The organism is Oerskovia jenensis, assembly GCF_016907235.1.
GTDB lineage: Bacteria > Actinomycetota > Actinomycetes > Actinomycetales > Cellulomonadaceae > Oerskovia > Oerskovia jenensis.
Genome location: NZ_JAFBBO010000001.1, coordinates 1148944 through 1206614, shown reverse-complemented (window position 1 = coordinate 1206614; position 57671 = coordinate 1148944). Strand labels below are relative to the sequence as shown.

General features: G+C 72.7%; 43 protein-coding genes and 1 pseudogene (2 of these 44 only partly in view). 25 read left to right on the top strand and 19 right to left on the bottom strand.

Translation table 11 applies throughout. The features are described from left to right. From JOD49_RS05450 to JOD49_RS05435, 4 genes are all read left to right on the top strand, one after another. Positions 1–674: the 3' portion of an ROK family protein gene (locus tag JOD49_RS05450; protein ID WP_205306293.1), read on the top strand. It extends 391 nt beyond the left edge of the window; only the last 674 of its 1065 coding nucleotides appear in the window; its start codon lies off the left edge, out of view; it ends in the stop codon at positions 672–674. Beyond that, the gene (locus JOD49_RS05445) at positions 671–1648 is read left to right on the top strand and encodes a 1-phosphofructokinase family hexose kinase (RefSeq protein ID WP_205306292.1); all 978 of its coding nucleotides are present in this window, start codon (positions 671–673) and stop codon (positions 1646–1648) included. The genes JOD49_RS05450 and JOD49_RS05445 overlap by 4 nt, the downstream gene beginning before the upstream one ends. Then, positions 1649–2485, top strand: coding sequence for a class II fructose-bisphosphate aldolase (locus JOD49_RS05440; RefSeq protein WP_205306291.1), 837 nt, complete (start codon positions 1649–1651; stop codon positions 2483–2485). Between the two features lie 143 nt (positions 2486–2628). Then, positions 2629–3498, top strand: coding sequence for a YflT domain-containing protein (locus JOD49_RS05435; RefSeq protein ID WP_205306290.1), 870 nt, complete (start codon positions 2629–2631; stop codon positions 3496–3498). A gap of 123 nt (positions 3499–3621) precedes the next feature. Here the strand turns inward: JOD49_RS05435 and JOD49_RS05430 are convergent, their stop codons facing one another. The 3 genes from JOD49_RS05430 to JOD49_RS05420 all read right to left on the bottom strand — a co-directional run bounded on the left by JOD49_RS05430 (position 3622) and on the right by JOD49_RS05420 (position 6548). Further along, positions 3622–4617, bottom strand: coding sequence for a TetR/AcrR family transcriptional regulator (locus JOD49_RS05430; protein ID WP_205306289.1), 996 nt, complete (start codon positions 4615–4617; stop codon positions 3622–3624). A gap of 81 nt (positions 4618–4698) precedes the next feature. Further along, positions 4699–5544: an ABC transporter permease gene (locus tag JOD49_RS05425; protein WP_239525147.1), complete on the bottom strand. Its 846-nt coding sequence runs from the start codon at positions 5542–5544 to the stop codon at positions 4699–4701. Continuing rightward, entirely contained in the window at positions 5541–6548 is a 1008-nt protein-coding gene (locus JOD49_RS05420) for an ATP-binding cassette domain-containing protein (RefSeq protein ID WP_205306288.1), read from the bottom strand. The genes JOD49_RS05425 and JOD49_RS05420 overlap by 4 nt, the downstream gene beginning before the upstream one ends. Before the next feature lie 127 nt (positions 6549–6675). On the opposite strand from JOD49_RS05420, the gene JOD49_RS05415 reads away from it, so the two are divergent. Beyond that, positions 6676–7425, top strand: coding sequence for a class I SAM-dependent methyltransferase (locus tag JOD49_RS05415; RefSeq protein ID WP_205306287.1), 750 nt, complete (start codon positions 6676–6678; stop codon positions 7423–7425). Between the two features lie 107 nt (positions 7426–7532). On the opposite strand, the gene JOD49_RS05410 is transcribed toward JOD49_RS05415, so the two are convergent. The 5 genes from JOD49_RS05410 to JOD49_RS05390 all read right to left on the bottom strand — a co-directional run bounded on the left by JOD49_RS05410 (position 7533) and on the right by JOD49_RS05390 (position 18617). Further along, the gene (locus tag JOD49_RS05410) at positions 7533–9074 is read right to left on the bottom strand and encodes an aminopeptidase P family protein (RefSeq protein ID WP_205306286.1); all 1542 of its coding nucleotides are present in this window, start codon (positions 9072–9074) and stop codon (positions 7533–7535) included. 184 nt (positions 9075–9258) lie between these two features. After that, positions 9259–11718, bottom strand: coding sequence for an OmpL47-type beta-barrel domain-containing protein (locus JOD49_RS05405; RefSeq protein ID WP_205306285.1), 2460 nt, complete (start codon positions 11716–11718; stop codon positions 9259–9261). 97 nt (positions 11719–11815) lie between these two features. Beyond that, entirely contained in the window at positions 11816–15718 is a 3903-nt protein-coding gene (locus tag JOD49_RS05400; protein WP_205306284.1) for a ThuA domain-containing protein, read from the bottom strand. Positions 15719–15965: 247 nt separating this feature from the next. Beyond that, on the bottom strand, positions 15966–17066 hold the full coding sequence (locus JOD49_RS05395) for a multicopper oxidase domain-containing protein (RefSeq protein WP_205306283.1): 1101 nt from the start codon (positions 17064–17066) through the stop codon (positions 15966–15968). 651 nt (positions 17067–17717) lie between these two features. Next, positions 17718–18617, bottom strand: coding sequence for an alpha/beta fold hydrolase (locus JOD49_RS05390; RefSeq protein WP_205306282.1), 900 nt, complete (start codon positions 18615–18617; stop codon positions 17718–17720). A gap of 244 nt (positions 18618–18861) precedes the next feature. Here JOD49_RS05390 and JOD49_RS05385 point away from each other — a divergent pair, with 244 nt between their 5' ends. Further along, positions 18862–19848 (top strand): aldo/keto reductase, encoded by a 987-nt coding sequence (locus JOD49_RS05385; protein ID WP_205306281.1) that lies wholly within the window; start codon positions 18862–18864, stop codon positions 19846–19848. 71 nt (positions 19849–19919) lie between these two features. On the opposite strand, the gene JOD49_RS05380 is transcribed toward JOD49_RS05385, so the two are convergent. Further along, a complete protein-coding gene (locus JOD49_RS05380) occupies positions 19920–20537 on the bottom strand; it encodes a LysE family translocator (protein ID WP_205306280.1) in 618 nt (205 codons plus the stop codon). Positions 20538–20654: 117 nt separating this feature from the next. Between JOD49_RS05380 and JOD49_RS05375 the strand changes: the two genes are divergently transcribed. The 8 genes from JOD49_RS05375 (at position 20655) to JOD49_RS05340 (ending at position 33025) form a co-directional block, all read left to right on the top strand. Continuing rightward, positions 20655–21107 carry an Lrp/AsnC family transcriptional regulator gene (locus tag JOD49_RS05375; protein WP_205306279.1) on the top strand — a complete coding sequence of 151 codons (453 nt, stop codon included), beginning with the start codon at positions 20655–20657 and terminating at the stop codon, positions 21105–21107. Between the two features lie 129 nt (positions 21108–21236). Continuing rightward, positions 21237–22076 (top strand): PHP domain-containing protein, encoded by an 840-nt coding sequence (locus JOD49_RS05370; RefSeq protein ID WP_205306278.1) that lies wholly within the window; start codon positions 21237–21239, stop codon positions 22074–22076. A 19-nt stretch (positions 22077–22095) separates the two neighbouring features. Beyond that, the gene (locus JOD49_RS05365) at positions 22096–22722 is read left to right on the top strand and encodes a MarC family protein (protein ID WP_191789373.1); all 627 of its coding nucleotides are present in this window, start codon (positions 22096–22098) and stop codon (positions 22720–22722) included. Between the two features lie 490 nt (positions 22723–23212). Beyond that, positions 23213–23410: a DUF2283 domain-containing protein gene (locus tag JOD49_RS05360; RefSeq protein ID WP_205306277.1), complete on the top strand. Its 198-nt coding sequence runs from the start codon at positions 23213–23215 to the stop codon at positions 23408–23410. Positions 23411–23654: 244 nt separating this feature from the next. Further along, positions 23655–30239 carry a DNRLRE domain-containing protein gene (locus JOD49_RS05355; protein WP_205306276.1) on the top strand — a complete coding sequence of 2195 codons (6585 nt, stop codon included), beginning with the start codon at positions 23655–23657 and terminating at the stop codon, positions 30237–30239. 71 nt (positions 30240–30310) lie between these two features. Next, positions 30311–30505, top strand: a complete 195-nt coding sequence (locus JOD49_RS05350) for a hypothetical protein (protein WP_205306275.1) — start codon at positions 30311–30313, stop codon at positions 30503–30505. A 227-nt stretch (positions 30506–30732) separates the two neighbouring features. Then, on the top strand, positions 30733–31023 hold the full coding sequence (locus tag JOD49_RS05345) for a hypothetical protein (RefSeq protein WP_205306274.1): 291 nt from the start codon (positions 30733–30735) through the stop codon (positions 31021–31023). Positions 31024–31243: 220 nt separating this feature from the next. Beyond that, on the top strand, positions 31244–33025 hold the full coding sequence (locus JOD49_RS05340; RefSeq protein WP_205306273.1) for a beta-N-acetylhexosaminidase: 1782 nt from the start codon (positions 31244–31246) through the stop codon (positions 33023–33025). 18 nt (positions 33026–33043) lie between these two features. Here JOD49_RS05340 and JOD49_RS05335 read toward each other — a convergent pair whose 3' ends face one another. Both JOD49_RS05335 and JOD49_RS05330 read right to left on the bottom strand, forming a co-directional pair. Next, a complete protein-coding gene (locus JOD49_RS05335) occupies positions 33044–33526 on the bottom strand; it encodes a VOC family protein (RefSeq protein ID WP_205306272.1) in 483 nt (160 codons plus the stop codon). A gap of 156 nt (positions 33527–33682) precedes the next feature. After that, positions 33683–35398 (bottom strand): DEAD/DEAH box helicase, encoded by a 1716-nt coding sequence (locus JOD49_RS05330; protein ID WP_372441226.1) that lies wholly within the window; start codon positions 35396–35398, stop codon positions 33683–33685. Between the two features lie 419 nt (positions 35399–35817). Here JOD49_RS05330 and JOD49_RS05325 point away from each other — a divergent pair, with 419 nt between their 5' ends. Then, the gene (locus tag JOD49_RS05325; protein ID WP_205306271.1) at positions 35818–36555 is read left to right on the top strand and encodes a ferritin-like fold-containing protein; all 738 of its coding nucleotides are present in this window, start codon (positions 35818–35820) and stop codon (positions 36553–36555) included. A 119-nt stretch (positions 36556–36674) separates the two neighbouring features. On the opposite strand, the gene JOD49_RS05320 is transcribed toward JOD49_RS05325, so the two are convergent. Together JOD49_RS05320 and JOD49_RS05315 are read right to left on the bottom strand one after the other, a co-directional pair. After that, positions 36675–36899: a DUF3107 domain-containing protein gene (locus tag JOD49_RS05320; protein ID WP_205306270.1), complete on the bottom strand. Its 225-nt coding sequence runs from the start codon at positions 36897–36899 to the stop codon at positions 36675–36677. A gap of 137 nt (positions 36900–37036) precedes the next feature. Beyond that, positions 37037–37720, bottom strand: coding sequence for a TetR/AcrR family transcriptional regulator (locus JOD49_RS05315; RefSeq protein ID WP_205306269.1), 684 nt, complete (start codon positions 37718–37720; stop codon positions 37037–37039). Positions 37721–37942: 222 nt separating this feature from the next. Here JOD49_RS05315 and JOD49_RS05310 point away from each other — a divergent pair, with 222 nt between their 5' ends. From JOD49_RS05310 to JOD49_RS05295, 4 genes are read left to right on the top strand one after another with little or no spacing between them, the layout of a single operon-like run. Further along, on the top strand, positions 37943–38824 hold the full coding sequence (locus JOD49_RS05310; RefSeq protein ID WP_205306268.1) for a DUF3152 domain-containing protein: 882 nt from the start codon (positions 37943–37945) through the stop codon (positions 38822–38824). 58 nt (positions 38825–38882) lie between these two features. Further along, positions 38883–42380 (top strand): ATP-dependent helicase, encoded by a 3498-nt coding sequence (locus JOD49_RS05305; protein WP_205306267.1) that lies wholly within the window; start codon positions 38883–38885, stop codon positions 42378–42380. Then, the gene (locus JOD49_RS05300; protein ID WP_205306266.1) at positions 42377–45964 is read left to right on the top strand and encodes an ATP-dependent helicase; all 3588 of its coding nucleotides are present in this window, start codon (positions 42377–42379) and stop codon (positions 45962–45964) included. The genes JOD49_RS05305 and JOD49_RS05300 overlap by 4 nt, the downstream gene beginning before the upstream one ends. Positions 45965–46013: 49 nt before the next feature. Further along, entirely contained in the window at positions 46014–46508 is a 495-nt protein-coding gene (locus JOD49_RS05295; protein WP_205306265.1) for a DUF7660 family protein, read from the top strand. Positions 46509–47377: 869 nt separating this feature from the next. Here the strand turns inward: JOD49_RS05295 and JOD49_RS05290 are convergent. The 3 genes from JOD49_RS05290 to JOD49_RS05280 are packed head-to-tail and all read right to left on the bottom strand — an operon-like array spanning position 47378 to position 49754. After that, complete coding sequence (locus tag JOD49_RS05290; protein WP_205306264.1) at positions 47378–48259, bottom strand: AraC family transcriptional regulator; 882 nt, start codon at positions 48257–48259, stop codon at positions 47378–47380. A 58-nt stretch (positions 48260–48317) separates the two neighbouring features. After that, positions 48318–48776, bottom strand: coding sequence for a GyrI-like domain-containing protein (locus JOD49_RS05285; RefSeq protein ID WP_205306263.1), 459 nt, complete (start codon positions 48774–48776; stop codon positions 48318–48320). 57 nt (positions 48777–48833) lie between these two features. Next, on the bottom strand, positions 48834–49754 hold the full coding sequence (locus tag JOD49_RS05280; protein WP_205306262.1) for a phosphotransferase: 921 nt from the start codon (positions 49752–49754) through the stop codon (positions 48834–48836). A 109-nt stretch (positions 49755–49863) separates the two neighbouring features. On the opposite strand from JOD49_RS05280, the gene nudC reads away from it, so the two are divergent. Together nudC and JOD49_RS05270 are read left to right on the top strand one after the other, a co-directional pair. Beyond that, on the top strand, positions 49864–50898 hold the full coding sequence (gene nudC, locus JOD49_RS05275) for an NAD(+) diphosphatase (RefSeq protein WP_307822405.1): 1035 nt from the start codon (positions 49864–49866) through the stop codon (positions 50896–50898). Positions 50899–50991: 93 nt separating this feature from the next. Next, positions 50992–52035, top strand: coding sequence for a DUF2776 family protein (locus JOD49_RS05270; protein ID WP_205306261.1), 1044 nt, complete (start codon positions 50992–50994; stop codon positions 52033–52035). Positions 52036–52178: 143 nt separating this feature from the next. Here JOD49_RS05270 and JOD49_RS05265 read toward each other — a convergent pair whose 3' ends face one another. Beyond that, positions 52179–52445: a mycoredoxin gene (locus tag JOD49_RS05265; protein WP_138825247.1), complete on the bottom strand. Its 267-nt coding sequence runs from the start codon at positions 52443–52445 to the stop codon at positions 52179–52181. 275 nt (positions 52446–52720) lie between these two features. Between JOD49_RS05265 and JOD49_RS05260 the strand changes: the two genes are divergently transcribed. The 3 genes from JOD49_RS05260 to JOD49_RS05255 all read left to right on the top strand — a co-directional run bounded on the left by JOD49_RS05260 (position 52721) and on the right by JOD49_RS05255 (position 55641). Continuing rightward, positions 52721–54742 carry an ATP-dependent DNA helicase UvrD2 gene (locus tag JOD49_RS05260; RefSeq protein ID WP_205306260.1) on the top strand — a complete coding sequence of 674 codons (2022 nt, stop codon included), beginning with the start codon at positions 52721–52723 and terminating at the stop codon, positions 54740–54742. Between the two features lie 164 nt (positions 54743–54906). After that, entirely contained in the window at positions 54907–55032 is a 126-nt protein-coding gene (locus JOD49_RS20490) for a hypothetical protein (RefSeq protein WP_275588966.1), read from the top strand. Positions 55033–55206: 174 nt separating this feature from the next. Then, positions 55207–55641: a WhiB family transcriptional regulator gene (locus tag JOD49_RS05255; protein WP_205306259.1), complete on the top strand. Its 435-nt coding sequence runs from the start codon at positions 55207–55209 to the stop codon at positions 55639–55641. Here JOD49_RS05255 and JOD49_RS05250 read toward each other — a convergent pair. Continuing rightward, a complete protein-coding gene (locus JOD49_RS05250; protein ID WP_205306258.1) occupies positions 55627–56721 on the bottom strand; it encodes a ThiF family adenylyltransferase in 1095 nt (364 codons plus the stop codon). The two genes, JOD49_RS05255 and JOD49_RS05250, sit on opposite strands and share 15 nt — an antisense overlap. Before the next feature lie 159 nt (positions 56722–56880). On the opposite strand from JOD49_RS05250, the pseudogene JOD49_RS05245 reads away from it, so the two are divergent. After that, positions 56881–57474: pseudogene (locus tag JOD49_RS05245) on the top strand (M48 metallopeptidase family protein); the annotation flags it as partial. A 176-nt stretch (positions 57475–57650) separates the two neighbouring features. Here JOD49_RS05245 and JOD49_RS05240 read toward each other — a convergent pair. Next, a protein-coding gene (locus JOD49_RS05240; RefSeq protein ID WP_205306256.1) for a zinc-dependent metalloprotease crosses the window boundary here: on the bottom strand, positions 57651–57671 show its 3' portion. 1485 nt of this gene lie beyond the right edge of the window; only the last 21 of its 1506 coding nucleotides appear in the window; its start codon lies beyond the right edge, outside the window; its stop codon occupies positions 57651–57653.

Below are 57671 nucleotides of genomic sequence, written 5' to 3'. Positions count from 1 at the left end.
TCGACTGGGTGGACCTGCCGCTGCGGCAGGTCGTCGCGGACGCGACGGGACTGCCCGTGGGGTTCGGCCACGACGTGCGTGCGGGCGGCCTCGCCGAGGCCCGTCTGGGCGCCGGCCGCGGCGAGCCCGACCACGCGTATGTGTCGGTCGGTACGGGCATCGCCGCGGCGATCGTGCTGCGCGGCGAGGTGTACGCCGGGCGCGGGTTCGCGGGCGAGCTGGGCCACGGGGGAGTGCGCGGCGGGACGCCGTGCCCCTGCGGCGGCAGCGGGTGCGCCGAGACCTACGCGTCGGCCGCGGGCATGGCGCGCAGCTACCGGGAGCGCACGGGCGCCTCGGCCCTCGAGGTGCCCGGCTCGGCCGAGGTCCTGGCCCGGGCGGCGGCGGGCGACGCCGTGGCCCGCGAGGTGTGGGACCGCGCGGTCGACCGGCTCGGCGAGCTCGTCGCCGCGATGGTCCGTGTCCTGGCGCTGCCCGTCGTCGTGATCGGCGGCGGGCTCGTGCGCGCCGGCGACGACCTCATGGTCCCCCTCGACGCCGCGGTGCGGTCCTACCTGACCATCCACCCGGCGCCTCGTCTCGTCCCCGCTCTGCTGGGCTCGGCCGCCGGCACGTACGGCGCGTCGGTCCTCGCGTGGGACGCGGTCGCCGCGAGCGCGCTGGAGCCGATGTGAGCGGCGACCGGCAGGCCTGGGTCGTGTGCCTCACGCCCAACCCGGCCTGGGACGTGACGTACGGCGTCGACCGGCTGGACCCGGGCGAGGCGCTGCGGGTCCGGTCGGTCGCGGCGCGCGCGGGCGGCAAGGGAGTCAACGTCGCGCGCGTCGTGCGGGCGCTGGGCGGCGAGTCCGTCGCGGTCGCGCCCGTCGGTGGCCTCCTCGGGCCGGCGTTCGCGGCGGACCTCGAGGCCGCGGGACAGCCCGCGGCGCTCGTGCCCGTCGCGGGGGCGTTGCGGCAGGCGGTCGCGGTGGTCCCGGAGCACGCGGGGCCCGACGACGGCGGTCACCCCACGGTCCTCAACGAACCGGGGGCGCCGCTCACCGCGCAGGAGTGGGCGCTGCTCGTGCGCACCGCGGTCGGGCTCGCGGAGGGCGCGTCGGTCGTCACGATCTCCGGTTCGCTGCCCGCGGGCACGACGCAGGACAGGTTCGTCGGACTGGTGCGGTCGCTGCGCGAGGCCGGCTGCCCGGTCCACGTCGACGCCTCGGGGCCGGGCCTGCTGTGGGCCGCCCGGGCGGGCGCCGACCTCCTCAAGCCCAACCGGGCCGAGCTCGCGGAGGCGACCGGTGAGACCGGCCTCGCCGAGGGCGTGGCCGCGCTGCAAGGGCTCGGGGCGCGCGCCGTCGTCGTGACCGACGGCGAGAAGGGCCTCGCGGCGTTCGCGCCGGGATCCACGGCCCCGGTCGCCCGTGCGCGGCTCGACGTCCCCGTCCAGGGCAACCCCACGGGCGCGGGCGACGCCGCCATGGCGGCCCTCGCGGTGAGCGCCGGGAGGCCCTGGGCCGAGCGACTGGCCCTGACCGTCGCCACGTCGGCCGCAGCCGTGCTGCAGCCGGTCGCGGGCGAGGTCGACCCCGAGGACGTGCGCCGCCTCGGCGCGCGCGTCCTCGCCGAGAACCTGATCGACACCAGAACCACGGAGGACTGAATGCCGCTCGTCACCGCCCACCAGCTCGTCGACCGGGCCCGCACCGAGAGCCGCGGGGTCGGCGCCTTCAACGTGATCCAGGTCGAGCACGCCGAGGCCTTCGTGGCCGCGGCGGCCCGCGCGGGCACCGGGGTCGTCCTGCAGATCAGCCAGAACGCCGCGCGGTACCACGGCGGCCTGGAGCCGATCGCCCTCGCGACGCTCGCCGTCGCGCGCGCGTCGAGCGCCCCGGTCGTCGTCCACCTGGACCACGCCGAGGACCGCACGCTCGTGAGCGAGGCGATCCGGCTGGGGTTCACCTCGGTCATGTACGACGGGTCCGCGCTCGACTACGAGCAGAACGTCGAGGCCACGGCCGACGTCGTGCACGAGGCGCACGCCCGCGGGGTCTTCGTCGAGGCAGAGCTCGGCAAGGTCGGCGGCAAGGACGGCGTGCACGCGCCGGGGGTGCGCACCGATCCCGCGGAGGCCGTCGCGTTCGTCGCGGCGACCGGGGTCGACGCGCTCGCGGTCGCGGTCGGTTCGTCGCACGCCATGACCGACCGGACGGCGTCGCTCGACTTCGAGCGGATCGCCGAGCTGCGCGCCGCCGTGCCCGTGCCCCTGGTGCTGCACGGATCGTCGGGGGTCGCCGACCACGACCTCACGCGCGCGGTCAAGGAGGGCATGACGAAGATCAACATCTCGACGCACCTCAACAACACGCTCACGCAGGCGCTGCGGGCCTACCTCGCCGAGCACCCGACGGTGGTCGACCCCCGCAGGTACCTGGGCGCGGGCCGGGACGCGATGCGCGACGAGGTGGTGCGCCTGCTGACGGTGCTCGACGCGGTCTGAGCGCGACGGACCCCCGCGGGACCACGCGATGTCGTCGAGGGAGAGGGGCCCGACCCTCTGCCTCGACGTCCGCCCTCCACCTCGCGGATACCCCCTGAGTGAACGCCCTCGCCTCCTGCCGACTTGTACGGGAGACTGGGCAGATGAGCATGACTCGTCCCAATTCCGCGCCCAAGGTCCCGACGCCGCCGAGCGGGGAGCAGATCGCGTCCTACGCGACCTACCTCGAGGCGCAGAAGGCCGTCGACTACCTCTCCGACAACAAGTTCGCCGTCGAGTACGTGACCATCGTCGGCACCGACCTGCGCATGGTCGAGCGCGTCATGGGCCGGCTCACTTACGGCCGGGTGGCGCTCGCGGGCCTCGCGTCCGGTGCGTGGTTCGGCCTGTTCGTGGGCCTGCTGCTCTACATGTTCAACAGCGGCGGCGGCCTGATGCTCGCCGCGATCGGCCTGGGTGCGGGCTTCGGCCTGCTGTTCTCGGTGCTGTCGTACTCGCTCACGGGTGGCAAGCGCGACTTCACGTCGTCGAGCCAGATCGTCGCGTCGTCGTACTCGCTGCTGTGCCTCGCGGAGCGGGCGGGCGACGCGCGTCGCCTCCTGTCCCAGATGCCCGACGGCGCCGCGGCCATCGCGCGTCAGGTGCCCCCGGTCGCGGGTCAGGGTGGGCCGTCGGGCCAGCCCGGTCAGTGGGCGCAGCCCGGCCAGCAGGCGGGGCCCGCGCAGGGGCAGCCGTGGGGAGCGCAGCAGCCCCCGGCTCCGCAGGCCCCCGCTCCCGTCGTGACCCCGGTCGCGCCGACCGACGCCCCGGCCCAGCCCGCGCCGCCCGCACGGACGCCCGACCCCCGCTGGACCACCCCCTCGGGCGCGCCGCGCTACGGCGCGATGCGCAGCGACGTCACGCCGCCCGCGCCCGCCGACGGGACGGTCGCCGAGGGCACCCCCGCGCCGGCGACCGACGCCCAGGCCGCGACCGACGGCGCGACCGACGAGACGCCGTCGGGCACGCGCTAGTCTCACGCCCGCCGCGCGGGCCCCGGGTCGGGGACACCCGGCGAACGGCTGCGGAGTCGTGGGAAAGGTGGCCGGGGCATCCCGGCCACCTTCCTGCGGTAGTGCGCCGAACCCGCTCGGGCGTCAGGCGCGCGCGGCGCGCTCGGCCGCGGACCTCGCGGCGTCTCGCTCGCGCTTGCGCGCCTCCTTGAGCCGCTTCTCGGCCTCCCGGACCGCCTTCTCGGCCTCACGACGCGCCTTGGACGCCTCCTTGACCTGGGGGTCGCGCGCGTAGAGCGCGGCGTCCTCGCGCTCCTCGGACGAGGGGAGGGGCGAGTCGGCGCGCTGGGCGGGCGAGCGGTCGATGTAGACCCCGATCCCGTCGAGCACGCGCTCGAGGCCGAACACGACGTCGTCGACCCCGTCGTCCTCGCTCAGGTACGCCCCCGACGCCACGACGGGATGCAGGAACGGGAAGCGCTCGGGCGTCACGAGCTCGGAGAAGACCTCGGCGTACGCGGCGCCGCTCACGTCCCGGCCGCCAGGTGTCTGCCGGGCGCCGCGCAGCTCGCGCTGGATGCGGGCGGCGCTCTGCGCGTAGCTCGTGACGAGCATGATCATCGCGAGCTTGTCCTCGTCCGTGAGCGAGGTGCCGTGCATCGCGCGCAGGCCCAGGTCCACGAACCGCAGGTTGTTGGGGGTGAGCGGCACGCCCTGGACCGCGACGTCGAGGAACCACGGGTGGGCCTCGTAGACCGCGAGCGTCGCGAGCGCGAACTCGCGCAGCCCGCGCCGCCACGTGGGCTCGGCACCGTCGGGGATGCGCCCCTCCATGACCGCGTCGACCTCGGCCCGGGCGCCCGAGGGGAGGTCGACGTCGATCGCCTGCTCCTGCATGAGGAGCAGCAGGTCGTCCTTGCTCGTGACGTAGCGGTACAGCGACATGGTCGTGTACCCCAGGGCCGTGGCGAGCTTGCTCATCGAGAGCGCCGCGAGCCCTTCGGCGTCGGCGATCTCGATGGCCTGCTCGACGATCCGCTCGATGCTCAGCTCGCGGCGCGGGCCGCGCTGCGGGTTCTCGGCCACGCCCCACGCCAGGGCGATGGCGTGGGGCAGGCCGGGATCGGTGGTGTCCGTCATGGGTACATCATCGCGGGTCCGGTCGACGGTGCGCCGGGGCGGGCCGCCGCGACGTCGTGTCGCACAGCTCCAGGACCGCTCTCAGTGGGCCGTCCGGCGGCGGTACAGGACCGAGCCGAGCGCGCACGAGACCACGAACATCCCGACGAGCCACGCGACCGCGGGCACGAGGTGACCCGCGGTCGAGGTGCCCGAGAGCAGCGCACGCAACGTCTCGATGACGGGCGTGAACGGCTGGTGCGTCGCGAAGCCGTGCAGCCACGTGGGCATGGTCTCGACCGCGACGAACCCGCTCGACAGGTACGGCACGAACAGGAAGAACATGTTGAAGCTCGCGGCCGCGTCCACGCTCAGGACCAGGCCCGCGAGGCAGCTCAGCCAGGTGAAGGCCAGGACCATGAGGGCGAGGTAGCCGGCGACGCCGACCCAGCCGCTCAGGTCCGCGCCGGGGCTGAAGCCGAGCGCGACCGCGACGAGCAGGACCAGGGTCGCCGAGACGAGGTTGCGGACCGTGCTGGCCAGGACGTGCGCCCACAGGACCGACGGGCCGAAGATCGGCAGGGTCTTGAAGCGGTTGATCGTGCCGCTCGTCATGTCCTGCGCGACCGAGAGCGCGGCCGTCGCCGAGCCGAAGCCCAGGCACAGGACCAGGATCCCGGGCACGACGTAGTCGACGTAGCTGCCGTCGTCCTCGATCGCCCCGCCGAACACGACGACGAACACGAGCATGATGAGGACGGGCAGCATGAGGGCCGTGACCAGGCCGTCGACGCTGCGCAGCGTGCGCCGCAGCTCGCGGCCCGTCATGGCCGAGACGTCGCGCAGCGCGGTCGCGGGGGAGTGCCGGGTGCTGCGGGCGGTGCTCGCCGCCCGGCGGCCGGGGGTGGGGCGCGTGGCCCGTGCGGTCTCTGGGGCGGTGGTGCTCATCGGTGGCCTGCCTTCGTCGGTGCGGGTGCCTGCTGGGCGGTCGGCCCGGGGGCCGCGGAGGGGCTCGTGGCCCGCGACGCCCGCGATCCCGTGAGGGCGAGGAACACGTCGTCGAGCGAGGGCTTGACCACGCTGACCCCCGTGACCGGGATGCCACGCTCGTCGGCTCGCGCCAGGACGTCGCGGACCGTGCGGAGCGGGTCGGTCGTGGGGACCATGGCCGCGAGGTCCTTCTGGTTCACCCCGGAGATCTCGAGCCCGAGGTCCTGGACGGCCGCGAGGGCCCTGGAGTCCTCGACGTCGACCCGCACGTGCTGCCCGGGGACGAGGGCCTTGAGCTCGCTCGCGGTGCCGCGGGCCACGATGCGCCCGTCGTCGAGGACCGCGATGGTGTCGGCGAGGCGGTCGGCCTCCTCGAGGTACTGGGTCGTGAGCAGGACCGTGATGCCGTCGGCCGCGAGCTCGCGGACGACGTCCCACAGCTCGGTGCGCGACTGCGGGTCGAGGCCCGTGGTCGGTTCGTCGAGGACCAGGACCTGAGGGTCCGCGACGAGGCTGATCGCCAGGTCGAGACGGCGGCGCATGCCGCCCGAGTAGGTCTCGACGCGGCGCCGGGCGGCGCCGGTCAGGTCGAAGCGGTCGAGGAGCGCGGCCGTGCGCGTCGCGACGACGGCGCGGGGCAGGTGCGCGAGCGTGGCCATCATCGCGAGGTTCTCCTCGCCCGTCTGGAACCCGTCGACCGAGGCGTACTGGCCGGTCAGCGCGATGACCTCGCGGACCCTCGCGGCCTGGCGGACGACGTCGTGCCCCGCGATGCTCGCGGTCCCTGCGTCCGGCCGGACGAGGGTCGTGAGGATGTTGACGGCGGTGGTCTTGCCCGCGCCGTTGGGTCCGAGCAGCGCGTAGATCTCGCCGCGCCGGACGGTCAGGTCCACGCCCTGCAGGACGGCGTGGGATCCGTAGGCCTTGGTGAGCCCCCGGACGTCGATCATGGGGTCGGGCATCGCTACCTCCGTGTGCGTCGCAGACTGTGTGTACTCCCTACACTGTGTAGACCATACGCACTGTGTGTGGCGTACACAAGAGGGGAAATCTCGTGACCGCCCGCGGGCCGCCGGTTAGCGTGACCGCATGCACACCGCCACGCACCAGGCCGAGTTCCGTGACGCCCGCCTCGTCGAGGTCTACGACGCCCAGAACACCTGGGGCCCCGACGACGACTACTTCCTCGCCCGCGTGACCGAGGGGCCGGGCCCGCGCGTGCTCGACCTCGGCTGCGGGACGGGACGCCTGACCGTGGCCCTGTCCGCCGCAGGCCGTGCGGTCACGGGCATCGACCCCGCGGGCGCGTCGCTCGACGCGGCCCGGCGCCGTCCGGGTGGGGAGACCGTGACATGGGTCCACGGGACGTCCGCCGACGCGCCCACCGGTGCGTTCGACGTCGCCCTGATGACGAGCCACGTCGCCCAGTTCTTCGTCGCCGACCACGAGTGGGCCGGCGTCCTCGCGGACCTCCGCAGGGCCCTCGTGCCCGGCGGGCTCCTCGTGCTCGACACGCGCGACCCCCGCGACCGTGCGTGGGAGGCGTGGCACACGCCCGACGAGCGCGACCCGGTCGTGCTGGGCGACGGTCGAGTGGTGCAGACCTGGTGCGAGATCACGGGCGAGCGTGACGGCGTCGTCGACTTCACGCTCGGCTACGAGATGCCCGAGGGAGACGAGCTCCTGAGCACCGCGACGCTCCGGTTCCGCCCCGAGGACGAGGTGCGCGCGAGCGTCGAGGCGGCCGGCTTCGTGGTCGAGCGAGTCTTCGGCGGGTGGGCGTGCGAACCCGTGGGAGAGGGCGCCGGGGAGCTGCTCGTCGTCGCACGCGCCGTCTGACCCGCGGGCACGACGAAGGCGGCGGCCCCGAGGAGTGTCCTCGGGGCCGCCGCCTTCGTCGTGCGGTCGTGCTGGTGCGTCGTCGGCCGGGCCGCGACGCGTCGTGCTCAGTCGCGCAGCGACGCCATCCACGCCTCGATGTCCTCGGGGCGGCGGGGGAGCGCTGCCGAGAGGTTCTCGTTGCCGTCCTGCGTGATCAGGACGTCGTCCTCGATGCGGATGCCGATCCCGCGGTACTCCTCGGGGACCGTCAGGTCGTCGCTCTTGAAGTACAGGCCGGGCTCGATCGTGAAGACCATGCCGGGCTCCAGGACGCCGTCGACGTAGAGGTCGCGACGCGCCTGCGCGCAGTCGTGCACGTCGAGGCCCAGGTGGTGGCTCGTGCCGTGCACCATCCAGCGGCGGTGGAACTGACCCTCGGGCGCGAGGGACTCCTCGGCCGTCGCGGGCAGCGGGCCCCACTCGGCGAGGCGCTCGGCGATGACCTCCATCGCGGCGGCGTGGATGTCGCGGAAGCGGGCCCCCGGGACGGCGACCGCGAAGGCCGCGTCGGCGGCGTCGAGCACCGCGGTGTAGATGCGGCGCTGGACGTCGGTGTACGTGCCGTCGACGGGCAGGGTGCGCGTGACGTCGGCCGTGTAGAGCGAGTCGACCTCGACGCCCGCGTCGAGCAGCACGAGCTCGCCGGTGCGGACCTGGCCGTCGTTGCGGATCCAGTGGAGCGTCGTGGCGTGCTCGCCCGCGGCCGCGATGGTCTCGTAGCCGACCGTGTTGCCCTCGAGGCGGGCGTGCGCGTCGAACGTCGTCTCGATGACGCGCTCGCCGCGGCGGTGCTCGGTCGCGCGGGCAAGGTTGCGCACGACCTCGGCGAAGCCCTCGATCGTCGCGTCGACGGCCTCGCGCATGTGCTGGATCTCGAGCGTGTCCTTGACGAGGCGCAGCTCCGAGGCGGCCTCGACGAGCGTGGCGTCCGCCGCGGCGTCGTCGGTCTGGCCGTTCTCGAGGCGGATGGCCTCGACGAGGGCCTCGATGTTCTCGTCGGCCCCGGTGACGACCAGCAGGACGACGTGCTCGCCGACGTCCTTGGCGAGCGCGTCGCGCAGCTCGTCGATGTGCGCGGCCTCGATGCCCGTCACGGTCGTGACGTCGTCGAGGCTCGGGCGGGCGCCGACCCAGAACTCGCCGTAGCGCGAGTCGGCGTAGAACTCCTGGGTGTCGCGCGCCGCGAGGGGGCGCACGTACAGGACGGCGTGGTGGTTCGAGCCGTCGTCGCCCGTGCCGGGCTCGACGGGATGCAGGACGAGGACCGCGTCGGGCTCCTGGTCCGTGCCGAAACCCGTGAGGTGCGCGAACGCCGAGTGCGGGCGGAACCGGTAGTCGGTGTCGTTCGAGCGGACCTTGAGCGGCCCGGCGGGGATCACGAGGCGCGCGCCGGGGAAGCCCGCGGAGAGCTCGGCGCGACGGGCCGCGGTGTACGGCGCGGCGACGCCGGCCTCGACGTCGCTGCTCGCGCGCGGTGCCCAGCCGCTCGTGATGAACGCCTTGAAGGCCTCGGAGTCGGGCCGGTGCGACCGGTTGTCGTTCCGGGCGGCGATCTCCTGCTCGGACTCCGCGGCCGGCGCGCTGACAGGGGTGGTGTCGTTGCTCATGGGTACCAGTCTCCCACCGGTGTCGGGGAAGGGGCGTGCGGCCCGACGGCGGCGCTCGGCTCCGGGCGTCGGTCCCGCCCGGGTCGGGGAGCAGGGAGCGGAGGACAGGTGGTCTCGGACGACTCCGAGACCACCTGTCCGGTCACCTCCGGTCACCTCCGGTCCCCGACGGGCGTCTGCCTCGTCAGCGCCCGATGTCCGACAGCTCGGCCGCTGCCACGATCCGCCTCCGCTCGACCGGTCGGATGACGCCGTCGTCGACGAGGTCACGTGTCACCTGCTTGACGTGCTGCAGGAACGTCCGGTGGTTCGGGTAGGCGGCGCCCTCGGCGACGAGGTCGTTGATGGTGCAGCCGTCCCCGGTGTCCACGTTGGTGACCGTGCTGTCGTTGCCGTCGATGACGACCGTCGGGCGCACGTCGGAGCCGGGGCACCGGTCGCGCCCCTGCACGACGATCGTGAAGATCACCGACCTGGCCTTCGAGACGTTCCCCGCCGCGTCGGTCGCGCGGTAGGTCACGGTGTGGTTCCCGTCCGAGGCGATGACGACGGGCGCCGCGTAGCGCTGCCAGACCCCGCCGTCGACCTGGAGCTCGGTCCGGTCCACGCCCGAGCCCTCGTCGGTCGCGACGAGGGTGACCGTCGCCGTGCCGAGGAACGCCCCGCGCAGGTCCCGGCTCCCGCTGAGGGTCGCCGTCACCTCGGGGGCGACGGTGTCGTCGGGCACGGTCGACGCCACGACGAGCGTGATGCTCTTCGCCGCCGACGTGTTGCCCGCGACGTCGCTCGCGCGGAAGGCGACGGTGTGCTGCCCCGGCGTCGACACCGCGACCTGCGACGCGTACCGGTACCAGGTCCCTCCGTCGACCTGGTACTCGATCGTGGCGACACCCGAGTCCTCGTCGGTCGCGGCGAGACGGACCAGCGCGCGGCCCAGGTACTCGCCGGCGCTGTTCTTCGCGCCGTAGACGCTGGCGCTGACCACCGGAGCGACCGTGTCGCCGGGCTGCGCCCCCACGACCGTGAAGGTCACGGACGCGACCTCGGACACGTTGCCCGCCTCGTCCGTGGCACGGTGGACGAGCGTGTGCTCGCCCGGCCCGGTGACGACGACCGGACCCGTGTACGGGGCCCAGCCTGCGCCGTCGAGGTCGTACTCGACGGACGCGACGCCCGATCCCTCGTCGGTCGCGGTGAGGGTCACGGCCGCCGACCCGACGTACGCGCCCGTCCCGTCCTGCTCGCCGCCGACCTCGGCCACCACGTCCGGGGCGGTCGTGTCCTGGCCGCCATCGTCCTCGACGACGGTGAACGTCGTGACGCCGTCGTCGGACACGTTGCCGGCCGTGTCGGTCGCACGAAACTCGACCTGGTGCTCGCCCGGCCCGGTGACGACGACCGGAGACGTGTACGGGGCCCAGCCCGCGCCGTCGAGGCCGTACTCGACGGACGCGACGCCCGATCCCTCGTCCGTGGCCGTGAGGGCAACGGTCGCGGACCCGACGAACGCACCCGCGTCGTCCTGCTCGCCCGTGACCTCCGCGGTCACCGTGGGGGCGGTCGTGTCCTGCTCGCCGTCGCCCGCGACGACCGTGAACGTCGTCGTGCCGACCTCGGAGACGTTGCCCGCCGCGTCGGTCGCGCGGTAGGAGACGGTGTGCTCGCCGGGCTCGGTGATCGCGACCGGCGTGGTGTACGGCATCCAGTGCCCGCCGTGCGCGTCGATCTCGATCGAGGAGACGCCCGATCCTTCGTCCTGGGCCGCGACGGCCACCGTCGCGGAGCCGACGTACGCACCGTCGGCGTCCTGCCGGCCCGTGACCTCGGCGGTCACGGTCGGAGCGACCGTGTCCTCCTCACCGCCCCCTTCCACGACCGTGAACGTCGCCGTCTGCGGGTCCGAGGTGTTGCCCGCCTCGTCCGTCGCGCGGAACTGGAGGGAGTGCTCGCCGACCGTGCCGACGAGGAACGGAGCGTCGTAGGCCCGCCAGCCCGCGCCGTCGAGGTCGTACTCGACCCCGGCGACGCCCGAGCCGTCGTCGGTCGCGGCGAGCGTGACGGTGGCGCCCCCGACGTACGCGCCGTCGTCGTCGCGCTCGCCCGTCACCTCGGCCGTGACCGACGGCGCGGTCGTGTCGTCGCCGCCTCCGCCCTCCTCGGTCACGACGAGCTCGCCCCACATCTCGCCGTGGCCGGGGATCGCGCAGAAGTAGCGGTACGTGCCGGGGGTCAGGACGACCTCGGCCACGTGCTTGCCGCCGCTCGCGTCGAACGGGCTCGCCAGGATGTCGAGCGTGACGTCGTGGTTGTAGCCGGGAGTCGACGTGTCGAAGGTCAGCGTGTGGCTCATGCCGAACGTGCTGCCGGTCGCGACGCTGTTCTCGAACACGATCGTCGCCTTGCCGGCGGTGGCCGTCGCCGGGAAGGCCTTGTAGTCGGTGACGCTGTTGTCGCCGGTCCAGGTCAGCACCTGCTCGGCCGCGACCGTGGTCGCGGACGTCGCGGACGTCGCGGACGACACGCTCGCGGTGGGTGGGACGGCCGTCGCCGGGGCGACCGAGACGACCGTGGCGGCGGTGAGGCCGGCGACCACGGCGGCCACGAGCCGTCGTGCGCCGCGCGCTCGTGAACTTCTTCGTTCCATGGGTATGCACTCCTCGTCGATGTGCAGAGCTGTTGGTCGGGGTCGTGCGCCGTTCGGCGGGGGCAGCGCGCGCCGCCCCCGCCGAACGGACCGGGTGCTACAGGTCCGCCACCCGGATGTCACGGAACTCGATGAGGTCCGCGTTCCCGTGGTTCTGCAGCCCGATGAACCCACGGTCGAACTGGCGCAGGTCCGTCGGCGGGTCGCCCGCACGCGAGGACTCCTGGCCCGGCGTGTTCTCGAACTCGTTGATGACCACGCCGTTGCGGATGATCGTGTACTTCTGCCCGACCACCCGGATCTCGTACTCGTTCCACTCGCCCTTCGGGGTGAGCCCGGCGTCGTCACGACCGACGGGGTCGAAGTTGTAGACCGAGCCCGTCTTCTGCGGCTCGCCCGTCGGGCCGTCGTAGATCTGGATCTCGTGGCCGCACGAGATCGCCACCCACGCCGGGGACTGTCCTTCGGCGCACTCGGCGTCGCCAGGTGCCGTCGGGTCGGGGAACCGCGTGAAGACGCCGCTGTTCGCGAACGCGGTCCCCTGCGAGACGTCGCGGAAGAGCAGCTTCACGGAGAAGTCACCCAGCTCCTCCGCCTCGTACCAGAGCATCCCGAGCCCGCCGGACGACCGGAGCGACCCGTCGGCCTGCAGGTCGAACTTCCCGCCCGGCAGCTGGACCCAGTCGAACAGCGACTTCTCGGTGCCGTCGAAGATCGTGCGGTACCCGCCGGGCTCGACGCCGATCTGCGAGCGCGCGGCAGCGTTGACGAGCGCCTGACGCTCCTTGCCCGAGATGCGGCTGTCGTCGACCAGGCCCTTCGCCACGGCCTTGACGTGCCGCAGGAACTGGTTGTGGTTCTTCCACTCCTTCTCGTCCTGGAACAGGTCGTTGATCGTGCAGCCGCCCAGGTCGGCGTTCGCCACGCCCGAGTCGACGTCACCGAAGAACACCGTCTTGCGGTCGTCCGGGATCGTGCACGTGGTGCTCGCGTCGGCCGTGGCGGTGGCGGTGGTGCCGTCGGCGTAGGTGACCGTGAGCGTCGCCTCGTGAGAGCCGACCCGTGCGTAGGTGTGCCGCGGGTTCGCCTCGCGCGAGGTGGTGCCGTCGCCGAACTCCCAGTGGTAGGACACGCCACCGGAGCGCTCGCCGGAGAAGGCGATCGTGAGCGGGTCTCCCTGGACGCTCGTCCCCGACGCGGTCACGGCCGGGGTGGGAGCCCCACCCTGATAGGTGACGCGCACGAGCTTCTGGTTCGGGTCGAGGCTGAAGAAGCCACCGGCGTAGTCGAGCAGGTACAGCGCGCCGTCGGGACCGAACTTCGCGTCCATCCAGCTCTGCACCAGGTCGTCCCCGCGACCGCCCGGGATGATGTGGCGCAGGTCCTCCATGAACGCAGGGGCACCCTGCTCGCCCACGGTCTCCGGGTCGACCGTCACCGCGGTGCGGTTGTTCGGGTTCGACTGGTCACCGAGCAACCACTTGCCCTCCCAGTACGAGGGCCACGCGACGTCGCTCTTCGGGTCGACCTGCGAGGTCCGGTAGGTCGGGCCGGACATGACGGCCTGACCGCCGCCCCGCAGCCACGGGATCGTGTAGGTCGCCTCGTCGTCGACGTAGGTCGGGATGCCGCCCTCGCCCTCCGGGAAGACCGGCCCGCCGCCGCTCGGGGAGTACCAGATCATGTTGTCGCGTGCCGGCGGGATGTCCACGAGGCCGGTGTTGCGCGGCGACGTGTTCTTGAGGTTGTCGCAGTCGTACCAGCCGGCGAGCACGCTCGCGTCCTCGTTGCTCCGGTCGCGGTACGGCTGACCGTTCCCCATGCAGTAGGGCCAGCCCTGGTTGCCGGCGGACGTGATGATCGTCGCCGTCTCGTACTTCGCGGGGCCGAGCTCGGGGTCGGGCAGGGTCGCGTCCGGTCCGACCCAGGCGGCCGTCAGCCAGTCGGTGTCGGGGTCGATCTGCAGGCGCGAGATGTTGCGCACGCCCATGACGTAGATCTCGGGCCTGGTCTTGTCCGCCGGGTACTCGCCCGCGGGGAAGAGGTTGCCCTCGGGGACCGTGTAGGTGCCGTCGTCCTCGGGATGGATCCGCAGGATCTTGCCGTTGAGGTCGTTCGTGCTGCCCGACGTGCGGCGCGCGTCCTGGAAGCTGATGCCCCCGAACTCCTGGGTCCAGTTGTTCCCGGAGTAGCCGCCCGAGCCCCCGGACGAGTTGCTGTCGCCCGAGCCGACGTAGAGGTTGCCCGCGTCGTCGAACGCCATGCCACCGCCCGCATGGCAGCAGCTGTGGATCTGCGTGTCCCACGCGAGCAGGTCGACACGGGTGTTCTGGTCGATGCTCGGCCCCTTGGGGTCGTAGGTGAACCGCGAGACGGTGCGCTGACCGACCCTGCTCTCACGGTCGATCGACTCGTGCGGCATCCAGTAGACGTAGATCCACCTGTTCTGGGCGAAGTCCGGGTCGGGGACGATGCCGAGCAGACCCTCCTCGTTCTTCACGAGCTCGCTGCCGCTGCCCCGGTTGCCCATGACGTCGAGCGTCGTGAGGAGGCTCACGGCGCCGGTGTCGGGGTCCCACTCGTGGATCGTGCCGCAGCCGAGGCCCACGTCGGGGTTCTCCCAGCTCACGACCGGTCCGCTCGGGCACGCCCCGCGCCCGACGTAGAAGACCGTGCCGTCAGGGGCGATCGTCAGACCGTGCGGCTCGCCGACCTGGTCGAGCGTGCCGGGCGTGTTCGGGGCCGTGATGCGCTCGACGCGGTAGTTCGAGGCGATCGTCGCCTGGCAGTCGCCCCGCACGACGCCGGTCGTCCACTGCAGCGCACCGAGCAGGTGCTCGCGGAAGGATGCGTCGGCCCAGCTCCCCGCGGTGCCGCCCATGCCGGTGAAGAACGACCGGCCGCCGTCGTAGTCGCGGCACCAGGACACGGGTTCGAACGGAGACGTCGTCGGTCCTGCGCCCGGTCCGGGCTCGAGCTGTGCGAGCGTGTGCACCTGGCCGGCGGGGTTGTCGGACCAGCCCAGCCACTTGTCCTCGCGGTCCCACGTGAGAGGCAGGGAAGCCGTGGCGGGGTGCTGGCGGTCGACGAGGTCGACCGTGCGCTGCTCGACGGGGAGCTCGGGTTCCGGCTGCTCGACGGCGTCGGGCCCGAAGAGCGAGATCTCCGCCAGCTGGGTGGAGCTCTCGCCCCGGTTCTGCGTGATCCTCAGGCGGTACCAGCCGTAGGCGGTGCCGCTCTCGACGTCGAAGTCCCGACCCTGGAAGCGCTGCGGGAAGTCCTCGTCGTCCCGCGCGTCGACGTCCTGCCACGTCTGCCCGTCGGTGGAGCCCTGCAGCGTCCACGACCTCGGGTCACGACCGTCGAAGTCGTTGGCCGACGTCAGCGTGTAGCGCGCCAGGGCGACCGGCTCGTCGAGCCGCAGCGTGATCGTCGCCGCGGTCTCGAACGCCAGCCACTTGGTGCCGGGGTCGCCGTCGACCAGGTTCCCGACGTCCTCGTTCGGCGGGTTGTCGGCGCTCGCGGTGACCTCGGCGATGTCCTCGGGGTCGGGCTGTGCGCCGGCGATGCGCGTACCGACGAGTCCCGTGAACCACTGCGAGGCCGCGTGGGCGCGCGCCGCGTCGCGCACGCCGAGGAAGCCACCGCCGGCGTTGACGTAGTCCTTGAGCGCCGCCTCCTGAGCAGCGCTGAACTCGGTGCCCTCGGCGGACAGGAAGACCACGCCGCGGTACTCACCGAGCGCGGCCGGGCTGAACACGGCGGGGTCGGACGACGCGACGACCTCGAACCCGTGCTCGGTGCCGAGCTGGGTGAAGGCCTGGGTAGCCTCGACGACCGGGTCGTCCTGCACGTCCGGGGCTCCGTGGAACACGAGGACACGGACAGGGGCCGTCCCGGCGGGGGCCGCCTGGGCAGGAGCCGCCTGTACGGGGGAGGCCTGGACCGTCGACGCCGGAACCCCGGTGATGGGATCCACCTGGGCGGAGGCGGGGACCATGGTCGCACCAGCGACGAGCGCGAGGCTCGTGAGCCCGACGGCCAGGGTTCGCAGGGCTCGCGGCCGGGATCGGCCTCTGGTGGTGGGGGATGTTGCTCGTCTCGAAAGCACTCTCCAACTCCTTCGTCATCGGTGCGGTGCGCCTGGGGGACCCGGGCGCCGAGCGGTGGTGGTTCGGGGGAGAAGCGGCGGGCCGGTAGCAGGTGGACAGCGCTTCGGGTCAGCCGGGCTGCTGGGTCGCCGGACCTCAGTGACCGGCGTGACCCGCCGGACCTGTGGGGCCTGCGGGAGCTGCGGGGTCTGCGGGGTCTGCGGGGGCCGCTGGCGCGTTCGGGGCGCTCGTGTGCCCCCCGTGCCCCCGGAACCGGTCGATCGACTCCTGCGCGCCCGGCGGCATGCTGCCGTCCGCGTTGCGGACCAGGAAGATCCCGGCCATCCCGCCGTCGGCATGGAACTGCACGTGGCAGTGGTACATCCAGGCTCCCGGACCGACCCCCAGCCCGGCGACGACCTGGAAGCCGAACGAGTCACCGGGGTTGAGGTCGCGGTTGTCGACCACCTGGCTGGGGTCGTCCCTGCCCTGGAGCAGTCCGGTCCGGCTGTTGGCCCAGCGGTGCGCGTGCAGGTGGAACGTGTGGAAGGTGTTGCCGTGGCCGATGCAGATGAACTCGACCCGTTCGCCGTGCTTCGCCTCGAACATCGGGGTGTCGGGCGCGGCCAGGTTGTTGATGAGCATGTCGTTGAAGACCACCGTGAACTGCTTCTGGGGAAGCACGTCTCCCACCCGGCGGACGACGAGCGCACCGTAGAGCCCTGCGGCCACGCCGGGCGTCCCGTGCTCTCCCCACGCGTGGTCGTGGTAGTGCCAGTAGCCCGCGCTCCCGGGCATCCAGATGCCGCGGTCCCGGGCCATGGGCACGGTCGACCAGACGTAGGTGCGTGTCTCGCCGGGTTCGTTGAACGAGTCGTTGAACGGGCTCCCGTCACTGTTCACGTCGTAGTTGACGCCGTGCGGGTGGATGGACAGGCGCTGGTCGGTCGTGTTCACGAGCGTGATCTCGAGCGTCTCGCCCTCCCACATCTCGAGGACCGGACCGGGGACGGTCGCGGCGCCCGGTGCGAGCCCGTAGCCGACCAGGCCGTCCGTGATGCGTTCGGCGTACATCGTGATCCGCCGCACGGTCGCGCTCGGCGTGGCTGCGGCTGCCGGAGCGGCCGCAGCCACGCCGCCGCCCGGGCCGAGCACGTACGCGGCGACCGGCGCCGCTGCGAGGACGCCTGCTCCGAGGAGCAGGGAACGCCTGGACAGGGGGTTCGCGGGCAGGAGCTCGGTCGTCGGGTCGCTCATGGATGTCCTTCCGGACGCGGACGGCGAGTCCGTGCGGCGCGACAGCGCGCCGCGGCGCGTCACGCCACGTCTCTCGGTCGACGGACCCCGGGGCAGCGGCCCCGGAGCGGGGTGTCGGTCCCGCATGCGCGACAGGCCGCGCTCGCCGGACGTCAGCGACAGGGGTGCACACCGATCGATCGGTGGGAACCCGTGTCACGGGGCGAGGTCGGTGGCCACGGGTGGCCGAGCCGGTGCACGCGACGATGCGTGCGCGCCGACCGTCGGTCCGGGTCTCCGACCTGCCCCGAGCAGGAGATCCGGGTCCCCCGGTGATTTCCAGGAGCAACTGTCAATCATCAGAACGCACGGTTCGGCCTATGTCAACAGATAGACGAAAGTTCTGTCGTCAACACACAAAAGGTGCTCTCTAAGTGGCAGACTTCGAATTGTGTCGCGACAATACGCGCGTGGTGGGAGCCATTGTCCGGCCGGTCGGGGGCGCTCCGCCCTCGGGTCGCCACGACGCGTGGCCCCCTGCCCGACGGCGCCGGCCCACCCGAGCGCGAGGCTCACCGAGGGGCCGGCTCCGCAGCGGAGCCTGCTGCCCGGGCCCCTCCGAGCCGGGCCCGCTGTCCGGGACCGTCGAACCGAGCCCGCTGCCCCGAAGCGTCAGGCCGCGGCCAGCTCGCCGCGACGGGCGGGGGACCAGCGGCTCGTGAGGTCTCCGAGCGCTCGGGTCAGCGCGGCGTTGAAGGCGTCCGGGGCGTCCAGGTTCACGTCGTGGCCGGCCCGCGGCACGACCACGAGCGCGGTGCCCGGGACCGTGTCGAGGTAGCGCTTCTCGTCGAGGCGCAGGTGGTCACGCTGCCCGTTGATGAGCCACACGGGCACCTTCGCGGAGCTCAGGTCGGCGCGCGACGAGCGGCCCGCGAGCTCGTGCAGCATGTCGGTCACGACCTGCCACGCGGGCCGGCCGGGGAGCCGCGGGTCCGCGAACGTCCCGGCGCCCGTGAGCTGGGCCGAGGCCCGTGCGCCACCGGGCAGCGAGCGCCCGGCCCGCAGCACGTCCTGCACACGGCCCAGGGTGCGGCGGGTCGCGGTGCCCGCAGCGTCGACGAGGGCGGCGGCCTCGCGGAACAGCGCGACGGGCTTCCCGCGCGGGTCGGCGCTGCACGCGCACGCCACGACCCCGGCCAGCCGCTCGGGGTGGCTCGCCGCGTACGCGAGCGAGGTGTACCCGCCGAGCGACATGCCCACCACGACGACCGGGACGTCGTCGGGGAAGGACGAGACGGCGTCGTCCAGGATCTCGAAGGCTCGATCGAGCGTGAACCGCTCGCCGCTGCGCTCGCCGTGCCCCGGCAGGTCGACCGCGACCGCGAGGTGCCCCGCGTCGCGCACGTGGGCGAGCTGACGACCCCAGATCGCGTTCGACGTGCGCACCCCGTGCACGAACACGACGGCGGCAGGAGCCCCCGCCGCGGAAGCCTGCGCAAGGCTCGGGAGGAGGTCGATCGACGGGGCGGACGGGACGGCGGTGGCCCGGAGGACGGGCTGGCTGTTACGCATCTCTTCGGATGCTGCCAGGGGCACCTGGGAGCACTGCGAAAGCCCGGCGGGTCTCGCGTGAACGTCCTGTGCGGGACTCGGGGACGGTCGGCCACCGAGGGGTGCCCTGACGAGAGAGGTACCGCTGGGCCCTGCCTGCGGCGGCGCGGCGGACGTAGCGTCGGCTGTGGGACGTCGACGAAGCGGCGCGCGTGAGGCGACGCCCGTCGCGACCGCGACCGGCACGACATCACAGGAGGCACACATGGAGACACGGACGCTCGGACGAGGGCTCGAGGTCTCGGCCCTCGGGCTGGGATGCATGGGCATGAGCCAGAGCTACGGACCCAACCCGGGTGACCGCGACGAGATGATCGCGGTGCTGCGCGGGGCGGTCGAGCGCGGTGTCACGTTCTTCGACACCGCCGAGGTGTACGGCCCGTACGTCAACGAGGAGCTCGTGGGCGAGGCGCTCGAACCCCTGCGCGACCAGGTGGTCCTCGCGACGAAGTTCGGCTTCGACATCCGCGACGGGAGGTCGATCGGCGTGGACAGCCGCCCCGAGCAGATCCGTCGCGTCGCCGACGCGTCGCTCCAGCGGCTGCGCACGGACCGGATCGACCTTTTCTACCAGCACCGGGTGGACCCGGGCGTGCCCATCGAGGACGTCGCGGGCGCGGTCGCCGAGCTCGTCGCCGAGGGCAAGGTGGCCCACTTCGGGCTCTCCGAGGCGGGGGCCGGGACGATCCGCCGGGCCCACGCGGTCCATCCCGTGACCGCGCTGCAGAGCGAGTACTCGCTGTGGACCCGGGAGATCGAGCGCGAGATCCTGCCGACCCTCGACGAGCTCGGGATCTCGCTCGTGCCGTTCAGCCCGCTCGGCAAAGGGTTCCTCACGGGCACCGTGGACGCCTCGACCGAGTTCACCGACGGCGACGTCCGGACGCTCATCCCGCGCTTCACCGAGGAGAACCGGGCCGCGAACCAGGCGCTCGTCGACCTCGTCACCGAGGTCGCGGCAGTCCACCGGGCGACTCCCGCCCAGGTCGCCCTCGCCTGGCTGCTCGCCCAGCGGCCGGACCTCGTCCCGATCCCGGGCACCCGGAGGCTGCCCCGCATCGAGGAGAACCTCGGTGCGACCACGCTCGACCTCACCGCGGCCGACCTCACGTCCCTCGGGGAGGCTGCGGCGCGCCTCGGGGTCGCCGGGGCCCGCTACAACGAGGCCATGCAGAGGATGACCGGCCTCTGACGTGTGGTGCCAGCGCTCGCCCGGGGAGCACCCGGGCGAGGGCCATGCGGGGGACGGGCGGCGCCGTCGGGTCAGCCGACCACCTGGTCGAGGACCAGTGCGGCGCCGATCAGGAGCATCGCGACGCCCGAGAGCCGCGTGACGACCTGCGACGCGCCCGGCCGGGAACGCAGGACGTGGCGGGCCCCGAAGGCCACGAGGAGGTAGACCACCGCACAGCCCACCATGTGCACCGCGCCCAGCACGGCGATCTGCGCGCCGACCGGCCAGCGACCCGCGGGGTCGGTGAACTGCGGCAGCAGCGCCAGGAACAGCAGCAGGACCTTGGGGTTGAGCCCGCTCGTCCCGAGGCCCTTCGCGGCCTGACGCACCCACGACCCGGCGACGTCGTCCCCCGCCGTGACGGGTCCGCCCGGACGGACGAGCGTCGTCACGCCGAGCCACCCGATGTACGCCGCGCCCACCAGCGTCAGGACCGTGAGCAGGGCGGGGGAGCGGGACACCAGGACGCCGACCCCCGCCGCGACCACGAGCGCCGTGGCGAGGTGCCCGGCGAGCATCCCGCCCACCGCGGGCAGGACGGACCGGTGCCGCAGGCCGGCCGTGATCGCGTACGCCCAGTCGGCGCCGGGCGTCACGACGAAGAGCAGCGACACCAGCCAGAACGTGGCGATCGTGGCGACGGACATGGTTCCTCCCGAGCGTGGGCGCCGACGTCCGGCGCGAGAGAAACGTTAGGTCGGAACCGGCCAAAGGTGCTTCCAACTTCTTGCCCTCGATCGAGTCCGGGTGGAAGGATCTTGCGCATGGACGACATCGACCGGCAGATCCTTGCCGAGCTGCAGCAGGACGGCCGCCTCACGCTGACCGAGCTCGCCGAACGGGTCCGCCTCAGCGTCTCGCCGTGCCACCGGCGGCTCCGCGCGCTCGAACGCTCCGGGGTCGTCAGCGGCTACCGCGCGCATCTCGACGCGGCCTCGGTCGGGCTGACCTTCGAGGCGCTCCTCTTCGTGACCATGCAGTCGGCGACCCGGGACACGCTCGAGGCGTTCGAGACCGCGGTCGTCGAGGTTCCGAACGTCCTGCAGGCCCAGCGGCTCTTCGGGGACCCCGACTACCTGCTGCGCGTCGTGGCGAGCGACCTCCAGGGTTTCCAGGTGCTCTACGACGAGCGGCTCTCGACCCTGCCCGGCGTGATGCGCCTGAGCTCGACCCTCGTCATGAAGAGCGTCGTCGAGGACCGACCTCTGCCGCTCTAGCAGAGCGCGGCGCCGCAGACCGTCGGCCCAGCCCCGGTGGACGGGCGCCCGGACGCGTCCACCCGGGCGAGCGCCGCCGTCGGGCCCGCCCTGCCGGGCCGCGACGCGCGCCCTCACTATCCTGAGACCGTGCGCATCGACCTCCACACCCACTCCACGGCGTCCGACGGGACCGATGCTCCGGCGCGCGTCGTGGCGGACGCAGCCGCCGCAGGGCTCGACGTCGTCGCCCTGACCGACCACGACACGACGGCCGGCTGGGCCGACGCCGCGCGAGCGGCCACCCGCAACGGCATCGCGCTGGTGCGGGGCGCAGAGATCTCGGCCCGCGCCGGGCACGTCTCGGTGCACCTCCTGAGCTACCTGCACGACCCCACCCACCCCGACCTCCTGGCCGAGACCGAGCGCACGCGCGAGGACCGCATCTCGCGCGCGCGGCGCATGGTCGAGCGGATCGGCGAGGACTACCCGCTCACGTGGGAAGATGTCCTGTCGCAGACGCAGGAGGGGACCACGATCGGGCGGCCGCACATCGCGGACGCCCTGGTGGCCACCGGCCAGGTCAGCGACCGCTCGGCGGCATTCGCCACGATCCTGCACCCCGGCACCGGTTACTACGTGCCGCACTACGCACCCGACGTCCTGGACGCCGTGCGCGCCGTGCGCGCGGCGGGCGGCGTGCCCGTCTTCGCCCACCCGGGCGCCGACGGACGAGGACGCGTGGTGCCGGACGTGGTCATCGAGCAGATGGCCGACGCAGGACTGCTGGGGCTCGAGGTGCACCACCGCGACCACAGCGCACAGCAAGTTGCCCGCCTCGAGGACATCGCCCACACCCTGGGCCTGCTCGTGACGGGTTCGAGCGACTACCACGGGGCCGGCAAACCGAACCGGCTCGGCGAGAACACGACAGCACCACGAGTGCTGGAGACGATCGAGGAGCTAGGCACGTTGGACGTGATCCGATGACGGCGCGGGCGGTGGTGTCGTGAACGACATCATGGACCTGCGCCTCTTCACCGAGGTGTTCATCACGCTGTTCGTGATCATGGACCCTCCCGGGACGGTCCCCATCTTCCTGGGACTGACCAGCGCCATGGGCGCCAAGCAACGCAACCAGGCAGCCCGGACGGCGATCCTCGTCGCGTTCGGCGTGATCGTGTCGTTCGCGGTCTTCGGCCAGCAGATCCTCAACTACATGGGCATCTCGCTCCCGGCGCTCAAGGCGTCCGGCGGCCTGCTGCTCCTGCTGGTCGCGATGGAGCTGCTGACAGGCAAGATGGAGGAGCCGACGCCGTCGGGCAACAAGGGCGTCAACGTCGCCCTCGTCCCGCTCGGCACCCCGCTCCTGGCCGGGCCCGGTGCGATCGTCGCGACCATGGTCTTCGTCCAGCGCGCCGACGGGTCCGCCGCGGACTGGGTCGCGATCGCGGCCGGCGTCGTCGCCGTGCACCTCACGCTGTTCCTGGCGATGCGCTTCGCGAACGTCATCCACCGCGTCCTGGGCGACTCGGGCACGATCCTCGTGACCCGCATCGCGGGCCTGCTCCTCGCGGCCATCGCGGTGCAGCTCGTCGCGGACGCCGTCACGGCGTTCGTGCAGATGGCGAACTAGCCGCCTCTCGTCGACACGCCCGCGAGACCACCCGGTCTCGCGGGCGTCGTCATGCCCGACGACGTCGCTCCCCGAGGTGCGGGCGCTGCGGACCCGCGTGGGGGGCGTGGGGCATCTGGGGGTAATGTCCCCTCTCACGTCGGCGAGTGCGCCGGGTCGGGGCGGGTTCGTCGGGTTGCCCGCCCGGTAGAGGGGGACAGGAACATGGACGACGACGTCGTGGGAGCGGCTGACGAGGCGGCCGCCTGGCTCGACGCCTGGGGCGATCGGACCGACTACGAGGCGATGGGCGTCCCGGAGCTCGCGCGGGCCTATGTCGAGCACCTCGTCGACCTGAGAGGTGACCGGGCCGCGCGGCTGAGAGCCCTGGATGCCATCGGCGTGCACGACGAGGTGTTCTCACGGCTCGAGCAACCGAAGGGCAGGGGGAGTGGATGCTCGACACGCTCGCGCGATTCCATCCGCGTGAAGGGCGAGACATGGAGGAGACATGATCGAGATCGACCCAGAGGTGGACGCTGCGTACATCACGCTGCAGCCCATCGCTGAAGGGGCCGCGGTACGGCAGATCGTCGTGGAGGACGCGCGACTGTCGGGGGAGGTCGTCCTCGACCTCGACGCGGACGGGCGCCTGGTGGGAATCGAGCTCATCGGCTACCGGAGCTTGCTGGACGGCGCAGGCGACTGATCTGACCAGGCTCTCGGCCGACCGCGCCGTCGGCGCGGAGCGCACGCCGGGACGGGAGGGCTGCCGGTTCGCCGGATGCGTCCCGTGAGACCAGTATGAACAAAACGACCGTAACGTCAGATATGTGACATAGCCTCCTCACACTCGAACCGGCTTCCCGCCAGTGAGAGGGCCTGCCCGCAGGGGGCGTGGTCTGGGGTGGCTTCCGGCGTGCGCCGGAGCCCCGGCGTGTGGAGCACTGGCCGTGGCCTTTCTCGTGTCCTTCTCTGGAGTGCCCGGTGCGTGGCGGGCGGGTGTCGCGACCACGGCCGGGCTCGTCGCGGTGGCCGTCGGTTCGGTGGGCCTGCCGGCGGCGGCCGCCGAACCGGCTGCTCCGGCAGCCGCTGCGGCGCCCGCTGCGGCGCCCGTTCCCCGCACCGCGCCGGACGGCGCCTCGGCCATGGTGAACGCTCGCCTGGCGGACGACCGGGTCGAGGACCTGTCGCAGCGCACCGAGTCCTCGTCGACGTTCGCGCTGCCCGACGGCACCTGGCAGACCGCGATGTCGCTGTCTCCCGTGTGGGTCCGCACGGGTGGTGACGGGACCACGGAGGACGACTGGGCTCCGCTCGACGCAGACCTGCGCGATTCGCAGGACGGGCTGCTGCGCCCCGTCGCGCACCCGGGGGCCGTGACGCTCTCGGGTGGCGGCGCCCCGGACGCCGAGGGCGACTCGGTCGTCGCGACCCTGACCGACCCCGTGACCGGCGTGACCAGCGAGCTCACCTACCCAGGAGACCTGCCCAAGCCCACGATCAGCGGCCCGCGCGCGACCTACGTGGGCGTCGGGCCCGGGATCGACATGGTCGTCGACGTGACGGGCAGCGGGGTCGAGCAGTTCTTCGTCCTGCACGAGGCCCCCGCCGACCCGGCGGCCCTCGGGCTCCCGGTCGGGCTCTCGGCCGAGGGAGCGACGGCCGCGGAGGGCGCCGAGGGCATCGTGGACCTGACGACGCCGAGCGGCGAGGTGGCCGCGACGGTCGCCGACCCGCTCATGTGGGACGCGACGTACGACGAGCAGCTCGCCCACCCGGTGACCGAGAAGTGGTCGATCGAGGACGAGGCGCCGCTGTGGGCCGGGGCGCTCGCCGAGCTCGAAGCGCTCGAGAAGGAGGAGCCGGACGCCGAGGCCGACACTGACTCCGGTGAGTCCGAGCAGAAGGCCGCGCCCGCCGACCTGGGTGTCGTCGCCGAGGTGCCGACGACGGTCACTACGCAGGACTCCGCGGCGCAGCTCACGCTGACCCCCGGAGCAGAGTTCCTCGCGAGTGAGGACGTCGTCTACCCCGTGGTCATCGACCCCGCGGTCAACCTGGCGCTGCCCTGGGACACCCGGGTGCAGACCGATGCGACCCTCGAGCAGTCCAACGACGTCGAGCTCCGTGTCGGCACGTGGAACGGCACCGTGGTCGCGCGCTCGTTCATGAACGTGAACACGGGTGCCATCAAGGGCAAGAAGATCACCGCGGCCTCGCTCAACCTGTGGATGTTCCACTCGTACTCGTGCACCCCGCGTTCGTGGGAGGTGTGGTCCACGGGGCTCGCCGACGGCACGACGGTCTGGACCAAGCAGCCCGCCTGGGGCACCAAGTACGCGACCTCGACGGTGACCAAGGGCCACTCGACGCCGTGCGCCGACGGGTGGGCCGAGGTCGACATCAAGAACCTCGCCCAGGCGTGGGCGGACAACGCGCCCGTCGTGCAGGGCCTAGGTCTGCGCTCGACGTCGGAGACGGACAAGCTCGGCTGGAAGCGGTTCAACTCGACCAACGCCGCCACGGGCAAGCCGACGATCGTGGTCACCTACGGCGGCCAGCCCGACACCCCGTCGCACGCCTACCTCGGTGGCGGGCAGTTCCAGTGGTACCGCGACCCCGCAGGGACCAAGCACCTCTACATGAAGACGGCCAAGCCCACGCTGTCGGCCAAGGTGACCGACCCCGACGGCGGGCAGGTCACCGGGCGCTTCAGCATGCTCTCGGGCACGACGCCCGTGTGGGACAAGGTCGCCGGGACCACCGTCGCGTCCGGCGCGAAGTCCGTCTTCACGCCCTCAGCGAGCACCCCGGCGCTCACCGAGGGCGGGACGTACACGCAACAGGTCTGGGCCGACGACGGCACACAGCTCTCCCGGGTGATGCAGCCCTGGACGTTCGTCGTCGACACGACGGCCCCCGCGAAGCCGGCGCTCACCGCGAGCGGCTACACCGACGGGCAGTGGAAGGACGCCGTCCCGGCAGAGAACACGTTCACCTTCTCCACGACCGCGACCGACGTGCCCTCCTTCGAGTACTCGCTCGACGGCGGCGCCTGGACGCAGGTCGCGGCATCGGGCGCGACCCCGACCGCGACGCTCGCGTGGAACCCCACGAGCGGCGGGCACACGTTCGCCGTGCGCGCGATCGACAAGGCCGGCTGGGCCTCGCCCGTGAGCACGTTCAGCTTCGGCGCGGGAGGCGTGGCACTCGCAGCCCCGTCGTCGGGCCTGAAGTCGACCGACGCCTTCCAGGTCAAGGCGAGCGCACCGCCTGCGGGCGGGGGGACGGTCACCCCGTCGATCTGGTGGCGAGTTGCCGGGAGCGCTGAGCCGACGGACTTCGACCCGGCCAAGGGCTCGACCACGGGCTGGACCAAGGCCAAGGACCTGCCCGCCATCGCCGCGGGCGCCGAGGCGGCCGTGAAGACCGACTGGTCCGCCGCGTCCGCCGCGAAGAGCATCGGCAAGGACCGTGTGCCGCTCTTGCTCGACACGCAGGTCTGCTTCACCTACTCCGCGACCGGAGCAGTGCGCTGCACCTGGACCAACGACCCCGCGGGACGCTCGAGCGTGGTCCGCGTGCCGCACGCGTTCGGCGACAGCTACCCGACGGCCGAGGCCGGTCCCGGCCAGGTAGCCCTGTGGACCGGTGAGTTCAACACCTCGGCGACCGACGTCTCGGTCCCCGGGTACGTGGGCGACCTCTCGCTCTCGCGCACCTACTCGTCGCAGGCAGGCACCGACGACACCTCGGTCTTCGGCCCTGGGTGGCGAGCCTCGTTCGACGGCACGGACATCGGCATCGCGGGCTTCGAGGTCGTGGACGGCACCGACGTCGACGGCACCGTCTCGCTCGTCGACGGCGAGGGAGGCGCCATGGTGTTCCGCCAGCCGGGCGGCACGCAGGTCGCGATGAAGATCGGTGAGTACACGCCCGCCGACGAGGACACCACCACGAGCGGCGCCAAGCTGGCGCTGGCCGGCGCCGGGTCGTCCGCGACCCTCACGTTCACGCAGGACGACGGGACCGTCACGACGTTCACGTTCTCCGACGCGGTGGGCGGCAAGCGGATCTGGCTGCCGACCTCGGTCACCGAGCCGGGCGCGGCCGGGAAGACGACGTTCACGCGGGACGCCGCGACCAAGAACATCACGCGCATCCTCGCGCCCGTGCCGCCCGGGGTCTCGTGCCCAGCGACGGGCCCGCTCAACCCCGGCTGCCGGGCCATCTCGATCTCCTACGGCACGACGACGGCGGGCCCCGAGGTCGCGGGTCAGGTCAAGTCCGTGAGCTACGAGGCGTTCAACCCGGACAAGGCCGGGGGAGCGGGCATGGACTCCGTGGTCGTCGCGACCTACGCGTACGACGCCGCCAAGCGCCTCGCGAAGGTGAACGACCCGCGCAACGGGCTGAGTGCCGCATACGAGTACGCGGGTACCTCGACCTCGGGCCAGCCTCTCCTGACCAAGGTCACACCGTCTGGGCTCGCGCCGATCACGCTCGCCTACGGGACCTCCTCGCAGGACACCTCGGCGCTGCTCACCGTGGACCGGGCACCGGCCACGGCCGGTGGCAACGCGACGCGTCTGGCCCGGTTCGTCTACGGGATCGACCCGGGTGCGACGAACACCGCGCTGCCCGCGCTCAAGGCCGCCGACGTGGCGGCCTGGGGGCAGCCCAAGGCGCCGACGTACGGTGCGGCCGTGTTCTCGGCCGACCGCCAGCAGGTCGCGGGGTCTTCGCCAGGTGACGTCGCGGCCGCCGACTGGCCGTTCGCCGACCTGCAGTACACCGACGCCGACGGCCGCGTGGTCAACACCGCTGCGCACGGTGCCGGGGACTGGCAGGTCACCGCCGACCGCTTCGACGCGGGCGGCCGGGTGATCCACCAGCTCGACCAGCGCGCCACGGCGCAGCTGCGGTCGATCGCGACCACGGGCGCCCCCTCGGCCGCGGTGGTCGACTCGTACGCGACCATCACGCGCTACAACGCCGACATCACGGCGCCCGCCGCGATCACGCACGACGGCGGCACCATCGCCGCGGGTACGGTCCTCACCCCGGCGGGCACTCTCGTGACCGACGTGTGGGAGCCCGCGCGCGAGACCAACAACGGGTTGGTGCGCAAGCACACGCGCACTGATTACGACGAGGGCGCGCCCAACTCCGGCGTCAACCCCAAGACCGGCCTGGCTTACCGCCTGCCCACCACCACGACCGTGACCGAGGCCAGTGACCTCACGGGATCCGCCGACGTCACCGTCCCGGTCGCGACCGGCGAGCCGGTCGTGTCGCAGGCCAGCGCAGGGTACGACGCGATCGACGGCAAGCCCACGACCGACCCGACCTCGGGCTGGTACCTCGGGCAGGCCACGCGCGCGACGACCGTCATGGGCGCCGGGGTGGCGGACATCGTCGCGAGCACCCGGTACGACGCCGAGGGCAAGGTCGTCGAGGCCCGCCGACCCGGTTCGAACGGGAGCGACACGGGCACGAAGCTCTCGGGCTACTACACGGCAGGAGCGCAGACCGGCGTGTTCGCTGCGTGCGGCGCCAAGCCCGAGTGGGCAGGGCTCCCGTGCGCGACGCGCACCGCGGAGAGCGCCACGACGCTGCCAGTCGAGAGCACGACCCGCTACTCGATGTACCTCGCGGTGCGCGAGGCCGTCGAGACGCACGGTGGAGCGACACGCACCTCGACCACGGAGTACGACGCCGCAGGTCGCCCTACCCTCGCCCGCACCGCGGCGACGGGGCTGGCCGGTTCGACGCCCGTCGCGGACACCCGCACGGTTTACGATCCGGCCACGGGCCTCGCCTCTGCGGTGGCGTCGCTCGACGCCGCGGGCAACGAGACCGCGCGCATCGAGACCGGGTACGACAGGTGGGGTCGCGGCACGACCTACAAGGCCGCGGACGGCGCCACGACGACCACGACGTTCGACGCCGCGGGGCGCGTGGCCACGGTCGCGGACCCGCTCCGCACCGTCCAGTACGGCTACGACTCGGACACCGAGCACCGGGGCTTCCCGACGTCGGTCACGATCCCCGGGACCGGGACCTTCACGGCGACATACGACGCGACCGGCTCGATGGTCAGCCAGTCCCTCCTGGGTCGCGCCACGCAGCGCGTGACGTACGACCGGGCCGGTGAGGTCACGGGGCTCGACTACACCTCGCCCGTGGGGAGCGCCGAGGTCTCGCTCCTGTCCTGGGACCTCGTGTCGGACGTCCTGGGGCGGACCACGAGCACGACGAGCACCGCGCCGTCGGGCCGCGAGCGGGTGCAGAAGTACGCCTTCGACCGCGCCGAGCGGCTCGTCGGGGTCGAGGACACGTCGGACGCGACCTGCACGACCCGGACCTACGGTTTCGACGAGCGCGGCAACCGCCTGAACCAGACCAGCGCGACGCGTGGCGCGGCCTGCGACTCGCCAACCACCGCGACGACGACCAAGACCTGGGCGTTCGACCGGGCCGACCGTGTCCAGTCGGGCGCGACCGTCAACGGCGCCGCGTCGGGGACGGGGTACGTCTACGACCAGCTCGGTCGCCAGACCAACATGCCCGCAGTCGACTCCCCGCAGGGAGTGGGCGCTGGTGACCTGACGGTCGGCTACTACGACACCGACGCCGCGAGGTCCCTGACCCAGAACGGGCAGACGACCACGTACGCGCTCGACCCCGCGGGTCGGCGGGCGACCGCCACCACGACGGGCACCGGGGCGGGCACGCTGGTGCGGCACTACACCGACACGTCCGACAACCCCGGGTACGCGGTCAAGACCACAGGCACGGGTACGCCGGTCACGACCTGGTTCGGGGCGTCGCTCGGCGGTGACCTGGGGGTCGAGATCACCGGGGATGTCGCCTCCTTGACGCTCGCGGACCCGTTGGGGTCGGTCGCGACGCAGGTCGCGATCCCGGCTGCCGGGCAGGCACTGCAGATCGGCTCCGTGGGCGCCTACGACGAGTACGGCAACGTGCTCGCGAACGTGAACCAGACCGGGGCCGTGAACTACGGTTGGCTCGGTGCCAAGGAGCGAGCTCTCGACTCCACTGGGCTGACCCTCATGGGGGCCCGGCTCTACAACCCGGGCAGCGGGCTCTTCACGAGCGTCGACCCGGTCGAGGGTGGCAACACCACCGCCTACGCCTACCCGCAAGACCCAATTTCTAAGAATGACATTTCTGGACTCCGGAGCGGCAAGCAGCGCTCATCGCCCCGCGCCTACACCGACGCAGAAGCAAAAGCGGCAGCGCTTAAGGCCGCGGGGGTTGGGAGCTACAGCCGCTCAGACTATGCCGCTTACAAGCAAAAGAAGAAGTACAATGACAAAATCTCAGGATCGGCCAACGTCCAAAAGCGGGCCGAAAGAGGTAAGAGTCAGAGTTCAGGGGGCTCACGAGGGAAGAATGGACCCAAAACCACCCTGCAGTTCCGCGGCGGCGGCTTCGGCAGCGGGCGAGGCGGCGCGGGCGGATTGGGAGGTTTGGGGGCTGGCGGCGGCGCGCGCAACTTGTTCCGGTAACTACTCTCGAGCGGACGCAAACCATGCATGACAATTATGAGCTCAATCTTTTCCCAAGTCTACATTTCACGATGGCCATGCCCGATGGGCCCGACAGCAAAGATCTGCCCATGTTGCTTGAGCGGCTCGCGGCGGAGCTTCGCAAACTCGCACCCCCCCTCTTGAGCGTCGTTGCTATTACATATGAATTGACTTGGGGTGACGATGATGAACTTCAGCCTAGCTTTACCGTAGTCATCGACAACCCTGACGGAGGAAAGCGCTGATACGCGGGCCCGCATTATGGCGGTTCGCACGGATGAGTCGGAGTGATCACCCACTTCCTGGACTGACTCGGGTCGGCTCTTGACATGTTCCGCTTTCTCGAGGGGGGACTTCCAGTGCACTCTGGCGATGGCTCGTGTCGACTCCCGCGGCGTTCGTGGTGCTGACGCAATGCTCTGCTGGCCTTCGTGAACTGCGCGCATCCGACGATTGACGACAGGAGACATGCGTGAGGTACCGCGTCTACACCTGCTTGACGACGGTGATCACCACCAACCGCGCCGAGGCGAACGTTCTCCCGGCCGGTGCGGCGGTGTTCACGACATCTCGCGCCGAGGCGCGTCGCCTCATGCACGCATCTGGCCTGCGCGGAAAGCCAGAGGCCGGGCGGCCTTTCGAGCTGGCGATCCAGCACCCCGACGTCGTGGTGTGGCAAACCGTGGACCAGGCGGAACGATCGCCTGACGAGTGGAACGTCGGGATCACGGTGGCGGAGTACGTCGAGAGAGGCGGCATATGAAGGCGCCTTCTTCGAGGAGTCTCGCCGGGTCGAGGCGTCGCTCGCCTCCGTCGAGATCTGGGGCCCGGCCTCTCGCCTGCCGGCCATCGTGAGACCGATTCCACCCGATTCGTTACCTCATCGAGACGGCTGACCCGCGTCGCCGCACCCCTGGTCGCCCCTAGGGTGGACGTCAGGAGCGGGCGAGCCTTCTCCGGTCATGAGTTACGAAGGAGTGCTGATGAACTCGCCAGGTCGCCGTCGACCCGCCGCCCTCACCGCGGGGGTCCTCGCCACGATCCTTGCCGCGACGCTGCTCACGGCCTGCACGGCCGAGGAGAGCGCGGTCCCGTCGCTCGGCCTGGGACTCGTCCCCGTGCCGAGCGACGTGAGCGTCGGCGAGGGCGAGGGATTCGCCCTCACCGCGGACTCGACGATCGCCCTGGTCACCCCCGAGGTCATGGCGCCCGAGGTCTACGGCGTGGGCGAGGAGCTCGCCGAGTACCTGGGCACCGCGACGGGCTTCGAGCTGCCGCTGGGCCCGGCCGTCGACGGCGCGGCGGGCGAGATCCGGCTGGAGCTCGTCCCGGATGCCGAGGTCGCCTGGGACCGGAACGGTGCGCTCGACGACCCGGCGGTCGACGCGTACGAGCTCACGGTCGACGAGGACCAGGTCGTCCTGAAGGCGGCCGCGCCCCCCGGCCTGTTCCGCGGCGTCCAGACGCTGCGCCAGCTCTTCCCGCCGGAGATCGAGTCGACCACCGTCCAGGATGCACCCGCGAGCGGCTGGACCGCCCCGGCCGTCACGATCACCGACGCGCCCCGCTTCGCCTACCGGGGTGCGATGCTCGACGTGGCCCGCCGCTTCTACCCGGTCGAGTCCGTCAAGCGCTTCATCGACCACGCGTCGACCTACAAGCTCAACGCGCTCCACCTGCACCTCACGGACGACCAGGGCTGGCGCATCGCCGTCGACGCCCTGCCCCAGCTCACCGAGATCGGCTCCACGACCCAGGAGTGGTGGGAGCCGGGCAGCGGCGAGGGCGAGCGCTGGTACTACACCGCCGAGGAGTACGCGGAGATCGTCGCCTACGCGGGCGAGAAGTTCATGACGGTCGTCCCGGAGATCGACGGCCCCGGCCACACGCTCGCGGCCCAGGCGTCGCTCGGTTCGCTGACGTGCGACGGCGTGCCCACGGCGCAGTACTGGGGGCCTGAGGTCAACAATCCCGTGGTCTGCTCGAGCGACGAGAACATGGGCAACGTCCAAGCGTTCCTCCAGACCGTCCTCGCGTCCGTCGCGGGGCAGAACCCCGGACCGTACCTGCACCTGGGCGGCGACGAGGCACCGAGCCCTCCCGGCTGGTACGAGAACTACGCCGAGGCCGCGAACGAGATCGCGACCGGTCACGGCAAGACCGTGATCGGCTGGCACCAGTGGGGCGCGGCCGAGGCGCTGCCGCCGGGCACGCTCATCCAGTACTGGGGCGTGGGGGAGCGGCTGCGCCCGATCATCGGCGGCGAGGCGACCAACGCCGACCTGGTCGACGTGCAGGACGCCCTCGGCCTGGGCGCGCGGCTCATCATGTCGCCGGCGGACCGCACCTACCTCGACATGAAGTACGACCAGGACACCCCGTACGGCCTGGAGTGGGCCGCGCAGATCACGCTCGAGGAGGCGTACGACTGGGACCCCGCGACCGAGCTCACCTCGCCGGACGGGAAGAGTGCCCTGGCCGACGAGTCCGACATGGCCGGCGTCGAGGTCCTGCTCTGGTCGGACCGCTCCTACCCGGACAGCCTCGCGGGCCCGCCGTCCGGACCCGAGGTGTTCGTGCCCGTCGACCAGTACGCCGACTTCATGCTCTTCCCGCGCCTGCCCGCGACGGCCGAGGTCGCGTGGTCCGACCAGGCCGACCGCAGCTACCCGGACTTCCGCGACCGGCTCGTCCAGGTGTCCCCACGCTGGACCGCGGCGGGCATCGGGTGGAACGAGGTCTCGGACGTCGACTGGACCCCGTGAGGAGACCGACGCCAGGCCCTACCAGGCACCCGGGTCCGGCTCGGGAGCGGTGAAGGTGACCCGACCGTCGTCGGACACCACGAGGCCCGGGTTGTGCGCGACCTCCCAGCGGAATCCGTCCGGGTCCGCGAAGTACCCCGAGTAGCCACCCCACACGCGTACCTGCGCATGCACGACGACGGAGCCTCCTGCGGCGACCGCGCTCGCCAGGACGTCGTCCACCTCGGCGGGGGAGCCGACGTTGTGCGCGAGCGCGACGGGAGCGACGTGCCCCGGCGAATGCTCGGGGCCGTGGTGCGCCTCGTGGACGCCCGGGCCGGCCTCTTCGAGGAGGTCGGCGCGGCGCCACAGCGAGAGCAGCAGGCCGTGACCGACCTGGAGGAACACGACCTCGTCCGGGACCTCGTTGACCGGCTCCCAGCCCAGGCCGTCGACGTAGAAGGCGCGCGCCCGGGCGACGTCGCGCACCCCCAGGGTGATCAGACTGACGCGAGGTTCCATGGACCCACGCTAGACCCGACCCGCGGGACGTGCCCCGACGAGGTCTGCGGGCGAGGGGCCGACCCCGCGGCACCGCCGCCCGCCCCGGGAGACGGCGGCGGGCCGCCGCTCCGTGGAGCGACGGCCCGTCGTCAGGTCAGGCGACGTGGTCGGGGATCATCCCGCCGAAGCCGGTGCCCCGGAGGCGTCCGACGCCCCACCGCGCGTGCGGCGGCGGTTGCGCTGGCGGCGCGGACGCTCGGGAGCGCCCTCGCCCGAGACCCCTGCGGACGGAGCCTCGGCGCGCGGAGCCTGCGTGGCGTCGGTGGACCCTGCGGAGGCCGAGGAGCGCTGCGCGCCCTCACCGCTGCGGCCACCCTCGCGGCCGCCGGAGCGCGACCCGCTGCGACCGCTGTCGCGGCTGCCCGAACGACCAGCGTCGCTCAAGCCCGAACGGCCCGCGTCGCGGCCTGCGTCACGGCCACCGCGGGAGGGCGCACCGCCGCGCTTGCCGGTCTCGCCCAGGTCCTCGAGCTTCTCGGCGTCCAGGCCCGCGCGCGTCTGCGCGGACTTGGGCAGGCGACCCTTGGTGCCCTGGGGGATGTTGAGGTCCGAGTACAGGTGCGGGGACGTCGAGTACGTCTCGACGGGCTCCGGGATGTTCAGGTCCAGGGCCTTGTTGATCAGGCCCCAGCGCGGCACGTCGTCCCAGTCGACGAACGTGACGGCCGTGCCCTTGTTGCCCGCGCGGCCCGTACGGCCCGTGCGGTGCAGGTAGGTCTTCTCGTCCTCGGGGCACTGGTAGTTCACGACGTGCGTGACGTCGTCGACGTCGATGCCTCGGGCCGCGACGTCGGTCGCGACGAGGACGTCGATCTTGCCCGAGCGGAAGGCGCGCAGCGCCTGCTCGCGGGCGCCCTGGCCCAGGTCGCCGTGGATCGCGCCCGACGCGAAGCCGCGGTCGGCGAGCTCGTCGGCCACCTTGGCGGCCGTGCGCTTGGTGCGCGCGAACACGATCGTCAGGCCGCGGCCCTCCGACTGGAGGATGCGCGCGAGGACCTCGACCTTGTCGAGCGCGTGCGCGCGGTAGACGACCTGCTTGATGTTCTTGACGGTCTGGCCGCCGTCGTCCGGGTCGTTGGCCCGGATGTGGGTGGGCTGCGTCATGTAGCGGCGGGCCATCGAGACGACCGCGCCCGGCATGGTCGCCGAGAACAGCATGGTGTGGCGGGCGGCGGGCGTGCGCGAGAGAAGCTTCTCGACGTCGGGCAGGAAGCCCAGGTCGAGCATCTCGTCGGCCTCGTCGAGCACGACGCAGCGAGCGCGCGTGAGGTTGAGGTGCCCCTGGTTCATGAGGTCGATCATGCGACCCGGGGTCCCGACGACGACCTCGACGCCCGCGTTGAGCGTCGCGATCTGCGGCTCGTACGCACGGCCGCCGTAGAGCTGGATGATGCGGACGCTGCGCTTGGCCGACGCGGCCTCGAGGTCGCCGGCGACCTGGACGGCGAGCTCGCGGGTCGGGACGATGACGAGGGCCTGCGGCTTGCCCGGCGCGGGGAGCTGGTCGAAGCCCTCCTCGCCCGGTGCGACGACGCGGTGCAGGAGCGGGACGCCGAAGCCGAGCGTCTTGCCGGTACCGGTCTTGGCCTGGCCGATGATGTCGTGCCCCGACATCGCGACCGGCAGGGTCATGGCCTGGATGGGGAACGGGTGCGTGATGCCCGCATCGGCCAGGGCCTCGACGATCTCCGGGCGGACGCCGAAGTCCGCGAAGGAGACGTCCTTGGCCTGGATGGTCGAGGAGAGCGTGCCCTGTGCTTCGTCGGCAGGGGTCTCGGCAGAGGGGAGGTCGAGCTCGGTGGGCTCGATGGGAGTTTCGGTGGTGGTCACTGGTGCCTCGTGGTTCTGATGTCTGGCTCGAGGCGCCGCACGTGCGTGATCGACCCGACGGTTCGGCGGGTCCACGATGCTCCGGGAAGTCCCAGGCAGGTACGGTCTCTCGCGCCTAGTGGCCGGCAGCCGATCGTGGGTATTCGCCGCGAGGACGTCGTCGGGGGTCGTCGGCCGTGAGGCGCGAACCCCGGTTCCGCCCGCGCGCACCGACCGAGGTCGGCGTCGTGCAGTGTCGTTCGCAAGTCTTTCGGCACGGGGTGGGGCTCTTCAGCACCCACCGGGGCCGGGGGATTCGGACGACCGGGCAACCGATGTACCCACCCATAGTATCGGACTGCTCCCGCTGGACCCGTCATCACCCGTCTTGTCATGTTTCATGTCGTGGCCGGTGGAGGCCGCTCGACTATTCTGGCCGGATGAGCGAGCTTCAGCACCACGACCTGTCCGACGGTACGGCCAGGCTCGCGACCGACCGCGACGTGATCGGCCTCCTGGGTCTCATCGCGTACACCGAGCTCGCGACGTTCGGGCGGCTGGCAGCCGATGCGGCGAACGCGCCGACCCTCGCCCAGCGCCACCAGCTCTCGCGCCACGCGGGCAAGATGCTGGCCCGGCACGAGCGGGTCCTGGAGCGCATCGCGGACCTGGGCGGCGACCCCGAGGCGGAGATGGGCGCCTTCGACGGGATCTTCGACGACTTCGAGAACCGCACCCCGTCGAGCACGTGGTGGGAGGGAGTCCTCAAGGGGTACGTGGGGCACGGTGTGGCCGACGACTTCTGCCGGCTCGCCGCGGACGGGCTCGACGACCAGTCGCGCGCCCTGGTCCTGGAGATCCTCTCGGACGGCGTCGACTCGGAGCGCTCGGCCACCGTCATCGCCGACGCCGCCGCCGCGGACCCGGTGCTCGCGTCGCGCCTCGCGCTGTGGGGCCGTCGACTCGTGGGCGAGGCGCTCGGGCTCGTGCAGACGCTGCTCGCCGAGCGCGAGGGTCTGAGCCGGCTCCTCGCGGACGGCGCAGGCCACCGCACCGAGTCGGGGACGCCCGGCCCTGCCGACGTGACGGGCACCGCAGCGGACCGCCAGGCCTGGGTCTTCTCACAGCTCACGGCGGAGCACACGCGCCGTATGGGTCGGTTGGGCCTCGCGGCCTGAGCGGTTCGGAAGAGCCTCGCGGCCTGAGCGGTCCACGCAGCCTCGCGGCCCGTGAGACGACGAGAGCGGGGCCCCGGCTGTCTCAGCCAGGGCCCCGCTCTCGTGTGCTGCGCGAGTCGTCAGAGCGAGCCGAAGCCCACCCGACGCTGCTCCTCGGTGCCGATCTCGACGTAGCCGATCGACGCCGTCGGGACGATGACGCGGCGTCCGCGCGAGTCGAGCAGCTCGAGGGCCGGCCCGCCGGCCAGGGCCGCAGAGACGGCGGCGGCCACGGTCTCCGTGGTCTCCTCCGTCTCGATCACGAGCTCGCGGGCCAGGTTCTGCACACCGATGGTGACTTCCACGTGATTCTCCTTCGCGAGCGTCGCCCGCGGGTGATCCCGCCGGCCACTTGTCGACAACTCCTCCGATACTAACGAGATTCCCGAGCGCCCTGGGTGCTCCCGCGCTGGTGGCGGCGCGGGAGGGGGCCGGGCGGGCGTCAGCGGTCGCGGCGGAGCATCCCGTGGACCCCGCGCCACGCGAGCGCAGGCACGAGCCGGGTGAGTTCCTCGTCGGTCACGTCGGTGCCCGTGCGCGCGGCCTCTCCCGCTGCGTTGCGTGCGATCGCGGTGCAGGTGCGGGCGACGACGATCGCCTCGTGCTCGGTGAGCGACGTCAGCCGACCGAGGACGAGGGCGAACTCGCGCGCGTTGACCTCGTCGGGTTCGAGCACGCGGGCGCGGACGCCCGGGTCGCGCATGACGTCGGACTCGAACAGGAGACCCGCGGACGGTCCGGCGGTGCGGGCGTAGTCGACGTAGGCCCGCACGATGGCCTCGATCACGGCGAGCCCGTCCACGGCGAGGGCGTCGACGTCCGCGGGGGAGACGCCCGGCGCCGCGGAGCGGAACGGTGCGAGGACGGTGCGGACCGAGGCCACGAGGGCGACGCCCTGCTGGTCGACGAGCGCGAGGTACAGGTCGAGCTTGGACGGGAAGTGCCGGTAGAGGACGGGCTTGCTGACCCCGGCGCCGTCGGCGATGTCGTCCATGGTGATGTGGTGGTAGCCGTGGTCGGAGAACAGGCGTTCGGCGATGGTGAGCAGCTGCGCCCGCCGTTCGCCCCTGGGCATGCGTGCGCGCACGGTCCCGCTGCTTCGCTGCTCCGCTGTGACCCCCGACATGCGGCGATAGTACGGGCAGCGGAGAGGTGGCGTGGCCGGCGATGCGATCATGGACACGTGAATGCACCAGGAGCGCCCGTCGACGGTTGGAGGGGCCCCCTGGGGGATGGTCCGGATCGTGGTGAAGTCGCAGGTCAGGCGACCTTTCCCGGCCCGACGGCGCCACGTGCGCCGCGTGGTGCGCGCGCCCGGGCGCGGCTCGGGAGCGCGCGTCGGCGCGGGATGCGGCGTGGTCCGGCGACCGCCTTCGTCGTGGTCGGTGTCCTGGGCGGGCTGGGGGCCGGGGTCCTCGGGGTGGGCTCCCTGGTCCCCGGTGCCCCGGCGGGGCCCGTGGCTCCTGCGGCCTCCGGTGCGCCGGAGAGCGGGGGAGGGGACGCCGTCGGGCAGCAGGCCGCGCCCGAGGCGACGGGTCCTGGCGCCACAGGCGCGACCCCGGGGACGGACGGCGCGGTCGACGTGCGCTCCGAGGACACCGCGAGCCGTTCGGTCCGTGACCCGCAGCTCGGCCTCGACGGTCCGGGAACGCTGCCGCTGACCCTCGAACGGGTCGCCGAGGCGGGCTCCGGTCTGGTCGGGTCGGAGGTCGTGCCGGATCTGGGTGGCACGGTGGTGATCGTGCCGGCCGAGGTGCCGGCGCCCGGGGCGGGGACGGTCAAGAGGGTGCGCGTCGAGGTCGAGGAGGGGCTGCCGGTCGACGGCGAGACCTTCGCGACCGCGGTGCTCGCGACGCTCAACGATCCGCGGGGCTGGAGTGCCGTGGACGGGGTGACGTTCGCCCGGACCGGTGGTGAGGCGGACATCCGCGTCGTCCTGGCGAGCCCGGCGACCACCGACAGGCTGTGCGCCCCGCTCCAGACCGGGGGGACGTACTCGTGCGGTGTGACGGGCGCCGCGATCCTGAACTTCTCGCGCTGGGTCGACGGCGCGGCGGACTTCGGCACGGACCTGCCGCTGTACCGGCAGTACCTGGTGAACCACGAGGTCGGGCACGTGCTGGGTCACCGGCACGTGAGCTGCCCGGCCCCCGGTGCGCTCGCGCCCGTCATGGTCCAGCAGTCGATGTCGACCGAGGGCTGCCTGCCGAACGGGTGGCCGACCCTCTAGCCGTGCGGCGCCCGTGGCGGTGCGCGGCTCTGTGGGTGCCTCGTGGTGAGATCTTCGGGTGCTGCACCTGCCCGACCTCCGCCTCGTCCTGCCGGACACCGCTTCGGCGGCGCCCGTCCGGCTCGACGCGACCCAGCGGGCCGCGCTCGACGCGGCGCGCACCGAGCCCGCGACGCTCGTCGTGGGGGCGCCGGGGACGGGCAAGACGACCGTGGCCATCGAGGTGGCCGCACAGGCGCTGAGCGAAGGGGTCGACCCGGCGCGTGTCCTGGTCATCGCCGCGTCGCGACGCTCCGCGGCTGAGGTCCGTGACCGGTTGTCGGCGCGCGCGGACCGTACCGTCAGCGCGCCCATGGTGCGCACTGCCGCCGCTGCCGCGTTCGCGGTCCTGCGGGCGCGGGCTGCGGCGACCGGCGAACCGCCTCCGACCCTGATCTCCGGTCCCGAGCAGGACCTCCTGCTCGCCGAGCTCCTCGCGGGTCACCTCGACGGCGAGGGCGTGCCGCTGCGCCTGCCCGACGGCCTGCCGGAGGAGGTCCTGGCGCTGCGCGGCCTGCGCCAGGAGCTGCGCGACCTGCTCATGCGTGCGGCCGAGCGCGGTCTGACCCCCGCAGACCTCGACGACCTGGGCACGCAGCACGACCGCCCCGAGTGGCGGACCGCCGCGCAGGTCTACCAGGAGTACCTCGACGTGACCGCGCTGCGGGTGGGTACCCCGGACCTGGGCTCGCGCTACGACCCGGCAGTCGTGGTCGACGAGGCCGCCGAGGCCCTGCTCGCCTGGGAGGACGAGGTCACGGGCGCGCCTCGGCCCGGATGGGACGTGGTCGTGGTGGACGACTACCAGGAGGCCACGATCGCGACCGCACGCTTCTTGCGTGTGGTGCACGACGACGGCGCGCGCCTCGTCCTGCTCGCGGACCCGGACACCGCGGTGCAGACCTTCCGCGGCGCGAGCCCTGCCCTGGTCGGGCGGGCAGCGGCCCCGGTGCGGCGGCGCGCCGCGACGGGGGAGTTCGACGCCCGGGTCGAGGTCCTTGGCACCGCCTGGCGGCAGGAAGGCGACCTTCGCGACGTCACGCGGACCGTGACGACCCAGATCGGCACGGTCGCGGGTGCCGTCCACCGCGGTGCGGTGGCGTCCCCGGTCACCACCCCGGAGGACGGCGCGCCGCGCGGTGCCTCGGTCGCGCTGCTCGGCAGCGGCGCAGAGGAAGCCGCGTACGTGGCCCGCGAGCTGCGTGCCGAGCACCTGCTGCACGGCACCCCCTGGGGGCGCATGGCCGTGGTCTGCCGCGCCGGGGCCCAGCTCGCGACGCTGCGCCGTGCGCTCATCGCGGCCTCGGTGCCCGTCGGCATCCTCGGCTCGGACGTCCCGTTGCGCGAGGAACCCGCGGTCACGCCGTTGCTCGCGATCATGCGGGTCGCGGTCGGGTTGCCGCCCGCCGGGCGTTCGCGCGGCCTCGACGGCGTGCGCGGCGCGGCCGGGATCGACGACGCCGTGACCCGCGACGTGGGTGACCCTGCCGAGACGCTGATCGAGCGGGAGCCCGCCCGGTCCGACGAGCCGTCGCCCTTCGACGAGCTCGACCCCGTGACCGCCGCAGCCCTCGTGACGTCTCCCGTGGGCGGGCTGGACGTCGTCGCGCTGCGCCGGCTGCGTCGCGCCCTGCGCGCCGAGGAGCTCGGCTCGGGCGGCGGGCGCACCTCGGACGCGCTCCTGGTCGAGGTCCTGCTCGACGAGTCGCGCGCCGCGACGCTGCCCGCGAGCGTGCGCCGCGGCGCCGCGGCGGTCGCTCGCGTCATCACGGCCGGCCGCGAGGCCACGCGCGCCCCCGACGCGACCGCGCAGACCGTGCTCTGGGCGATCTGGAGCGCCACCCGGCTCTCGGACCGCTGGCGCGACGCCGCTCTGGGCGGGGGAGCGGTCGGTGCGCGCGCGGACCGGGACCTCGATGCGGTCCTCGCCCTCTTCCGCGCCGCCGAGACGTTCGTCGACCGCATGCCCGGCGCTCCGCCGTCGGCGTTCGTGGAGTACCTCGAGTCCCAGGACCTGCCCGCCGACTCGCTCGCGGCCCGTGCCGCGGGCACGGACTCGGTCGCCGCCCTGACCCCTGCGGGCGCGGCCGGACGCGAGTGGGACGTCGTGGTCGTGGCCGGGGTCCAGGACGGCGTGTGGCCGGACCTGCGGCTGCGTGACTCCTTGCTCGGCTCCGAGGCGCTCGTCGAGCTCCTCGCGGGGCGCTCGCAGGACGCGCACGGCCTGGGTCCGGACGCGCGGCGCGCCGTCCTCACGGACGAGCTGCGGTCCTTCGCGGTCGCGACCTCGCGCGCGACGCGACGCCTGCTCGTCACGGCCGTGAGCGACGTCGACGAGGTCCCCTCGCCGTTCGTCGACCTCGTGTGCCCGCCCGCGGGACCTGACGACACCGACGAGGGGCCGGGCGCGGTGCCCGGCGGCGACGACGGGGACGGGCCCGTGGGGTCCGACGAGGAGCGTGACCCGCGCCGCGTCGAGGTCGGGCAACCGCTCGACCTGCGCGGGCTCGTCGCCTCGGCGCGCAGCCTGCTCGTCGAGGAGGTCGTGAAGGCGTCGCCCGAGGTGCCCGCACCTTCCGCGCGGTCGGCTGCCCCTGGTGGGCGGCGCGGCGTCGACGACTCCGCGGACTCTGCGGACCCCGCGCGCGCCGACGACCTCGCGGAGCTCCTCGCCGACCTGGCGCTCGCGGGCGTCGGGGAGGCACGGCCCGAGTCCTGGTACGGCGTCAACCCGGTCTCCAGCACCGAACCCCTGTGGGGTCCCGAGGACACGGTCATGATCTCGCCGTCCAAGGTCGAGTCGGTGAGCAGGTGCGCGCTGCGCTGGGCCGTGGAGAGCGCGGGCGGCACGGCTCCCGACGCGACCGCGCAGTCGCTCGGCAACCTGGTCCACTCGATCGCGCAGGAGGCGCCGCGCGGGACGCACTCCGAGCTCGCGGCCGAGCTGGACCGCCGCTGGCCCGAGCTCGCGCTCACGCCCGGGTGGCCCGCGACGCAGACGCGCCACAAGGCCGAGGACATGGTCGGCCGACTCGCCGGGTACCTTCAGGCCGCGGGTGAGCCGCTGCTCGTCGAGGCCCCGTTCGAGCTCGAGATCGGCCGGGCCGTGCTGCGCGGGGTCATCGACCGGGTCGAGGACGCCGGGGACGGCGCGGTGCGGGTCGCGGACCTCAAGACGGGCAAGACCAAGCCGTCGGTCGCGGAGGCCGTGACCAACCCTCAGCTCGGCACCTACCAGCTCGCGGTGGAGGGCGGGGTGCTCGACCTGCCCGACGGCACCCGCAGCGCCGGCGCACAGCTCGTGTTCGTGGGCGACGGCAAGGACGCGGGCCTGCGGACGCAGCCCGCGCTCGAGCCCGAGCCCGACGGCACGAGCTGGGCGCGCGAGCTCGTCGAGGACGTCGCGGACACCATGGCCGACTCGGTGTTCACGGCCCGCGAGAACAAGCTGTGCTCGGTGTGCCCCGTGCGCCGCTCCTGCCCCCTCATGACGGAAGGCCGCCAGGTGATCGCATGAGCGCCGAGTCGCTGTTCGACGACGTCGCCCTCGGGGCGGTCGGGCTGCCCTCCGGGGCGGGCGCCGCGGCGGGCACCCACGGGCTGCCCGAGCCGCGTTTCTCCGCGGTGCGGATCGCCGAGATGCTGGGGCGTCCGCGACCCACCGACGAGCAGGTCGCCGTGATCGAGGCGCCCCTCGCGCCGCTGCTCGTCGTGGCCGGTGCCGGGTCGGGCAAGACCGAGACCATGGCCGCGCGCGTCGTGTGGCTCATCGCGAACGAGTGGGTCGCCAAGGAGGCCGTGCTCGGGCTGACCTTCACGCGCAAGGCCGCGGGCGAGCTCGCCGAGCGTGTCCAGTCCCGCCTCGTGCAGCTCGACCGGGCGCTGGGCAAGGACGGCGCCGCGCTGTCGATGCTGGACCGTCCCGCGATCTCGACGTACAACTCGTACGCGGCCTCGCTCGTGGGGGACCACGCGCTGCGCATCGGCATCGAGCCCGGCGCCCGGTTGCTCTCGGAGGCGAGCCAGTGGCAGCTCGCGGCGGAGGTCGTCGAGAGCTGGGCGGGGGACCTCCAGACCGAGGCCGCGTTCTCGACGGTCGTCGGCGCCGTACTGTCGCTGTCCGGTGCGCTGAGCGAGCACCTGCTGAGCCCCGACGAGGCACGCGCGGGCATCACGGGCATCGTCGACACCATCCTGGCGACGCCGCTCGGTGGCAAGCGCACCGAGCACTACGCCGAGGTCAAGCGGCTTCTCGGCTCGCTCGGGGAACGCCACCGGCTGCTCGACGTCGTCGAGACGTACCGGGAGCGCAAACGGACGTCGGACTCGCTCGACTTCGGGGACCAGGTCGCGATCGCGGCCCGCCTCGCGCGGGACGTCCCTGCGGTCGGGGCGGGGGAGCGAGCCCGGTACGGCGTGGTGCTGCTCGACGAGTACCAGGACACGTCGTACGCGCAGGTCGAGCTCCTGTGCGCGCTGTTCGGCGGGCACCCCGTCACGGCCGTGGGCGACCCGAACCAGTCGATCTACGGGTGGCGCGGCGCGAGCGCGTCGGGGCTGGCACGGTTCCCCGAGCGGTTCCGCGCGACGGGACCGGGCAGCACGGGCGCGCCCGCGGACGTGCAGTACCTCAGCACGTCCTGGCGCAACGACCGGGCCGTCCTGGCCGCGGCCAACGTCACGGCCGCGCCGCTGCGCGAGGGCGCCACGCGCGTGCCCGTGCCGCAGCTCGACGAGCGGCCCGGTGCGGGCCGCGGCGTCGTGACCGGGGTCTACGCGGCGACGCTCGAGGAGGAGGCCGCCGCGGTAGCGGACTTCGTCGCCGAACGGTGGCGTCCGCGCACGCGCCGCCAGGAACGCGTGACCGCCGCGGTGCTGTGCCGCGCTCGCTCGCAGTTCCTCGCGATGGAGGTCGCGCTGCGCGCCAAGGGGTTGCCGGTCGAGGTCGTGGGCCTGGGCGGCCTGCTCTCGACGCCCGAGGTCGTGGACCTCGTCGCGCTCCTGGAGGTCGCGCACGACCCGTCGCGCGGCGACTCGCTCATGCGCGTCCTCACGGGTCCGCGCCTCAACCTGGGTGCCGCGGACCTGCACGCGCTCAGCAGCTGGGCGGCGGACCTGGCGCGCCGGGACGCGGCGCGCCGCCCGTCGTCGCTGGACGCGCCGGGCGCGGCGGGTGACGGCGGCCCCGACGCCGGAGCCTCCGCCGGTCCGTCGGGTGCGGACACTGCGGGCGAGGCGGAGCTTCCCGGTGTCGCCGCGGACGGGACGCTCACCGTGGTCGAGGGTGACGTGGTCGACCACCGGTCGATCGTCGACGCGCTCGACGACCTGCCCGGCCCCGGGCACGCCGCTCGGGACGGGCGCGTGCTGACCGGGGCGGGGCACGCGCGGCTGAGCGCGCTCGCGAAGGTCCTGCGCGACCTGCGCGGGCAGACGTACCTGTCGTTGCCCGAGCTCGTGACGCAGGCCGAGCGTGCGCTGGGCCTCGACATCGAGGTCGCGACCGCTGCGACGCTCGCGGCGGGCGGGTTCGGCGAGGAGGTCGGCGACCGGGGGCGCGCGCACCTCGACGCGTTCCGGGACGTCGCGGCGACGTTCTCGCAGTCCGCGGACCTGCCGACTCTCGGCGCGTTCCTCGCGTGGCTCGGCACGGCCGGCTCGCAGGAGCGGGGCCTCGACCTGCCCGTGCGCGAACCCGACCCGGACGCGGTGCAGATCATCACGGTGCACGCCTCCAAGGGGCTGGAGTGGGACGTCGTCGCGGTGCCCGGCATGGTCGACGGGATCTTCCCCAACACGGCCGTGGGCGACAAGGGGCCGACGGACAGTGGCTGGTTCACGGGCCTGGGCAACCTCCCGTACCCGTTGCGCGGCGACGCCGAGGACCTGCCCGTCTTCGGCTACGAGGTCGCCGAGGACGCCAAGGACCTCGACGGCCGTCGCAAGGAGTTCCTCGCGGCGAGCGGAGAGCACCAGGTCGACGAGGAGCGCCGCCTCGCCTACGTCGCGTTCACGCGTGCCCGCGCCGAGCTGCTGCTCGCCGGGTCCTGGTGGCGTGACGCGACCAAGCCGCGCACACCCTCGCCGTTCCTCGTGGAGCTCGCCGAGGCCGGGATCATCAGCGACGCCGACTGGGCCGGCATCCCCGACAAGGACGAGAGCAACCCTCGGGACGAGCTGGTCCACGAGGCGCTCTGGCCGCGGGCGGAGCGTGGAGCGTCCGGTGCCGACGCCGTCGGGCCCCCCGACGATGCCGTGGCGACCGGTCCGGACGGGGCCGGACCGCGCGCACGCGAGCTCGTGCGGGCCGCCGCGGACAGGGTCAGGGCGCAGATCGACGCACGGGTGTCCCGTGCGGGAGACGGCTGGGTGTCGGAGGGGCGTGTGCCGCTGCTCGACGCGTCCGGCACGGACCTGCGCGAGCTCGCGCGCATCCTGCTCGAGGAACGCGACCGCCGCGACGCCCGGAGCAGCGAGATCACGTTCCCCGCGCACATCTCGGCGTCGGGGCTCGTGCGTCTTGCTGCGGACCGCGACGAGTACGCGCTGCACCTGCGACGTCCCGTGCCCGCGCAGCCCACGGTGCACGCGCGCCGCGGCACGCAGTTCCACCTGTGGGCCGAGCAGTACTTCACGTCGTCGTCGCTGCTCGACGTCGACGACCTGCCCGGGGCCGACGACGAGGACATCTCGCCGGACCTGGACCTCGACGCGCTCCAGCAGACGTTCCTCGCCTCGGAGTGGGCGGGGCGCACCCCGCTCGCCGTGGAGGTCGACGTCGAGACACCCGTGGGCGGCATCATGTTCCGCTCGCGCATCGACGCGGTCTTCCCCGAGGGCCCCGAGCACGCGGGAGGTGCGACGGACGCCGTCGTGGTCGTGGACTGGAAGACGGGCAAGGCACCGCGCGACGCCGAGGCCCGGCGCACGCGCGAGGTCCAGCTCGCGGTCTACCGGCTCGCGTGGTCGCGCTGGTCCGGGCTGCCGGTCGACAAGGTCAACGCGGCGTTCTACTACCTGGGCTCGGACGAGACCGTGCGCCCCGAGCGGCTGCTGGACGCGGACGAGCTGGAGGCGCTGGTCGCGGGGAGTGGCGCATGATCGCGCCCTCCGTCTGCTCACGGGGACCCTCGCCGGGCATACTTCGGACATGACCGGACACGAAGGCCTGACGACGATCACGGTGTCGGCGAGACTTCGAGACGACCTCCACGCCTGGGCCTCGTCCCAGGGTGAGGCCTCTCTCGCGGGCGTGCTCGAGTCGCTGCTCGAACGTGCCATGGAGGACGAGGACCGGCGTGGCGTCGAACATGCTCAACCGTCGACTGGCGACCAGGACCGTGGCGCAGGGCTTGCGGACGCCCGCGGACGTGGGACGGACGCCATGACCTGGCCCGACCCGACGCTCGACGCGATCCGCACCAGGCAAGACCTGGCCCGGCACCTGATCGGACTGGCAGGCAGGCTGCGCGAAGGCGACGTCGTCGCGGAGAACTCCTCCCCGGAGTCCTTGATCGAAGCAGCCGGGCGCTGGACAGGATCGATGGACGGCTTCTTCGCGAACGTGATGAAGAGACCGGTTCCGAAGGACCCCGACTGGGCCATGGTCGCCGCGATCTTCCGGGCTGCGCTCGTCTACGACTAGGACGGGGCGGCGCGTAGGACGGTGCAGCGCGCGGCCCGATGCACAGAGACGAGAAGGTGAACAGTCGTATGGTCCACGGCATGCGATCGTGACCTCCTCCGCCGACGATCTGCCCGGAGGGCTGTCGGACCGGGCGCTTCGATTCGTGCGCGAGCTGACGTGGAGGACGGCGATGGCTGACGAGGCGATCGAACCGTGCTGGCCCGTCGGCTGGGACGCGGACCGGTCGGCCATGCTGTCGACGGCACGGCGGTTCGCCCGGCGCTACGAGGGACTCGACTTCGAGGTCGAGGGCGGCCCTCTCGAGGGATCGATCCTCCTGGGTGGCGGAGCACGTCCAACGGTGCGGCGCTCCCGCGAGGGGACTCCGATGCTCGATGCCGCACGCCACGACACGGCGCAGTGCCAGATCGTCCTCTCGGAAGGCGGGCAGGTCAGGTGCTCGTGGACGGACGAGCTCCATCTCCTCTTCGACTCGGTCGAGAGCTTCGTGGAGGACTGCGCGATCTGGCGTGAGCACCACGGGTGGTGGAACGCGGCGACGCTCAGCGATGACCCGGTGTCGATCCACTGCTTCTCGGTCAGCGTGCGACGGAGAGGGCCCGTCTCGACAGCGGGACCGACTGGCTGCTCGGCCGCGACGTTGCCGTCGCCTCGCATCGGTTCCTCACCGACATCGCCCCTCGCCAGACGGTCGTGCTCGCCCGTGACGAACGGGCGGCCATCGATGTCCGGCAGCTGCTGCGGACGAACGGCACGGACGCCCCGGTGGAACCCGGTCGATTCCGCTGGAGAGTGGGCGACTGACGTCATCGACGACCGCAGTCGGCGCGCGATCAGGGGCTCGCCATCGGGTCGGAGCGGGAGCCCTACCCGCCCTCGATCGGCAGCCACATCTCGGTCCTGATCTCGCCGGGTGCCCTGCCCGCCGGGAGGTCGAGGTACTGCTCGACGACGGGCCGGTCCGCGAGCGCGACACCGGCGTGCGGGACCCAGCACCCGAAGAACCACGAGTACTTCGCGGGCATGTCCGAGTACGGCCCTTGGTGCGTCAGCACGGCATAGGTCCCACCCTCGATCACGTACTCGTCGAGCTCGGCCGCGCCGTCGGCGAGAGGTCGCACCTCTGCCTGAGGGAGTTCGCCGGGCCGCTCGAAGCAGGCCCGTGACCGCATGTCCTCGACGGCGGTCGCGGTGGGGTCGGTGTGGAAGACCCCGAGATGGCGCTGCGCCGACCTGGGGTGCCCGTGCGCGGAGTACCAGACGGCGAGGTCGGTGAACGCCTGGTCGATCCCGAGGTAGGAGCCTCGGTGACGGACCGACAGGCAGGCGATCGGCTCGACGGCGCGGATCTCGACGTCGAACGCGCTCGGGTCCCGCCGCGTGACCGCGCGCCGGAAGCGCTCATGGGTCCCGACCGTGCGGTAGCGCGCGGGCGGCACGCCGTGGGCCGCGGTGAAGGCGCGGGTGAACGAGGAGACGTCGGGGTAGCCGCACAGCGCCGCGACCTGCGCGACCGGCGTCGTCGAGTTCGCGAGGAGGTCGCTCGCCCGCTGCATGCGCAGCCGACGCACGAGCGCCGCCAGCGTCTCGTCGAACGCCGAGGTGAACACGCGGTGGAAGTGGCGGGGCGACAGGCCCGCAACCTGGGCGAGGACGACGAGGTCGAGCGGCTCGGCGAGGTGGTCGTGGACGTGCGCGAGGACGACGTCGAACCGCTGCTCGTAGTCGATCCAGTGCTCTGCCCGCACGTCGTCCCCCTGTCAGGCCGCCGCGACGGCGTCGCCTGGAGGACGACGCTACCCGTGATCAGCGGACGCCGAGGTGGACCGCGACCGTGCCGTCGTCGGCATACAGCTCGTACTCGCACAGGAAGGTCTTCTCGGCGTCGTCGGACGCCCACGCGAGCTGCCACGCCTCGATGATGCGCGACGGGTCGTTCTCGGGAGCGGGGAACACCACGCGCCGCGAGCGCGGGATCGTGACGAGCGAGAGACCGGGCGGTGCTACGGAGCCCTCCGCGACCGGTGCCCCGATCGTGAAGGTGAAGGCGCCGTCGTTCGTCCGCCCTGCGTGCTCCAGGTCGGAGTACACGGCGTAGACGTCGCCGGACAACCGGCCGGGGACGCTCGCGAGCAGAGCGCCGGAGGTCACCTCGGCCCACAGCGCGGGGATGTCCTCGGCCGACCGGGCGGGGTCGGTGCGGACGTGGCGGCCCAGGATCGTGACGGGCTCGTTGACGTGGGTCGTGCGTTCTGTAGTGTCCATGGCGCCACCGTAGATCGGGGTGGTTGTGCGATTCGTGCCACGGTCGGACGCCGCTTCCTACCCCTCGTTCCCGCTCGTCACCTCGTCGAGGTCGATCAGCATGTCGACGGCGTCGTCGATCACGTCCTGGAGCCGGTGCCGCACGCCGTGCAGCAGCCAGCGGGCCAGCGCCAGCTCGCCCGCGAGCAGCGCCCGGTCGGTCAGGTGCGGGTCGGTGAGCTCGGTGCGGCGGAGCTGGTACGCCTCCATGATCGAGTCGATCGCCTCGGGAGGCGCCGCGACGAGCAGCCACGCGAGGTCGTCGGCCGGGTCCGCGACGCGCGCCTCGGCCCAGTCGGTGATGGCCACGACGCGCCCGCGCGCGACGAGCACCTGCTCGGTGCCCAGGTCGCCGTGCACGACGACGGGCTGGTACTTCCACAGCGACACGTCCTCGAGTGCGGCCTCCCAGCGGCGCAGGAGCCGGGCGGGCACCCGGCCGGTCTTGGCGGCCTCGTCGACCTCGGCGAGGCGCCGGTCGCGGTACTCGGCGGCCGTGTAGACGGGCAGGCCCGCGTTCTCGACGACCGAGTGCGGGAGCTCGTGCACCGCGGCGAGCACGCGACCCAGGTCGGCGGCGAGCCCGGGGCCGGGACGCAGGGTGTCGAGGTCGAGCGGCACCCCGCCGTAGCGGTGGTGCACGACGGCGCGCCCGCCCTCGGGCAGCAGCGCATAGCCCAGGACGTCGGGCACGGTGAACGACAGGACGCCCGTCGTCACGTAGTGGCGCAGCGAGTCCAGGAGCGCGGTCTCGGCTTCGAGGGCTGCGCCGGCCGCGAGGGTCCGCGGTGCTCGGACGACCCACTCCTGGCCGCCGCTGTCGGTGACGATCGCGACGTCGTCGTCGCCCGTTGCTTCGGACGGTCGCACGGACCGGACGTCGAGGCCGGGGACGGCCGCGGTCGCGAGTGCGGCGAGGTTGAGCGGTGAGCGTGGCACGCGTCCACGGTAGTCGGTGCGGGGCGGGCGGCGTCACCCGGACCGGAGCGTGTCCACCACGCGGACCCGCCGGGTGCCGTGCCGGCTCCGCGTGACCTACGGTCGACAGGTGACCGACCAGACCTCGCCCGCCGCCTCTCCCAGCCCTTTCGCCGCGCACCTCCCGCTCGCGCACTCGATGCTCGACCGTGCGGCGCACCGCCGGACCGAGGAGGGCCTGGTCGCGACGCTCCGCGCCGACCCGTCGACGCGCGTGGTGCTGCTGCACCGCGGTCGCCTCGCGACGGGCACGGAGGGCCTCGCGCTCGCGACGCCGCAGGAGGTCGCGGCCGTCCCCGAGCCGCACGCGGCCTCGGGCGACCACGGCAACACGCCGCGCTGGGTCTTCCTGGGCGAGGATGCGCCGTCGGGCACGTCCTTCCTGGCTCTCCTCCTGCCCGACGACGCCGACGACCTCGACCTCGACATCGAGGGCGTGGACCCCAAGGGGCCGCTGTCGGTCCTGGTGCGTGCGCACGAGTGGGCGGGGCTGCGCGAGCTCGCCTCGCGCCTGGGACCGCGCGACACGGGCCTGGCGACCGAGGCCGTCGCGCTCGCGGCCTGGCACGCGGCCAACGAGCGCTGCCCGCGCTGCGGCGAGCCGACCGTGCCCGTCGCGGCGGGCTGGGTGCGGCGTTGCGTCGCACAGGACGTCGAGCACTATCCGCGCACCGACCCGGCGGTCATCATGGCCGTCGTCGACCCGGGCGCGGGACCGGGCGAGGACCGGCTCCTGCTGGGCCACGCGGCGCACTGGCCGGAGGGCCGCTTCTCGACGCTCGCGGGCTACGTCGAGCCGGGTGAGGGGCTCGAGCAGGCCGTGCGGCGCGAGGTCGCCGAGGAGGTCGGCGTCACGGTCGGGGAGGTCGTCTACCGCGCGAGCCAGCCGTGGCCGTTCCCGGCCTCGCTCATGCTGGGCTTCACGGCCACGGCGCTCACGACGGACGTCCGGCCCGACGGCGAGGAGGTCACCGACGCGCGCTGGTTCACCCGGGAGCAGCTCGCCGAGGCGACGGAGAGCGGGGACGTGAGGCTGCCGAGCCGTTCGTCGATCGCTCGGGCGCTCATCGAGGAGTGGTTCGGCGGTCCGCTCACGGGGGAGTGAGCGACCGCGGGCCCGTCCAGGGTGCTCGACGGGCCGATCCTCGATGCCCTGCCTACGGTGGACGCACCGGCTCGTCCACCCTGAGGAGTGAGCATGAACCCGTCGATCAGCATTCTCTTCCGTGCGATCCCGCTGGTGATGGGGGCGGTGTGCCTCGCGTTCGGGCTCTACGTCCTGTCCGGCGGTGACGACGCGAACCACTTCGTCGCAGGTCACGTCAACGTGGCTCTGACCGCGATCTGCATCGCGCTGTTCACGACCGCCGCGACGATCATCCGCCAGCTCGTCCACCGGTACGGTCGCGTCTGGGCCGTCGCGCTGCCCGTGCTCGGATACGCGGTGGCTCTCGCGACCATGATCTGGGGCGTCACGATCATCGGCCGGGGCGACGAGCCGCAGTTCGTCGTGGCCGGGCACGTGGTGCTCGGCATCGGGTTCATCACGGGGTGCGTGAGCACCGTGGCCACGGCGTCGACCAAGTTCGTGCTCATCCAGAAGAGCGCGGCTCTTCCCGTCGGAGGCGGCGCGCCGGACGGCGCCTACCCGCGCGGGACGGGAACCCTGCTGATCGCGATCCCCGCCCTGTTCGCGGTGGCCGGTCTCGTCGTGGCGGCGACGCTCTACGCGCGCGGCGGCAACGCGGCCCTGGTCGCGGGCAACGTCATGGTCGGCCTGTCGCTCATCTGTTCCGCACTCGTCGCGCTCGTCGCGAGCATCGTGCGCCAGGTCCGCAACGAGTTCGGCGACGCCGAACGCTACCGCTGGGCGTGGTGGGTCGTCGCGATGGGGACCATCAACGTGACCCTGGGGCTCGTGGTGCTCTTCAGCTCGGACGACCCGGCGCGCCTGGCCCCGGGCACGGTGCTGATCGGCCTGGGTCTCATCTGCTTCAGCATCCTGTCCAAGGTGCTGCTGCTCGCGCTCGTGTGGCGCCAGGTCTTCGCGCTCGCCAACCGCATACCCATCATCCCGGTGGCCACGGCGCTCGCGTGCCTGTTCTTCGCGGCGTTCCTCTTCGAAGCGACCCTGACCGAGCCGGGCTTCTTCGTCGGCGCGCACGTCCTGGTGGGGCTCGGTGCGGTCTGCTTCACGCTCTTCTCGATCGTGTCGATCCTCGAGGCGGGGACCTCGAAGTAGCCGTTCGGCACGACCTGGGCGCTGGAGCGGGTCGGACGAGGAGCGCGGCCCGAGGACGGCAGAAGGCCCCGGACTCCGGTCCGGGGCCTTCTGCGCTGACGTGCCGCGCGGTGCGTGCGGGGTCCGTCAGGGGCGAGGGGAGGTCAGACCGCGAGGCGCTCCTTGACCTGGGCGAGCGACGGGTTGGTCGCCGCGGTGCCGTCCGGGAAGACCACGGTCGGGACCGTCTGGTTGCCCCCGTTGACCTGCTCGACGTACGCCGCGCTCTCGGGGTGCTCCTCGATGTTCACCTCGGTGTACCCGATGCCCGCGGAGTCGAGCTGGGTCTTCAGGCGACGGCAGTAGCCGCACCAGGTCGTCGAGTACATGACGATCGATCCGGCGTCGGGGGTGGTCGGGGCCGTGGCCATCGGTGCTCCTTCGTTCGCGGGACCCGGCGGAGAGCGCGGGCCGACGACCGGCCCGGGGTGCGAGACCCGGGAGGTGTCGTCGTGGGGAACGTCCGCACGGGTCGGGTTGTTCCCGGTGCGTGACGCCAGGTGCCGGACAGGGATCCTGGCGTCGTCCGCCCCTGGGCGGGACACCGCCCGCGAGCAGGCTCGGCCACGCCCGCCGCCCCGAGAGGAGCATCCGACCCTGTGGAGAATGGCACCCGTTGTCGGCGGTGGCTGAGAGAATCGACGTGATGCCGAACGAGTCAGCGGACCAGATCCTCGAAGCCCTCGACCCCGACCAGCGTGATGTCGCCCTCGCGCTGCACGGTCCCGTCTGCGTGCTCGCGGGCGCGGGCACGGGCAAGACGCGCGCCATCACGCACCGGATCGCGTACGGGGTGCGCACGGGCGCCTACACGCCGACGAGCGTCCTGGCCGTGACGTTCACGGCCCGTGCCGCGGGCGAGATGCGCACGCGACTGCGCGAGCTGGGCGCGACGGGCGTCCAGGCGCGGACCTTCCACGCGGCGGCGCTGCGACAGCTCAGCTACTTCTGGCCCAAGGTCGTGGGTGGCGCCCCGCCGCGCATCCTCGAGTACAAGGCGTCGGTGGTCGGGGAGGCGGCGCGCAGGCTCGGGCTCGGCGTGGACCGGATCGCGGTCCGCGACCTGTCCTCGGAGGTCGAGTGGTCCAAGGTCTCGCTCGTCACGGCCGACGACTACGTGAAGGCGTGCGCGGCGATCGACCGGCCGGCGCCCGCGGGCTACGACCACCAGACCGTCGCGCGGCTCATCGCCTCCTACGAGGAGGTCAAGACCGAGCGGTCGGTCATCGACTTCGAGGACGTCCTGCTCATGCTCGGCGACATGCTGGCCTCGCAGGGAGCCATGGCCGACGAGGTGCGCCGCCAGTACCGCCACTTCGTGGTCGACGAGTACCAGGACGTGTCGCCGCTCCAGCAGTTCGTGCTCGACCAGTGGCTGGGCGGGCGCAAGGAGCTGTGCGTGGTCGGCGACCCGTCGCAGACGATCTACTCCTTCACGGGCGCCACGCCCCACCACCTGCTCACGTTCCCCACCAAGTACCCGGGCGCCCAGGTCGTCAGGCTCGTCCGCGACTACCGGTCCACGCCCCAGGTCGTGACGCTCGCGAACCAGCTCCTGGCACGAGCGGGGCGTCGCGGGGGAGCGCACCAGGCGCTCGAGCTCGTCGCCCAGCGGCCGTCCGGCCCACCCGTGGCGTACGTCGCGTACGACGACGACGAGGCCGAGGCCAAGGGCATCGCCGCGCAGATCGGTCGCCTCCTGGCTGCCGGGACGCGAGCGAGCGAGATCGCGATCCTGTACCGCACCAACGCCCAGTCGGAGGGTTTCGAGCAGGCGCTCGCGGACGCGGGCATCGCCTATCTCGTCCGAGGGGGCGAGCGTTTCTTCCAGCGCAAGGAGGTCCGTGACGCGATCGTGCTGCTGCGCGGCGCGGCGCGGTCCGCGGACCCGCAGGTCCCCATGCCGGAGACGGTCCGGGACGTCCTGATCACGGCGGGCTGGGCGAACGAGCCCCCGTCGGCGCGTGGTGCGGCGCGTGAACGGTGGGAGTCCATGCAAGCCCTGGTCGCCCTGGCCGACGACGTCGCGCGCGTCGCGCCGGACGGTGCACCGCCCACGGTGGTCTCGTTCGTCGCGGAGCTCGACGAGCGCGCCTCGGCCCAGCACGCGCCCACGGTCGAGGGGGTCACGCTCGCGTCGTTGCACGCCGCCAAGGGCCTGGAGTGGGATGCGGTCTTCCTCGCGGGCATGAGCGAGGGCCTCATGCCCATCTCGCTCGCGGAGACCGACGAGGCGGTCGCCGAGGAGCGTCGCCTGCTGTACGTGGGCATCACGCGTGCGCGTGAGCACCTGCAGGTGTCGTTCGGGCGCTCCCGCAACCCTGGTGGGCGTGCGTCGCGTCGTCGGACGCGCTTCCTCGACGGCCTGTGGCCCGACGACGAGCAGTCGCGCTCCCCGCGTCGTAGCCGCGCGAACCAGAACAAGGTCCACCTCACGGGCGAGTACGACCAGGCGCTGTTCGAGCAGCTCCGCGAGTGGCGGATGTCGGTCGCGCACGAGACGGACAAGCCGGCGTTCACGATCCTGGTCGACGGCACGCTCGCGGCGATCGCCGAGACCCGGCCCGCCTCGGTGCCGGACCTGGCGAGGATCAACGGGATCGGGCCGGCCAAGATCGAGAAGTACGGTGCGACGCTGCTGGACATCGTGGCGCGTTCCGCGGGCTGATTCCGGTGCGATCACGGGCTTCTTCGGGGCTCGAGAAAACTCGTCGAAAGAAGTTCGTCAAATAAGTTGTGCGTCCTTCCGAGGGCGGCATATGGTTCAGGAGTCCTTGTAGGAGAGACGCGCGCCGAGAGGCGGGCGTTCGACGGAGATGGGAGGTGGGCTTGGTGAAGCAGATCCTGACGGCGAGCCCGACACATGTGTCGGCCGATCCGATCAACCGCGCACGGCGCGGCGGATCCCTCGTCATCCGCCCCGTTCCCGACTCCGCACTGAGGACGTCGCCGGTCTAGTCACCGACGCACCCTTCTCAGGCCGCGGAGTCCACCTGGACCCGCGGCCTTCGTGTTTCTCCGAATGCGATCGTCTTCCCGGTCAGCCGTCCACCATCCCCGGACGCCACGACCACCTGCGGGTCCTGTGACAAAGAAGTTCACACGCAGATCAGGACATCACTGGAGGACATCGTGCGGCTCACCGCGCTGCTCGACAACATCACTGCCCAGGGCGGATCCGGCCCCTGGACACCCCACCAACCCCTCACCACCCCTCTCGGTTCCTCGGACGCGGCCGAGTTCGACCGGCTCCTCGCCGGTCTGCTGCCCTGCCGCACGAACGACCCCGAGCTCTGGTTCGCCGAGCAGTCGACGCAGGTCGAGCAGGCCAAGGCGCTGTGCCAGGCCTGCCCGCTCGTCGCCGGTTGCCTGGCGGGTGCGATCGAGCGCCAGGAGCCCTGGGGCGTCTGGGGCGGCGAGGTCTTCGTCGACGGAGCCGTCGTCGCCCGCAAGCGTGGGCGTGGGCGGCCGAGCAAGGCCGAGGTCCTCGCCCGCCAGGCGGAGGAGGCGGCGCGTGCCGCCGCTCTCGAGTCGCAGGACTCCGTCTCCGCGTCATCGGCGGCCTGACATGGTCGCCGCGACTCTCAGGTCCGAGCACCCGCATCGCGGGTGGCTCACCACCTCGCGCAGCCTCGGCACGGCATCGGGAACAGCGATCTCGATGCAGGCCGTGGCTGCGCGGGGTGTCAGCCCGTCGAGGTGCGCGAGCACCTGGCTCGCGGCGATCGCCGCGCCGACGGCTGCCAGCGTGGTCTCCTCGACGTCGAGGACCTCCCGCTGAGGGTCTCGTAGCTGGTCCGCGAGCTGCGGCCACTGCGGGTCGAGGTCGGCGCGATGCCCCTCGACGCACCGGACGCACGGCGTCCTTCCCGGCCGGACGAACGGTCCGACCACCACATCCGCTTCCCGCACCACGACCGGTAGGTGCGCGGTCCCGTCGCCCGTGAGCTGTCCGTACCGCTCGGGGCGCAGCACCCGGTGCTCGACGACCACGACGACGTCGGGCCGTCCCTCGTGCGGCGACACCCATCGCGCGGCCTCGACGAGGTGGCCACGCACGTCGGGGGCGAGGTCCGTCAGGATCCTCGCGGCTGCTTCTCCTCGCGCCCGCCCGACGTCCCGTGACCGGTAGCCGCCGAGCCCGACGTCCGTCGCCTGGACCGGCGCGGCGTCGTCGAGCAGGAGCGTGCCCACGCCCGCGGTGGCGAGCACGACCGCGATCCCCAGGCCCAGCCTCCCGAGCCCTTCGACACCGACGCTCGCGCGGGCGCGGTGGGCGAGGGTCGTCCGTCCGCTCCCGTCGGGCCGCAGGAGGGACAGCGTCGGAGCGTCCGCTCCGCCGTGGGCGGGCGCGACGACGTGAGGTGATTCTGCGTCCGGCGGCCCGACGACGAGGAGCGCCTCGTGGAGGTGGCGCACGATCTCCAGTTGTCGCACGGGCGTGACGGCGAACCGGGCAGGCGGCGCGTGCAGGAGGGCCCGCCCCGAGCGGTGGTGGTCGAGGAGCCAGGCGACCTCGTGGTCGGCGAGACCGCTCAGGTGCACGCTCCAGCGCTCGTCGGTGCCGTACTGGAGCACTCCGGGTCCTCGACGGAGCACGACGGTCCTCGGGCGGAGGCGCACGGGGAAGAGGGGGGCGTCGTCCATGGGGCTCCTCGGCTGGTGCGGGTCCTGCGGGACCAGTCTGGGGCCGCAGGAGGTGCCTTCCACGGTTCTCCACAGGACCGTCTTCCTCGCCAAGACTTGACCAGTTCTCGACGATACTGCGCAGACTTGCGGGGGAACTCTCGGCGTGGGCTATGGCACATGTCAGGCGGAGCCACTACGGTCTGTGCCGTGGCCTACGAAGCCGAGCGAGGCGCCGCGAAGAGCGGCGAGACGTACGTCGAGGTGCGCCGGAGCCGTCGCCGCAAGAGCACGGTCAGCGCCTACCGCGACGGGGACCGTACGATCGTGTCGATCCCCGCGCGGTTCACGCGTGCCCAGGAACGCGAATGGGTGCAGCGCATGCTGGACCGGCTCGCGGACAAGGAGCGGCGCCGCCGCCCCTCCGACGACGAGCTCGTGGCTCGCGCCACCGAGCTGTCCGCGAAGTACCTGGACGGCAGGGCGCACCCGACGAGCGTGCGCTGGTCGAGCAACCAGGGTCGTCGCTGGGGGTCGTGCACCTTGATCGACGGCAGCATCCGCATCTCGACGCGGGTGCGGGGCATGCCCGAGTGGGTGCTCGACTACGTGCTGCTGCACGAGCTCGCCCACCTGCTGCACGCGGGGCACGGCCCGGGGTTCTGGGCGCTCCTCGAGTCGTACCCGCGGACCGAGCGGGCCAAGGGGTTTCTCGAGGGGGTCTCGTTCAGCCGTGACGGCGCGGCCCCGGACGCCCCGGGGAGTCCCGACGACGTCGAGGACTCCCCGCCGCACGTCGAGATCGAGGCCCACCCGACGCTGCCGGGGGCGCCGTCCCCGTCCGCCGAGGAGGGTGGCGCGAGCCCCGCGCCCGACCGGCACGCCGTGCCGGCCAGGCGGGTCGCGCAGGGGCCCGAGCGGGAGCCCGCCCGCTAGTCGCGGGCGGACCGCTAGTCGCGGGGCGAGCCGTC

Coding starts and splice junctions, on each gene's coding strand:
- JOD49_RS05440 (WP_205306291.1), top strand. CDS start 1,649: ATGCCGCTCGTCACCGCCCACCAGCTCGTCGACCGGGCCCGCACCGAG.
- JOD49_RS05435 (WP_205306290.1), top strand. CDS start 2,629: ATGAGCATGACTCGTCCCAATTCCGCGCCCAAGGTCCCGACGCCGCCG.
- JOD49_RS05430 (WP_205306289.1), bottom strand. CDS start 4,617: ATGACGGACACCACCGATCCCGGCCTGCCCCACGCCATCGCCCTGGCG.
- JOD49_RS05425 (WP_239525147.1), bottom strand. CDS start 5,544: ATGAGCACCACCGCCCCAGAGACCGCACGGGCCACGCGCCCCACCCCC.
- JOD49_RS05420 (WP_205306288.1), bottom strand. CDS start 6,548: ATGCCCGACCCCATGATCGACGTCCGGGGGCTCACCAAGGCCTACGGA.
- JOD49_RS05415 (WP_205306287.1), top strand. CDS start 6,676: ATGCACACCGCCACGCACCAGGCCGAGTTCCGTGACGCCCGCCTCGTC.
- JOD49_RS05410 (WP_205306286.1), bottom strand. CDS start 9,074: ATGAGCAACGACACCACCCCTGTCAGCGCGCCGGCCGCGGAGTCCGAG.
- JOD49_RS05405 (WP_205306285.1), bottom strand. CDS start 11,718: ATGGAACGAAGAAGTTCACGAGCGCGCGGCGCACGACGGCTCGTGGCC.
- JOD49_RS05400 (WP_205306284.1), bottom strand. CDS start 15,718: ATGGTCCCCGCCTCCGCCCAGGTGGATCCCATCACCGGGGTTCCGGCG.
- JOD49_RS05395 (WP_205306283.1), bottom strand. CDS start 17,066: ATGAGCGACCCGACGACCGAGCTCCTGCCCGCGAACCCCCTGTCCAGG.
- JOD49_RS05390 (WP_205306282.1), bottom strand. CDS start 18,617: ATGCGTAACAGCCAGCCCGTCCTCCGGGCCACCGCCGTCCCGTCCGCC.
- JOD49_RS05385 (WP_205306281.1), top strand. CDS start 18,862: ATGGAGACACGGACGCTCGGACGAGGGCTCGAGGTCTCGGCCCTCGGG.
- JOD49_RS05380 (WP_205306280.1), bottom strand. CDS start 20,537: ATGTCCGTCGCCACGATCGCCACGTTCTGGCTGGTGTCGCTGCTCTTC.
- JOD49_RS05375 (WP_205306279.1), top strand. CDS start 20,655: ATGGACGACATCGACCGGCAGATCCTTGCCGAGCTGCAGCAGGACGGC.
- JOD49_RS05360 (WP_205306277.1), top strand. CDS start 23,213: ATGATCGAGATCGACCCAGAGGTGGACGCTGCGTACATCACGCTGCAG.
- JOD49_RS05350 (WP_205306275.1), top strand. CDS start 30,311: ATGGCCATGCCCGATGGGCCCGACAGCAAAGATCTGCCCATGTTGCTT.
- JOD49_RS05340 (WP_205306273.1), top strand. CDS start 31,244: ATGAACTCGCCAGGTCGCCGTCGACCCGCCGCCCTCACCGCGGGGGTC.
- JOD49_RS05335 (WP_205306272.1), bottom strand. CDS start 33,526: ATGGAACCTCGCGTCAGTCTGATCACCCTGGGGGTGCGCGACGTCGCC.
- JOD49_RS05325 (WP_205306271.1), top strand. CDS start 35,818: ATGAGCGAGCTTCAGCACCACGACCTGTCCGACGGTACGGCCAGGCTC.
- JOD49_RS05315 (WP_205306269.1), bottom strand. CDS start 37,720: ATGTCGGGGGTCACAGCGGAGCAGCGAAGCAGCGGGACCGTGCGCGCA.
- JOD49_RS05310 (WP_205306268.1), top strand. CDS start 37,943: ATGCGGCGTGGTCCGGCGACCGCCTTCGTCGTGGTCGGTGTCCTGGGC.
- JOD49_RS05300 (WP_205306266.1), top strand. CDS start 42,377: ATGAGCGCCGAGTCGCTGTTCGACGACGTCGCCCTCGGGGCGGTCGGG.
- JOD49_RS05295 (WP_205306265.1), top strand. CDS start 46,014: ATGACCGGACACGAAGGCCTGACGACGATCACGGTGTCGGCGAGACTT.
- JOD49_RS05285 (WP_205306263.1), bottom strand. CDS start 48,776: ATGGACACTACAGAACGCACGACCCACGTCAACGAGCCCGTCACGATC.
- JOD49_RS05270 (WP_205306261.1), top strand. CDS start 50,992: ATGAACCCGTCGATCAGCATTCTCTTCCGTGCGATCCCGCTGGTGATG.
- JOD49_RS05265 (WP_138825247.1), bottom strand. CDS start 52,445: ATGGCCACGGCCCCGACCACCCCCGACGCCGGATCGATCGTCATGTAC.
- JOD49_RS05260 (WP_205306260.1), top strand. CDS start 52,721: ATGCCGAACGAGTCAGCGGACCAGATCCTCGAAGCCCTCGACCCCGAC.
- JOD49_RS05250 (WP_205306258.1), bottom strand. CDS start 56,721: ATGGACGACGCCCCCCTCTTCCCCGTGCGCCTCCGCCCGAGGACCGTC.